This is a genomic window from Amycolatopsis sp. cmx-8-4 (genome assembly GCF_046548675.1).
Classification (GTDB): domain Bacteria; phylum Actinomycetota; class Actinomycetes; order Mycobacteriales; family Pseudonocardiaceae; genus Amycolatopsis.
In genome coordinates this window covers 161,358-219,028 of record NZ_JAEBDZ010000013.1, presented here as the reverse complement: position 1 = coordinate 219,028, position 57,671 = coordinate 161,358, and the positions used below count along the sequence as shown (strand labels likewise).

Below are 57,671 nucleotides of genomic sequence, written 5' to 3'. Positions count from 1 at the left end.
CGATGTCGTCGTAGCCGACGATCGCCATCTCCTCCGGGACGCGCACGCCCGCGCCCACCATCGCCTGCAGCACGCCCAGCGCGAGCAGGTCGTTGGCGCAGAACACCGCCGTCGGCCGGGGACTCATGCCGAGCAGCCGGGAACCCGCGTCGCGCCCCGACGCGACGTCCAGGCCGAGCCCCTCCAGCACCGTCAGCTCCGCCGCCGAACTCCCCAGCACCGAGCGGACGCCCTGCTCGCGGTCGCGGCACTGGGCGAGGATGGCCGGGCCGTTGACGAACGCGATCCGCTCGTGGCCGGTCTCCAGCAGGTGCCGGGCGCCGAGCGCGCCGCCGGCGATGTCGTCCACCGCCACCGAACTCGCTTCGGACGTCGGGGCCTTGCGGTCGACGAAGACGTACGGCGTGCCACTGCGCCGGAACGCGTGCAGCGCCTCACTCGTCGCCCCGACCGGGCTCAGTAGCACCCCGCGGACCCGCTGTTCGGCGAACATCGCCAGGTAGGACGCTTCGAGGTCGGAGCGCTGCCCGCTGTTGCAGGTGATGATGTTGAGGCCTTCGGCGTGCGCGGCCTGCTCGGCCCCGCGGGCGACGTCGACGAAGAACGGGTTCCCGAGGTCCAGCACCAGCAGCCCCATGATCCGGCTGCTGCCGGCACGCAGCTGCCGCGCGGACTCGTCGCGGACGTAGCCGAGCTCTTCGATGACCGAGAGCACCCGGTTGCGGGTGGCGGTCGCGACCACGTGCGGCCGGTTGACCACATTGGACACCGTGCCGATCGAGACGCCGGCCTGCTTGGCGACGTCCTTGATGCCGACCACCGCACCCCCTCTGGAGAAAAGCCGATCCTATCATGCGGATGAAACGTTTCAGCGAATGTCTCACCCTGGTCATTTCCCACCGTTCGTCGCATGATCGCGGTACTAGGATTCGTCTCGCGTTCCTGCCACTGGGAGGAGTCCGGGTGCGGATCTTCACGATCGTCCTGTCGCTGGTGCTGATGACGGCGGTGTCCGGGGGCATCGCCTCGGCCGATCCCGTCCTCGAACACGACACCGACGATCCCGTGCTCGCGGCGCCCGCGGTGACGCGGCCGGACACGCAGCACTGCACCGTCACGCTCGCCGACGCCTTCCGCTCCAACGCCGCCGACGGCACCTCGCAGTTCTACCAAGGCACCCTCACGCCGCCGAAGGCCTGCGCCGGGCCGTGGGCGAAGGTCGTCATGGACCAGACCGTCACCGTCAGCGGGCGGCAGTACGACCGGATCGGCGACCTGAAGATCGGCGACGCCGAGGTCTGGTGGGGGACCACCGAGGAGCCCAGCGGCGAGGGCAACCGCCCGATCACCTACCACTTCGACAAGGACCTCACGCCGTACGCCGCGCTGCTGCGCACCCCGCAGCCCTTCCGCGGCGGCATCGAGAACTTCACCTCCGACGTCTACACCGGCGTCTACGCCCAGACCGTGACGCTCACCTACTACCGCGCCGACCGGAAACACCCGGCGCCCGACGTCGCCGACCACGTCGCCGGGATGGGCCACGCCGACGCGACCCCCGCGGCGCCGACCGTCCACTTCACCGCGAAGGACCTGCCGCGCAACATCACCCGCGCGCAGCTCGAGGTGACGCTCGAAGGCCACGCCTGCGACGAGCAGTGGTTCGACGACGTCCCGGACGAGGTCTCGGCGAAGTACCCGGCGGCGGGGATGTGCGGCCACGGGCCCTACCGCGAGGCGAACTTCGCGATCGACGGGACGGCCGCCGGGTCGGCGTTCACCTTCCCGCACATCTACTCCGGCGGGATCGTGCCGCAGCTGTGGCGCCCGATCGTGGCGATCGACACGTTCAGTCTCCATTCCGAGACGTACGACGTCACGCCGTTCGTGGGCAAGCTGGTCGACGGCGGCGCGCACGACCTGTCGTTCACCGTGCCGGACATCGGCGGCGAGTGGACGGTCGTGCCCACCCTGCTGCTCTACACCGACGACCACGCCGCGCGGACGTCCGGCGCGCTGACCCAGGACGACGTCGCGGCGGCGCCGGTCCGGCAGACGACGGTGAAGGACATCGCCGGCGGCGTCAACGCGACGGTCACGGCGAAGCGCCACGACGTCACCGCGGGCTACGTCGACACGTCGGCGGGGCGCGTCTACACCCGCGTCGAGCGCACCCGCGACTACCGCAACAGCGACGACGTCACCGGCGGCGGCTTCACCCAGCACGTCGTCCAGGCCGACTCGGGCCAGCAGACCTCGACGTCCACTGTGGACGGCCGGGTCCGGTCCGGCGACCGGCACACCTGGTCCTACCCGCTGACCACCGACGCCACCGCGAACATCACCGACGACCAGAACCTGCGGATCTCCGGCGCCGCCGAGATGACCAAGATCCTCGGCGACCTGACCGGCGACGGCCGGTCGTGGCGCCCGGTGCGGGCGTCGCGCGAGTGGCTGTCCGCGTCCGGCGTGCTGGCGCGGACCAACGGCGTCAACACCGAAGCCGACGGGCAGTCCAAGACGCTCTACACGGGAGCCGACGACGCGGGCCGGCCGTATCTGCACTACATCGCCGGCCAACACGGACAGATCACCGAAAACCGGGAGCTACCGCCGCGAAGGTGAACCCCGTCTCGCTGCCGCTCACCCGATCGGGCTAGTGGGGTACTGTCGGAGACATGGGGAGTCTCCGCTCACGGGTCCTGGGCTGGGTCGGCCGACGCTACCTCGCGCGGCAGTCGAAAAAGGGCTTCGACCTCGAGAAGATGTCGTCCTTCCTGCCGGATTCGGCGCTGCTGCCGCTCAAGCGTGACGGCCTCGATCCGGTCGCCGAGCTCGGCGTCACCCGGGCCGAGGCCCCGATCAGCAAGCTCGACCTGCCGTTCGGGATGAACGCCTGGCTGGTCACGGGGTACGACGAGGCGAAGGCCGTCCTCGGCAAGGTGACCGGGTTCTCCAGCGACTTCACCAACCTGGTGGGCAGCGCCGGGGTGACCGAGGACCAGAACCCGGGCGGCCTCGGGTTCGCGGATCCGCCGGTGCACACCCGGCTGCGCAAGCTGCTCACACCCGAGTTCACGATGCGCCGGCTGGGCAGGCTGACCCCGCGCATCGACGAGATCGTCGCCGAGCAGCTCGACGCGATGGCCGCCACCGACGGCCCGGTCGACCTGTGGCAGGCGTTCGCGCTGCCGATCCCGTCGCTCACCATCTGCGAGCTGCTCGGCGTGTCCTACGAGGACCGCGAGGACTTCCAGCGGCTGAGCACCGCGCGGTTCGACCTCTTCGGCGGCGCCAGCGCGTCGCTCGGCGCGATGACGGAGTCGCTGACCTACCTGCTCGACATCGTGAAGAAGCAGCGCGAAGAGCCCGGCGACGGCCTGCTCGGCATGCTGATCAAGGAACACGGCGACGAGATCTCCGACCGCGAGCTGGCCGGGCTCGCCGACGGCGTGCTCACCGGCGGCCTGGAGACCACGGCGAGCATGCTCGCCCTCGGCGCGCTGGTGCTGCTGCGCGACGAGAAAGCGTTCGACGCCGTCCGCGGCGACGACGAGTCCGTGCACCGGTTCGTCGAGGAACTGCTGCGTTACCTGACGGTCGTCCAGATGGCGTTCCCGCGGTTCGCCAAGCAGGACATGGAGATCGGCGGCGTCCACATCGCCGAGGGCGACATCGTGCTGGTGTCGCTGTCGGTCGCGGACCGCGACCCGAAACTGGGCCCGGACATGGAGAAGTTCGACGCCACCCGCGAGCCGACGTCGCACCTGGCGTTCAGCTACGGCATCCACCGCTGCATCGGCGCCGAGCTGGCCCGGATGGAGCTGCGCACGGCGTATCCCGCACTGGTGCGCCGGTTCCCGAACCTGCGCCTGGCCGTGCCGGCCGAGGAGCTGGCGTTCCGCAAGGTGTCCATTGTGTACGGTCTGGACGAGCTCCCGGTCCTGGTCGACTGAGCCCCGACGCGGCACGGCCTCCGGGGCGGCGGTCCGGCGAGGGCGTACCCGCTTCCCGGCGTACCGAGATGGAGCGAGTCCTTTGTGGATCGCGCCGGCCGCCGGGGCCCGGATGGTCACCGACGTCAGGTCCGGTTGCCCTCGGTGGGGCGGGTGCCGGGTACGTCCGGGTCGTACTCGAACGGGATGGCGGCCAAGCCGGCGAAGGTGAAGGCCAGGCTCCGACAGGATCGTCAGTTCACCCCGCGCGGCCGGAACTGCACGCTGATCCGCGGCCCGACCGGCTTGGCCGTCTTCGGGATCGAGTGCTCCCACGTGCGCTGGCAGCTGCCGCCCATCACGAGGAGGTCGCCGTGGCCCAGCGGGCGGGCCAGGGTCTTGCCGCCGCCTCCGCGCGGGCGTAGCGCCAGGGTGCGGGCCGCGCCGACCGAGAGGATCGCGATCATCGTGTCCTCGCGGGCGCCGCGGCCGATGCGGTCGCCGTGCCAGGCCACGCTGTCCCGGCCGTCGCGGTAGTAGCACAGGCCTGCCGTGCGGAACGGCTCCCGCAGCTCCCGCAGGTAGTGCTTGCTCAGCGCATCCCGCGCCGCGGTGAGCGCGGGGTGGGGGAGCGGCACGTTCTCGCGGTAGTAGCTCAGCAGCCGCGGCACGGCGACGACCCGGTCGTACATCTTGCGCTTCTCGGCCTGCCACGGCACGCCTTCGACGAGCGCGGCGAAGAGCTCGTCGGCACCCTCGAGCCAGCCGGGCTGGATGTCCACCCACGCGCCCGCCCCGAGGTCGGTCCGCTCCGGGGCGAGCGGGCGCAGCGAAATCGAGCCCTGGGTGCCGAACAGCGAAGACTGGAGACCCGGGTTCATGACCTCACCTTACACCAAGATCGAACACCTGTTCTAGTGAATGTCAGTGCACGACGTCGTAGACCAGCTTCTGGACGCCGCTGCCGTAGGCCTCGCTGCTGACCAGCTTCAGGTTCTGCTTGTCCTTGTCGGTGCCGCTGAACAGCCGCTTGCCCGCGCCGAGCAGGACCGGGAAGACCAGCAGGTGGTAGCGGTCGATCAGGCCGGCGTCGGACAGCGCCTGGTTCAGGGCGGCGCTGCCGTTGACGATGATCGGCCCGCCCTCGGTCTCCTTGAGCGCGGCGACGTCGGCCAGCGAGCGGAGGATGGTGGTCTCGCCCCAGTTCGTCACCAGGTCGGACTCCTGCAGCGTGGTCGACACGACGTACTTCGGCATCGCGTTGTAGCCGGCGAACTCGACGGTCATCCCCGGCCACACCGGCGCGAACGTCTGGTAGCTGACCCGGCCCAGCAGCAGGGCGGTGGCTTCCTCCTGCTCGCTGCCCTTGATCTCGTAGGCGGCGGGCTCGAACTCGACGTCCTTGAAGGTCCAGCCCGAGTTGCGGTAGCCCGGCTCGCCGCCGGGTCCTTCGACGACGCCGTCGAGCGAGACGAACGAGGTGGAGATCAGGGTGCGCATGCGGTGCTCCTCGGGGTTCCGATCGTGCTTCTGCGAGTGTGTCGAACGGCGGACGCCGGATTCGACAAGCCGCGCCCGAAAACTTCCGACGTACCCGTCCGTGCGGAAGTGGGTCTTGTCCGCGGGCCGCCCCGGCTCGTACAGTCTTCCCCAGCCGGACAAAGGTCTGAACCTGTGACCGGTCACCGCCGCCTCTGGTCACACAGGAGGTTGGACGGTGCGCAGACTTCGCGGTGCGGGAGTGCTCGTGACGGTCGCGGCGGGGCTGGCGGTGCTCGCCCCGGCGGCGGAAGCCCAGGTCGGAGGCGGTACGTGGACCTCGGACTCGCCGGGCTACAAGACGCAGAACGTCGGCTGCGGCTCGACGTCCGGGCTCACCTTCAAGCTCACCTGCTCCAGCAGCAGCGGTGAGCAGCGGGCGGAACGCCGTTACGACACCTACACGGGCGGCACCCACCAGTTCGAGGGCTCCTTCAAGATCACCAGCATGACCGGCACCCGGATCAGTCTCAAGCAGACCTTCCGGGACGGCTCGGACTCCGGGCCGTACTTCTTGCTGGCGGTCGAGAAGGGCGGCCGGATGTACGCCGTGGAAGGCGGGGCGACGCTGGGCAGCGGCGCGACCGTCGGCACGTCGGTGAAGGTCAACACGATCAACCAGGTCGGCAGCTCGCACAAGGTGTACCTGAACGGCTCGCTGAAGCAGGCGATCTCGAGCCCGAGCGGCAGCTACTACGACAAGTTCGGCAGCTACCGGACTTCGAGCGGCGCGGGTCCGATCACGGTGACGTGGAGCGGCGTCAAGTTCTGGCACAAGTAGCGGGTCCGGCGCCCCCGGTGCACGCCGGGGGCGCCGCCCACGCGTCGAGGTCGTCCCAGGCGGTCAGCCGCCGCCTGCTGGTGAACCGGCGGTGCGCGCCGGTCAGCGGGTCGTCGAAGTCGAGCACCTTCGCCAGCAGCTGCAACGGCTTGGTGAAGTCGTCGAGCGGGGTTTCGACCAGGTCGGGGTAGAAGTCGTCGCCGAGGATCGGGATGCCCAGGCCGCTGAGGTGCACCCGCAGCTGGTGCGTCCGGCCGGTCGACGGCGCGAGGCGGTAGCGGCCCAGGCCGTCGCGGTACTCGAGCAGCTCGACGTACGTCTCGGCGTTCGGCTCGCCCGGCACCTCCCGCGCGGCGAGCACCCCGCGTTCCTTGAGGATCCGGCTCCGCACGGTCCGCGGCAGCTCGAGCGCGGGGTCATGCGGCGCGATCGCCTCGTACTCCTTGTGCACCTTGCGATCCCGGAACAGCGTCTGGTACTTGCCGCGCGTTTCCGGGGTGATCACGAACATCACGAGCCCGGCGGTGACGCGGTCCAGCCGGTGCGCGGGGGACAGCTGCGGCAGGTCGAGGTCGCGGCGGAGGCGCACGAGCGTCGTCTCGAGGACGTGCTTCCCGCGCGGGATGGTGGCGAGGAAGTGCGGCTTGTCGACGACCAGCAGGTGCTCGTCGCGGTGCACGACGTCGATGGTGAACGGCACCGGCACCTCGTCCGGCAGGTCGCGGTGGAACCAGATGAACGAGCCGGGCTCGAACGGCGTGTCCACGCCCAGCGGGCCGTCGAGGCCGTGGATGCGTTCTTCGCGCAGCATCTGCTCGATGCGGTCCGGCGTCTCCCGCGGCAGCCGGTCGACGAGGTGGGCCAGCAGCGTCGGCCAGTCGCCCTCGGCGGGCAGTTTCAGCCGGGCGGGGTCGAGCCCGTGGCGGGGCGGGATCGGCGGCCGGAGCTTGCGTCTCATCGTGCCCCGACTGTAGCTAACCCTCCGTCGGGGTCCGGTAGCGCGCGATGTAGCGGGCGGTGGCCTCGGCGTTGGCGGCCGCGGCCGCCTCGGCGCGGGTGCGGCGGCCGGTGTCGTGCGGGAAGCCGTGCCGGCCGAGCCGGTGCTCGATGCTCTCCTCCATGTACGCGCAGGAGTAGAAGTACGCGACCAGCGCGGCCATCAGGACCAGCGAGAGCCGGAGCCCGATCGGGCCGGGCAGCAGCAGCCAGACGAGGCACAGCGGCACGATGCCGATCGACCGCTGGAGCACGAACCGGGCCCGCCAGTGCTTCGACGTCGCGTCGTGCAGGACCCATGCGCCGTAGCGGTCCGGTAGCCGGACGCCGACCGCGTAGCCGAACCAGCGGAGTACACCAGGTCGTTCCATGAAGCTCAGAGTACACTAATCGTTAGTGCACTAATCATTAGTGCGACCAGCGACACGGTAGGATCGGGACATGATCGACCTGGGCGAGGACCCGCTGAAGCTCGACCGGCAGGTGTGTTTCGCGCTGTCGGTGGCTTCGCGCAGCGTGATCGCGATCTACCGCCCGCTGCTGGAGCCGCACGGCCTGACCCACCCGCAGTACCTGGTGCTGCTCGCGCTGTGGGAGCGGTCGCCGCGGTCGGTGAAGGACCTCGGCGCGTCGCTCCGCCACGAGCCGGCGACGCTATCGCCGCTGCTCAAGCGCCTGGAGGCGCTCGGCTACGTCACGCGCGCCCGGAGCCGGTCCGACGAGCGCCGGCTGACGGTCGAGCTGACGGACCAGGGGCGCGCGCTGCGGGCCGAAGCGGAGAAGATCCCGTACCGCGTCGTCGAAAAGCTGGGGATGGACCTCGGTGAGCTGGAGGCGCTGCACGCCGCGCTGGGCCGGGTCATCGCCGCCACGGCCTGAGCTCCGGCGGAATGCCCCCGCCGCCCCGGAGCGTTGTGGTCTTCAGTCGAACTAGGGGGCAGTTGTGCTGAAGATCAGGCTGGGCGTCGCACCGGCGCAGGGGTCCGGGCCCGCGGAGTTCGCCGGGCTGGCGGAGCGGCTGGAGGCGGCGGGCGTCGACTCGCTGTGGCTGTCGGAGCTGGTCTACTCACCGGAAGTCGACCCGATGATCGGCATGGCGCACGCGCTGGCGCGGACGTCGAAGCTGAAGGTCGGCACGGGCGTCGCGATCTTGCCCGGTCGCCACCCGGTCCTGGTCGCCAAGCAGCTGCTCACGCTGGCCGGCCTGGCGCCGAAACGCGTGCTCCCGGTGTTCGGCCTGCGCCCGGCGCGCAAGGCCGAGCACGACCTGTTCCCGGTCCAGGAGGGCCGCCGGGCGGCGGTGTTCGACGAGTCCCTGACGTTGTTGCGACGGCTGCTCGACGAAGACGACGTCTCGTTCGAGGGCGAGTTCTTCCAGGTCTCGGGCGTCACCCTCGGTCCCCGCCCGGCGAAGCCCCTGGACGTCTGGCTGGGCGGAACCGCCCCGGCGGCCCTGGCCCGGGCGGGCCGTCTCGCCGACGGCTGGCTGGGCAGCTTCCACACGCCGGCGGAGTCCCTCGCGGCCCGGCTGGCCATCCAGCGGGCGGCCTCCGAAGCCGGGCGGGAGATCGAAGAGGACCACTTCGGGTTGAGCCTGGCGGTGGCGGACAAGGGCCTCCCCGACGCGCTGACGTCCGTGGCCGCCCGCCGTCGTCCGGGAGTACCGGTGACGGACCTGATCGCGACCAGCTGGCCGGAGGCGCGACGGCTGGTGGAGCAGCACATCGAGTCGGGCCTGAGCAAGTTCGTGATCCGGCCGGGGCACGGGGATTTCGACGGGTTCCTGGAGAAGTTCCAGTCCGAACTGGTGCCGCTGCAGAACTGAGTGCGCCGGCGATCAGCGGTGGCGCAGATCGCCGTGCATCTGACCGATCTGGATCGCGGTTCCGTTCTGCATCCCGGAAATGACGTTCATGGTCGTGCCCGGCAGTGATCTTTCGATCGTGTCCTTGGCGGCCGTCAGCTCTTTTTCGTAGTCGCCGCCGGTTCCGCGCCGCAACAGATCACCGCTGGGATTCGGCACGTACAGGTAGACGGTGCCGCGATACTCCTTGACGTGGACGTCGGCCGGAACAACTCGTGTCGTCGGTAGTCTTGCGTACTGGCTCGCCAATACGTCCTCGAAGACGCGCTGCGACAGGGCCACCGCGAGGAACGTTTCATCGGGGTCCGATCGGTCGAGCAGGTCACGCACCGGGGTGGCGTCGAGCAGCCGATGGGTGGTGATCACGGCACTGCCGATCGCGACCGCGGAAGTCGTCCCGGCAGCCGGCTCGAGGATCGGGCCGACGTTCAGGCTGGCCCGCATCCGCATGCGCACGGCGCGGCCGGCTACCCGGAGTCGCGCGTCCCGCTCGGAGAGGACCTTCTGGAGCTCGTCGAAGAGTCGGGTCACGACGGCAGGGAGGAAGCGCGGGTCGAAACCGATGCCGAAGCCGTCACCCGTTCCGTGCGGGAACAGTGCTTCGTCCCAGACCTCCCGCAGCCCGGCGCGTTCGAACGCCTGGGAGAGCACATCCGGAATCGCGGCGGACACCACCGCCTGGGTGGTGTCCGTATTGCTCCCGAATCCTTTGGTGTCCACCACCAGCAGGGCGCGGTAGGGCGGAAGCTCGGCGAGCACGTCATCGGCGGACACGATCATGGCCTCCTGGTCGTAGCGAGAGCGGCGGCTGTCGGGCATCGCCTCGGCTGTATTTGATTCTGACGGACCAGCCGGGCCGTGGACCCAGGAATTTCGTACGTTCGGGTAATCCTTCCGGTGTTTCCTGCGCTTGCGCGGAGACGACCGGTAGACAGAGAACTTCGAGGTCTGGGCGGGAGTTCTCGGATGACGTCTCAAAGCGGGCCCTCATCGCCATCCGAAGTGCACAACACCGTCGGCGACGGCGCGACCGGTGTCGTGCTGCAAGCCGGGACGATCACGGGTGACGTGTGGATCACCGGTCCGTTGCCACTGACACCGTCGTCGGTGCCTCGCCAGCTGCCACCGATGCCGTCGCACTTCACGAGCCGGACCGGCGAGCTCGCGGCCTTGGACGACATCTCCGAGCAGGACGAGGACACTGACGGACGGCCGGCGATTGTCGTGCTGATCGGGCCTGGTGGGGTGGGCAAGACCGGGCTCGCCGTGACTTGGAGCGGCAGGCATTCCGACCGCTATCCCGACGGTCAGCTGTATGCCGATCTGCGGGGTTTCTCGCCGGAAGCCGCAGTGGTCCCGGACGAGGTGCTCGGAGCCTTTCTGCGTAGTCTGGGGGTGGCGCCCGAACGAGTGCCCGTCGAACTGGTCGAACAGACAGTTTTGTTCCGGACCATGACAGCGGGCAAGCGCCTGCTGGTGGTGGTGGACAACGCGCTGTCCGTGGCGCAGGTCCGTCCCTTGATCCCTGCCTCCGGCGGTTGCATGGTGGTGGTGACCAGCAGGCTGAGGCTGGATGGACTGGGTTCCGACGGCGCGCGGTTCGTCGATGTGGCACCGCTTTCCCAGCCGCATGCCGTGGAGTTGGTGGTGCGAACGGTAGGCAGGTCCAGGGTCGCCGGTGAGCTTGCCGAAGTCGCCGAGCTGGCCACGCTGTGCGGACGGTTGCCGATCGCGTTGCGCGTGGCCGCCGCGCGACTGGCTTCCCGGCCGCGGTGGCAGGTCGCGCGGGTGGTGGCCGAACTGAGTGACGAACGGGCGCGGCTGAGCCGGTTGTCGGCTGACGGTGGCACTCCGGTGGCTACGACGTTCGACTGGTCGTACCAAGCGTTGCCGCAGACTGCCGCATCTCTCTACCGGCTGCTGAGCGAGTTCCCGGGGGCCTCGTTCGGCGTCGACGTGGCTGTCGCAGCGGCCAGGCTGAACGAGCAGACGGCGACCGACGGACTGCAAGTCCTGGTGGACGCAAGTTTGCTGGAAGAGATCGATGACGACTGCTTCCGCTTTCACGACCTTGTACGACTGCACGGTCGCGCGCAGCGGGACGACGATCGATTCGAAGTGGTGCCTCGGGTGGCGACTTGGCTCCTGCATGCGATGACGCGGGCGAACATGGTCGTCATTCCGATTCGCTGGCGGGTCAGCTCGGTCTCCGAGCAGTATCGGGACGCCCCGGCCGCGTTCGGTTCCGGGCGTGAAGCGCTCGAATGGCTCGACGAGCAGTTGCCCAACGCACTCGCCGTACTCGAGGAAGCGGCCGCACGACGGCACGACGACCTGGCGTGGCAGCTCTGCGAGGCGCTGTGGGAGCTGTTTCTGCACCGCAAGCACTTCCCGCGATGGCTGCGTTCGCACGAGATCGGGATCATCGCGGCCCAACGCTGCGGCAACCCGGTCGCGGAGTCGCGGTTGCGATGCCAGCTGGGGCGCGCCTATTTGGATCTGGGGCGGTTCGAGGTCGCGGAGCGGGAATGTACGCGGGCACTGGAGATGGCGCGCGCCGCGGGAAGCCGGCTCAACGAGTCCGTGGCGCTGGACCAGTTGGGGACAGCCGCGCAAGGGCGCGGAGATGTCGATGCGGCAGTGGCGTTCTTCTCTGAAAGCCTGGCCATGGAAAGGGAGTTGGGGATCGAGCGGGGAGTTGCCCAACGGCATCGCAGGATCGGCGAGGCACTGGTGACCGCGGGCCGTGACGACGAAGCGACGCAGCACCTCGAACTCGCACGGGAGATGTTCGGCGGCATGGGCGATGAGAAAGACGAAGCCAAGGTGATGGTGGGCCTCGCCCGGTTGGAAGCACGTGGCGGCGATATCGGTTCGGCGTTTCGGCGCTTGGACCGGGCACGTGCGGTGCTGGCCGCATCAGGGTCGGTGGTCTACGAGGCGGACGTCCTGGTCGGTTTCGCCGATGTGGCCTACTGCGACGACGACGTGCCCGCGGTTCGGGAGTATCTGGTCGAGGCACTGCAGTTGTACGAGCAGGTCGGTGGGCCGCAGGTGGAGCGGGTTCGAGCCCGGCTTGATGGGCTGAGGGCACACGGAGCCGAGAGCAGTGAGGCGCCGGCCACCGAGTAGCCACGTGTGGGTGGCTACCGCGGTGAGTTCGAGGTCGCCGGCTCTGACAGTGGTGACACCGCCAGAGCGGTCACCGATCACGCACGTCCCATCTCCGAAGCCGACGGCACTGATGGAGAGCCCGGGCAGGCGGGCGAATGAACCGGCGATGAGTGCTCGCGCGTCGGCGAATAATGCGGTCCCGGGATGGATGAGGACATCCGCCAGCGCCGGGCGCGTACAGCGCCCGGCGTCGGCGGTGACCAAGCCGGAGGTCAGCGTGTAGTGCCACAGGCGTGGTTCCGTCGTCAAGGAGTCGTCCACCGGTCCGGCCGGGACACGAGGCGTGGCAGTGGTACTGGTGACTGCGGCAATCCTCGTGCGGGTTCGCGCAGGCCCAGCATGCGGTACATGGCTGAGTGCAGGATCGCACCGGCTTCCCCAGGTCGTGAAGTCAGCAATCCGGCGATCCGTGCCCCCAACCCCCGGTCCTGTATGTCCGCCGAGTAGTGCAGTTGTGGAACCAGAGGCCGGGTCGGGTCCCACAATGGGCTGTGATCGGCGAGGACAGCGGTCGGGGAGCCCGGCAGCAGGGGCCGAGGATCGTGGGGAATCCGCAGGACCGGGGTGCCGAAGCCCGCGGCGAAACCGGTGACCGAGGTGAAGTCGCCCATCAGGTAGTCGGCGGCGGCGACCGCACCGCGCCAGTCGGTCCGGGGCGCCAGCACACCGAGCCCAGCCTCGATGCTGTCCCTGAGCCAGCCGCGCACCTGGCCCTCGCCGTGGTGCGACCAGATCTGTGGGTGAAGAGTGGCGATCACCCGGAAGCGATCCTGCGGGAGCGCATCGAGGACCTGCCGGAAGAGGCCCGGGTTGCGGCCGAAGCCGGACTGGCGTGACCACGTCGAGGTGATCACGACGATTTCCCGGTCGTCCGCGACGCCGAGAGCGCGCCGGTAGTGGTTGCGGTAGGCACGGCTGGCGACGAGCCGGTCGAACGCGATGTCTCCGGCGATGAGGGCGTGGGAAACGGCCTGCGGGCAGAACCGCGTGAGGAGGTCCAGCTCGCGCTCGTGGGTCAACACGATCTTCATGTCTTCGCGGACCTGGCCGTCTCGCAGTATCTGGTCGGGATGTAGCCCGGTGGTGGGGCCGTCACCGGGCTGAGCCGTCGGCGCCCGCCAGGACCGGTATTGCCCGAACCCGCCGCCGTGGGGGACCAGGAGCACCGGCCCGCGTATGTCGTCGATGCCGCGGATGCTGCCGGCCAGGACGAGGCCGTGCTCGTGTTCGCGGGCTTGAGACATCGGGAGGACGATTTCTCCGCGATCGCGAAGTTCCCGGGCGACGTCCGGCCAGGTGTCCTTTTCCGGCACCACGTACACCCGCTGAGCCCGGTGGTCGGTCTCGATGAGCGGGATGTGGTCGTCCAGCCTCATCAAGGCGACAATGTGCGGTGCGAGGACGGCGACGGATTTGCTTATCCGGAGTGACCAGGCCTTGTCGCGGTCGCCGATCGGGCTTTGTACCCAGGGTTCGTCGCTCATCGTGGCCTCCCCGATCGCCGTGACTCGTAGCGCAGGGCGCCGGCTCGGCCGGTGAGCACCCGGACCAGGCGGGGGAATGGTCTGTGGTCGGCACGGACTTCGACTTTCACGGTGTTCTCCTCGAACGTGCCGGCCTGCATCGGCGGCTCGCCGGACATGGGTTGGTGGTCGTGCTCGGACACGACCGGAAGCACTACCGGCAAAGCCGGCGGTGCGTCGCGGACAACCCTGTCCATGGGAGAGACACCTGGAGGGCTGGCTTATGGGCTTGTGGCCCACGCGCTCAGCCTGAGTGGCCCTGAGTCACCGATAAGGGTGACGTTGCGTCCCCGGAGAGATGATCTTGGGTCATAAGCCGGACGGCGGCACCGTCCCCGGGATGCGGGGTCGTATGCTGGCGCCTCGGCAGTAGGTCCGCGCTCGCGTCAAGGTGGGTCGGAGGTATTGCCTTTCGAAGCGGTCCCTGGGTACCAGCCGGGGGCCGCTTCTCTATGCGCGTCTCATCAGTCGTCCAGCTCTCGTAGTGTCTTGTCGATGAACTCGGGTGTTTCTTCGGGTGTGAGTGCCGCGTCTTCCAGGCGGTAGAAGATTTGCATGAACTGGGCGGCCTTCTCGGCTCCGATCACGTCGTCGAAGAACTGGTCGCCATCGGGTTGTTCGAGGTTGAGGAACAGGTCGTTGGACTCGTCGGACAGCTGCAAGAGCTCGAAAGAGCTCTGCATCCCTTCGACCCAGCCGGTCTTGAACGGCAGGATCTGCAAGGTCACATTGGGCCGCTCAGAGACCTCGCGGAGGTGACGTAGCTGGGTCCGCCAGCTCTCACCGTCGGTGACTCGCCGGCGCAGCACGGATTCGTCGAGGATGAAGAAGTGTTCGAGTTCGATGTCGTCAAGCCGCCCTTGCCGATCGGCCCGGAGCTTGATCCGTCGCGCCTGGACGTCAAGGTCTCCAGTGTCCTGCGAGACCAAGGAGCGAGTGTATTCGGGAACCTGGAGCAGCCCGGGTACCAGGTGTAGCTGATACTGGCGAAGGATGACCGTAGCTGCTTCTAGGCCCAGGAACTTCACGAACTCCGGGCTGTTGGTTCGCTTGTACCGGTCCCACCAGCCAGGTTCCCGGCCGGCTTTGGCCATCGCGACATAGTTCTCGACACGATCCCGGTCGGTGATGCCGTAGTGCAGCAGGAGAGCCTTCAGGTCGGTGATCGACAACCCGACGCTGCCGTTCTCGATGCGGATGAGTTTCGAGACCGACCAGTCCAGTGCTTCGGCGACGTCCTTCTGCGTGAGTTGTAGGGCCTCTCTCGCCTCCCTTATCTCCGCCAGCACCCGCCGCTGGCTGACTACTGGCGAGTGTGCCCTTGTCATGATCGTTTCACTCCCATCATTCTGGTGGCAAGTAGTCGATGTGCCACATGGCAGAACGATAGCACTACGAGTGCCGTACGTCATTACGCAACCAGCGTCAGTGCTCGCTGGATGGAAGCCAACTTGCCATCCGACTGCAGTCTTGCCACGCCAGGGCACAAGAAACCCTGGTCAGGGCCGTTTGGGCTGACCAGGGTGTGGTGGAACTGGACTGCAGCTAGAGGTGACTGTGAAGGAATGCCCGCCAGGTCTCGCGGGTGAATGTCAGCCGAGGGTCGGGGTTCTTCGAATCCCGTAAGTGAACGTGGCTCGGCGTTCTGGCAACTTCCACACAGTTGCCGTCGCCGCCACCCCCACTGCCGCTGGCCGAACTCTTCATCCAGGTCAAGGTGGGTTCGTTTGTCTCGCTTGAAGACTGCTTGACCTGCTCAGCCACGTGTGTCCCCCGGTTTCTCGACGGGCGCGCGCCGGCCGGCCGGGCGGCATCGAGGCCGGAACGTCGCTTAGGCGTCCATGTAGGTTAACCGTGGAATGTGATGGATCAACACCGCCGAGAGAAGGATAACGCGCGTCCGGTTGCGTAGTCGTACGGCGTTTACCTGTCAAATCAGTGACATTTCATGGACATGCATCGTGGCGAGGTTTGCTTGCCGTGTCACGTGTTCCGAGCAGCAAGGCAGTCGGGCGCACGTGCACGAGCAGTGTGCAGACGTACGTGCGTTAAATTGCGTTCCCTGCTTAGAAGAATCGGACTAGAACTCCAGCTGCTCCGTCTTCCGCGGCATGAGCAGCAGGGCCACCACCGAAAGCGCCGCCACCACCAGCAGGCCGATGAACACGTAGTGCGTGGCGTCCGCCAGCGCGCCGCGGACGAACCGCGTCACCGGCGTGTCCTCGTGGCTCCCCAGCACCAGGCTCGTGGCGTCCACCGACGGCGGAAGCTTGCCCGCCACGTCCGCCGGCGGGTTCGCGAACCGCGAAGCCAGCGTCGCGTTCGCGATCGCGCCGAACACCGCCGCGCCCACCGCGCTGCCCAGCGAGCGGCTGAACAGGTTCGTGCCCGTCACCACACCGCGCCGGTCCCAGCCGACCACCGACTGGACCGCCACCAGCGTGGGGCTCGACGACAACCCCAGGCCGATGCCCAGGACGAACGCCGCGAACGCCGCCGCCCAGATCGACGACGTCGCGCTCAGCATCGCCACCAGGACGCCGCCCGCGATGACGAACACGCTGCCGATCAACGCCGTGTCGCGGAAGCCGATCTTCAGGTAGATCTTGCCCGCCAAGGACGCCGACAGGGGCCAGCCGACCGTCAGCGCCGCGACCGCGAAGCCCGCCACCAGCGCGCCCGCCCCCAGGACGCCCTGGGCGTACGTCGGCAGGTACGACGTCAGGCCCATCAGGACCGCGCCGACGACCACCGCGACCAGGTTGCCGCCCACCAGGACCCGCCGGGTGAACACCCACAGCGGCAGCACCGGCTCGGCGACGCGCTTCTCCACCAGCACGAACGCCACCAGCAGCAGCGCGCCGACCACGAAGATCGCCACGCTCGGCAGCGAGCCCCAGCCCCACGCGACGCCGCCTTCCAGCAGGCCGAGGATCACCAGCGAACAGCCGACCGTGAGCAGCGCCGCGCCCGTGTAGTCGACCTTGTGCGCCTTGCGCTCGACCCGCTCGGTGAAGTTCCGGTGCAGCATCAGCGCGGCGATCGCGCCGAGCGGCAGGTTGATGAAGAAGATCCAGCGCCAGTCCAGGTACTCCGCGAAGACGCCGCCGAGCGTCGGCCCGACGACCGAGGCGACGCCCCACACGCTGGCGACGTAGCCCTGCACACGCGCTCGCTCCTCCACCGTGTAGAGGTCGCCGATGACCGTCATCGACATCGGCTGGATCGCCCCGGCGCCGATGCCCTGCACCGCGCGGGCGGCGATCAGCACCGGCATGCTCCACGCGGCCCCGCACAGCACCGAGCCGACGAGGAACGCCGCTATCCCGAAGAACATCACCGGACGGCGGCCGAGCACGTCGGCGAACTTGCCGTAGAGCGGGACGGTGACCGCCTGGGTCAGCAGGTAGACCGAGAACAGCCACGGGAACTGCGAGAACCCGCCGAGGTCGCGCACCACCGAGGGCACCGCGGTCGCGATGATCGTGCTGTCCAGCGCGACCAGCGCCGTGCTGAGCATGACGGCGATCAGCACCGGGCCGCGTTCGGACCGGAAGCCGACCCCTTTCACGCTGGTGGGGGCCGGGGTCGTCATGGGTGGCGTGCTCCTCGGGGTGGCCATGACCGGAGTCAACTGCTTTGCAGTCCTAAGCATTCCATCGCGGTGGTCCGCACCCCAGCGAATTTCCGTCACAGTCCCCGGCGCGGAAGATGGGAGGATGAGCGACTGGATCCGGCCGATCGAGCAGGGATGGGTGGTCCGCGACGCGGTCCCCGGCCCCGACGTCGACGAGTTCGCCGAGCCCGACCAAGTGATCGCCGCGCTGGCCGCTCCCGGCGCCGCGGACACCTTGCTGGCCGTGCAGCACCCGGCCCGCACGCCGGCGGCGCTGGCCCACGGGCTCGACCAGACCGCGGCCGTCCCGATCGCCCGGGCCATGCTCGAACGGCTCCGCAAGCGCTACTACCGGCCGATGCGGCGGTTCGTCGCGCCGTACCGGATCGAGGGCCCGGACGGCGTCGCGTCCGGCCTGCTCTGCCTGGTCGACCCGGCCGCGGTGACCGACGACGGCACCGCGCGGGTGCGGCACACCGAGGACGTCTACCCGGACGTCGTCGCCGAGCGGGCGGCCGTGCTGGCCGGGCTGGGCTGCGCGACCAGCGCCGCGCTGCTCGTCCCGGCCACGGACGGCGACCTGCTGACCGAGCAGGTCGAACGCGCCTGCGCCGGCCTCGGCCTGCCCGATCTGTCCACTTCGGACGCCGCGGGCCGCCGGCACGAGCTGTGGGCGGTGCCCGCCGGGCCGCTGCAGGACCGGCTGCTGGCCGCGGTCGCGGGCGCCGACCTGCTGGTCGCCGACGGCAACCACCGCGTGGCCGCGGCCGCGGCGGCCGGCCACGGCGCGCTCCTCGCCCTGGTCACGGCGGGCCCGCAGCTGCGGATCGGCGCGATCAACCGGGTGCTGACAGGCACCGGGTTCGGCCCGGAGGAGCTGGTGTCGCGCTGGTGCGCGGCCGGCCTCGACGTCCGCTTCGACGACCACGCCGTCCCGGTGCCGGGCGAGGTCGTGGTCCACGCGGGTTCGGCGGTGCTACGGGTCCCGCTGCCGAAGCAGGCCTGGCCGGGCCCGGTGATCGACCACGAGATCGTCGAACGCGTCCTGTTCGCCGACGCGCTCGGCGTCGACCCGGACGGCCCGCACGTCCACCCGCTCCCGGCCGGACGCCCGGCACCGCACGACGCGGACGCCGTGGTCCTGCTGGCCCCGGTGGCCTACGCCGACGTCCTGGCGGTGCACGCGGCGGGCCGCCGGATGCCCCGCAAGGCCACGTACTTCACACCGAAGCCCCGCAGCGGCCTGGTCCTGGCGGCGCTCTGACGCTGGGGGTCGTGAGTGGTTGGGGCGGTTCTAACCGCCCTGACCACTCACGACCCGTCCCACCAGGCCAGGACGCGCGTCGCCGACAGGGTCAGCCACTTCGACGGCTCGCCCTCCGGGACGTCGGTCTCGAACCACGTCCGGCCCTTGAGCCGGCGGCCCTGCAGCCACGTGCCGTCCGGCTGCCGGGCCGCGCGGATCAGCTCGATCGCCTCCGCCATGCGCGGGTCCGGCCGCGTGCCGTCGAACCGGGACGCCAGGCGGAAGTACTCGGCCGCGTTGAGCACGGTGTACTGCCAGAGGAACGGGTACGAGAAGCTGCCCACCTCCGGCAGCACCGGTTCGCCGGTCGACAGCCGGCGGAAGAGACCGCGCTCCAGGAGGTACTCCTCGCCGCCGCGGCGGGCGGCGTGGGTCGCCGGTGAGCCGCCCGTCGCCGTGTCCCAGGCGAGCAGGCCCTTGAGCGAGTTGAGGGTCGAGTGGACGGACGAGCGCGTCGAACCTTCGACCCACTCGCAGTTCCAGCCGCCGTCCGGTAGCCGGTGCTCGACGAACCAGCCGGCGATCCCGGCGACGTCGGCGCCGAGCCACAGGCCGTTCATGAGCGTCCACGCGTTGATGCAGCAGTCGACCTCGCCACCCCAGTACGGCAGGTTCTCGTACTCCCACCGGGAGTTCTCCGCGAGCAGCTGCGCCGTCCCGCTCAGAGCAGCGGCGTCGACGCCCCACTCCCGCAGGTCGTTGAGGACCCACGTCGTCGCCGTCCAGGGCTGGCCGTCCGTCTTCATGCTCGCGAAGTCGAAGTCCGCCGGGAAGAACGCGCCGCCGGCCCACTGGCCGTCCGAGTCCTGCCTCGCCAGCAGCCGTGCGCCGAAACCGTCGGTCGTCACGCGGGCGCGGGTGGCCTCCCAGACCGGCGGCGGCTCGCCCAGCAGGTCGCGCTCGACCTGCCAGCGCAGGGCCGGGTCGGCGTCGCGCAGCCAGGCGAGCACGTCCATCAGACGCCCGTGACGCCGTCGATGGCCTCCCGGAGGAAGTCCGCGTGGCCGTTGTGCCGGGCGTACTCGTGCATCATGTGGAGCATCACCAGGCGCAGCGAGACGTCTTCGCCCCAGCGCACCTGGTACCCGGTGACGTCGAGGGACTCGGCGGCCTCTTCGATCTTGCGCGACTGCTCGACTTCGGCCTGCCAGGCTTCGAACGCCTCCGCGCGCGTCGAGGAGCTCGCGTCGTAGGCGGCCTGGAAGTCGCCGTCGGCCGAGTACCGCAGCGGGACGTCCTCGGCGTTGATCACCCGCCGGAACCAGGTGCGCTCGACCTCGGCCATGTGCTGGACGAGACCGAGCAGGGACAGCGTCGAGGGCGGGCTCGAGGCGCGGCGAAGGTCCTCGTCGGACAGTCCGTCGCACTTCATGGCGAGGGTGGCGCGGTGGAAGTCGAGGAACGTGCGCAGCATTTCGCGCTCGCCCCCGATCGACGGCGGTTCCGGGCGTTCGGTGGTCACGAGGACGTGTGTATCACGTCCGGCTGTGTCGTTTTTCAAAAGAAGTGTCGTACCCGTGATTTAAGCTCGCGCGGTGGACTTGCCCGTGATGCCGCCCGTGCGGCCGATGCTCGCGAAAGCCGTGCACGACGTGCCGCGCACGCCGGGCCTGCTCTACGAGCCCAAGTGGGACGGTTTCCGTTGCATCGTGTTCCGCGACGGTGACGAGATCGAGCTCGGCTCCCGCAACGACCGCCCGCTCACCCGGTACTTCCCGGAGCTGGTGGAGCTGCTGGCCGCCGCGCTGCCGCCGAGGTGCGTGGTCGACGGCGAGATCGTCCTCGTCACCCCGGCCGGCCTGGACTTCGAGGTGCTGCAGCTGCGGCTGCACCCGGCGGCCTCGCGCGTGCGGAAGCTCGCGGAGGAGACTCCGGCCAGCTTCGTCGCCTTCGACCTGCTCGCCCTCGGGGACACGGACCTCACCGGCGAGCCGTTCCGGGAGCGGCGCCGGCAGCTCGAAAGCGTCCTGCGGACCGACGCCGAAGGGCTGCAGCGCGTCCACCTGACCCCGCTGAGCGAGGACCCCGACCAGGCCGCGGACTGGTTCACCCGGTTCGAGGGCGCGGGCTTCGACGGCGTCATGGCCAAGCCCGCCGACGAGCCGTACGAGCAGGACAAGCGCGTCATGTGGAAGGTCAAGCACGAGCGCACCGCGGACTGCGTCGTGACCGGCTTCCGCTGGCACAAGGACGGCGCCGGCGTCGGCTCGCTGCTGCTCGGCCTGTTCGACGGCGAAGGCGTGCTGCACCACGTCGGCGTGGCCAGCAGCTTCACGAAGGCGCGGCGGGCCGAGCTGGTCGAGGAACTGGCGCCGCTGCGGGAGAACGCGCTGGAGGGCCACCCCTGGCGTTCCTGGGCCGAGTACGAGCCCCAGCCGGGCCGGCAACCGGGCGCGAACAGCCGCTGGGCGCCCGGCAAGGATCTCGCTTGGGAGCCGCTGCGCACCGAGTGGGTGGCCGAGGTCCGCTACGAGCACCTGCAGGGCGGCCGCTTCCGCCACGGCGGGCGGCTGGTCCGCTTCCGGCCCGACCGCATCCCGGAGTCCTGCACGTACGCCCAGCTCGACGAAGCACCGCCCGCCGAGCTGGCCAAGCTGTTCGGGGAGGCGCGATGAGCGGCGCGGTGCTGCTGGACGTCGACGGCGTCGAGGTCAGGATCAGCAGTCCGGACAAGGTCTACTTCCCCGAGCGGGGTGAGTCGAAGCTCGACCTCGTCGAGTACTACCGCGCGGTCGCCGGGCCGCTGCTGGCCCGGCTCGGCGGGCGCCCGCTGCTGCTGGAGCGCTACCCGGACGGCGCGGGCGGCAAGAACTGGTTCCAGAAACGCGTGCCCCAGGGTGCGCCGCCGTGGCTGTCCACCACGGTGGTGTCGACGCCGAACGGCACCACGAGTGACGCGCTGGTCGCGAAGGACCTGGCGCACATCCTCTGGGCGGTGAACCTCGGGTGCCTCGGCTTCCACGTGTGGCCGTACCGCGCCGACACGCCCGAGGTCGCCGACGAGCTGCGCGTCGACCTCGACCCGTCACCGGGCATCGGGTTCGGCGACCTGTGCGAGGCCGCGCTGCTGACCAGGGAGTTCCTGGGTGAGCTCGGCATCGAAGGCCACCTCAAGACGTCCGGCTCGCGGGGGCTGCACTTGTACGTGCTGCTGGAGCCGCGCTGGGACAGCTTCCAGGTGCGGGCCGCGGCGGTCGCGCTGGCGCGGGCGCTCGAACGGCGGCACCCCGCGAAGATCACGGCGCAGTGGTGGAAGGAGGAGCGCGGCTCGCGCGTGTTCGTGGACTTCAACCAGAACGCGCCGCACAAGACCGTCTTCGGCACGTGGTGCGTGCGCCCGCGCGTCGGCGGCCAGGTGTCCACGCCGATCGCGTGGGACGAGCTGGCCGGCGTCGAGCCCGACACGTTCACGCTGAGCACGGTGCCGGCCCGGCTGGCCGAGCTGGGTGACCCGTGGGCGGGCGCGGGGGAGCGGCCGCAGTCGATCGAGCCGCTGCTGGCGCTGTCGGAGGCCGACATGGCCGGCGGGCTGATGGACGCGCCGTGGCCGCCGGTCTACCCGAAGATGCCGAACGAGCCGCCGCGCGTCGCGCCGAGCCGGGCGAAGAAGGCCTGACCTTGACGACCGTCGCGGAGTGCGCGGCCGACGACGGACTGCTGGTCGCGCTGGTCACGGCGATGACGGCGGAGCTGGTGGTGGTCTACAACCTGCCGGTCGACGCCCAGCCGTCACCCCTGCGGCCGGGAACCCGCCACCTCCTGGCGTGGGACGGCGAGCGGGCGATCGGCTGCTGCGCGATCGAGCCGGTGGAGCCGGGCGTGTACGAGCTGAAGCGGATGTTCGTGGCCCCGGACGCACGGGGTTCGGGCGTGTCGGGTGCGTTGGTGACCGCGTCCGAACGCCTGGCCCGGGAGGCGGGTGGGGCCCGCATCCGCCTGGAGACAGGCGTCCGTCAGCCCGCGGCGATGCGCCTGTACGAGCGCGCGGGCTTCCGGCGGGTGCCGAACTTCCCGCCGCACGAGGCCGACCCGGAGTCGGTCTGTTACGAGAAGCCGCTGGTGTAGCCGTGGATCGGGGCACGGTTTGCCGGAAAGCGGCTAGATCTCCAGCTCGAGGCTGAGCTGGCCGCGGTTCTCGGTTCCCGGGGCGAGCCGCAAGCCCGCCGGGGGAGCGGGCAGTGTCGCCACGCACTCCGGGCACGGTGCGACTTCGGATGTCGTCAAGTCGACAGGCTTCCAGCTGCGTGACTCGCGCTCCCCGCAGGCCGACCGCCGGTAGCGGAGGTCGCCCGAGCGGGTCATCAGGTGCGCTTGCGGGACTTCTTCGGGCAGCACGCCGACCAGGTACCAGCGTGGTGCGCTCACCTCGGTGGTCGTCATGGCCGACAGTCTCTGCCGCGGCCGGCGGGAACCCGCGGTTTTGCCGATCTTCGGCGTGGCGCGGGCTCAGGCTTCGTCGGGCAGATACCGGAGGATGTGCAGCAGGCCGCGCTCGTCGACCACCTCCGGGTCGGCCGCGACGCAGCCGCTCAGGTCGGCCGACACCGCTTCGGCGTCGAGGCCGGCGCCGATCAGCACCAGCTCGGTGCGGTGTGGCGCTCCAGGTGGCCAGGCCGAGCGATCGACCTGCACGAACCCGCCGACCGTGTGCAGCCGGAAGCGCGTCCCCGCGCCGAAGTCGGCCTGGCCCTTCATGCGGTAGAGGCCCGCCGGGCGGCGCTCGAGGAACTCGACGAACGCTCGCGGCGCCAGTGGTGTCTCGGCGGTGAAGGTGACCGTCTCGTACTCGGCGTGCAGGTGCCGGGAATGGTCGTGGTCGTCCTCGCGCAGGTCGTCGAAGGACAGCTGGCCGACCCGCTCGCCGCGGGGTTCCGGGTCGAAGAACAGCCGCGGGTCGACCCGGCCGTGGGCGGTGACCAGCACCGGGCGGCCCGGCGCCAGCTCCTCGACGGTCGCCGTGACCTTCGCCAGCGCCTCGGCGTCGACGCGGTCGGCCTTGTTCAGCACCACCAGGTCGGCCAGCCGCAGGTGATCGGCCAGCTCGGGGTGGCGTTCGCGGGCGGCCTCGAACTCGGCGGCGTCCACCACCTCGGCCAGCCCGCCGTAGCGGATGTCCGGGTTCTCGCTGGCGATCATCAGCCGGATCAGGTCGCGCGGCTCGGCGATGCCGCTGGCCTCGACGACGATGACGTCCATCCCCGCCTCGGCCGACGACAGCCGGCCCAGCATCGCGTCCAGCCCGCTGGCGTCGACCGCGCAGCACAGGCAGCCGTTGCCCAGCGAGACCATCGTGTCGACCTGCCCGGCCACGGCCAGCGCGTCGACGTTCACGCTGCCGAAGTCGTTGACCACGACGCCGACCCGGGCGCCCTCGCGGTTGGCGAGCAGGTGGTTGAGCAGCGTCGTCTTGCCCGCGCCGAGGAACCCGGCGACGAGGACCACGGGGATCCGGTTCACGAAACGTCCTCCTCTGCCGATCAGGCGACTCTAAACGACGTGCCCGCACGCGTGCGTACACGGGGGACCGGCGCCGGGAAAGGCCGTTCGGCGATTACCCACGAAAAGCCGAAGATCGGCGCACGGGAAAGAATCACGCGGCCTTCGACGGTAAATGTGATCGATTGACGGGAAATGCGCTGCGACATGTCCGGATAACACGTGGTGACGGCTATTTTTCCGACGTTTTCCCAGGTTGTGGCGATATTTCGGGAGACGCGGAACGTACTGGGCATTCGGGGACCGTGTCCCGCGAAACGTGAGGTATCCTCCCCCGCCTGGTCGGAAGCGCCCGTGCTGCAGGCGTTTCCGGCCGACAGTGTCGTCGGCGACCATCGGAGGAACGGTGAACCTTCCCGTCGGGATGCAGATCACGATTTCGGAGAGTGGGGTAGCACGGTGACCACTACGTCCGAGCGGGTGACGACCGCGCCGGTACTTTACCACCAACGGGTGTCGGGGGAACAGAGCGTCAATTCCGCGAAGGCCGAGGAATTCCTCAACCTCATGTTCGAAGAAGGGGCCGCCGAACAGGGCACGTGGCTCGAAACGCGGCTCGCCGAGGTGCGCGCCGAAATCGCCGAAACCGGCACCTACCGGCACACGCCCGCCGAGCTGGCGTTCGGCGCCCGTGTCGCCTGGCGCAACTCGGCCCGCTGCATCGGCCGGCTCTACTGGAACAGCCTCCGCGTCCGGGACCGGCGCCGGGTCACCGACCCCGCCGACATCGCCGGCGAGTGCGTCGCCCACCTGCGCCAGGCCACCCGGTCCGGCCGGATCCGCCCGACCGTCACCGTCTTCGCCCCGGACACGCCCGAGAGGCCGGGGCCGCGCATCCACAACGAGCAGCTCATCCGCTACGCGGGCTACCGGCTGGAGGACGGCTCGGTGCTCGGCGACCCGCGGTGCGCCGGGTTCACCGAGCAGGTACGGCGGCTCGGCTGGCGGCCACCGGAGCGCAGAGGCTCCTTCGACCTCCTCCCGCTGCTGGTCGAGTCGGACCCCGGCGATCCGCGGCTGTACACGCTGCCCGCGGACGCCGTGCTGGAGGTGCCGCTGAGCCACCCCGACCACCGCTGGTTCGCCGGGCTGGGGCTGCGCTGGCACGCCGTCCCGGCGATCAGCAACATGCCGCTGGAGATCGGGGGCGTCACATACCCGGCCGCGCCGTTCAACGGCTGGTACCTCGGCACCGAGGTCGGCGCCCGCAACCTGGCCGACGAGGACCGCTACGACCTGCTGCCCGCCATCGCGGAGCTGATGGGCCTGGACACCGGCTCCGAGCGCACGCTGTGGCGCGACCGGGCGCTCGTCGAGCTGACGCTGGCCGTGCAGCACTCGTTCGACGCGGCGGGCGTGACGATGGCCGACCACCACACCGAGTCGCGGCGGTTCCTGACGCACCTGGAGAAGGAGGAACGCGCCGGACGCCGGTGCCCGGCCGACTGGAGCTGGATCGTGCCGCCCGTTTCCGGTGGTCAGACCGCCGTGTTCCGGCGTTACTACGACGAACCCGACCCCGCGACGCGCCCGGCGTTCCTGCCGCCCGGCTGAGGAGAAGCGCCCGTTCGGCGGATCGTGACCGGCCCGCGGCGCCGATTCGAGGACGAAGGCCGACAATGGACCCATGACCGCAGTCCTCGTCGCCCACTCCGGACGACACGGCGGCACCCGGCAGATCGCCGAGGTCATCGCCGCGGAGCTCCGCGGAATCGGCCTGTCCGTGGACGTACGCGACGCCGCCGACGTCGCCACCGTCGACGGGTACGCCGCGGTGGTCGTCGGCAGCGCCCTGTACTACCACCGCTGGCGGCCGGACGCCGTCCGGCTGCTGGAGCACCACGCCCGGGCGCTGGCCGAGCGTCCGGTGTGGCTGTTCCACAGCGGCCCGTGCGGCCCGGGCGCGGCCACCCACCAGGTGGGCCTGCCGGCGAACGTGGCGCTGCTCGCGGCGCGCATCGACGCCGAGCGCACGGCCACCTTCGGCGGCCGCCTCGACCCGTCGACCGTGCGCGGCCTGATTCCGCGGCTGATGGCGTCGGGCCAGCGCGCCGGCGACTTCCGTGACTGGGACCGGATCAAGGCCTGGGCCCGGGACGTCGGCCGCCGGGTGCGCATCGGCGTCCCGCACTGATCACGACGTCCGCTCTTGCCCGCACGGGGTCGGCGGTGCTAGACCAACCCTGAAGTCTTCCGGTGGGGAACCGACGGGACGGGGCAAACGTGACGGATCGGCAGGCGGAACCGGCCCAGGCCAAGAAAGCGCTTACATCGGACCAGCGCAACTCGTTCCTCGCGGCGCTGCTCGGCTGGAGCATGGACTCGTTCGACTACTTCCTCGTGGTCTTCGTGCTGGCGGACATCGCCAAGGACAAGTCGTTCGGCGCGACCGCGACGCAGCTGGCGTTCATCACCACGGCCACCCTGGTGATGCGGCCGGTCGGCGCGCTCCTGTTCGGCCTGTGGGCCGACCGCGTCGGGCGCCGGGTGCCGCTGATCGTGGACGTGCTGGTGTACTCGGTGGCCGGTCTGCTGTGCGCGTTCGCCCCGAACTTCACGGTGCTGCTGATCCTGCGGTTCGTCTACGGCGTCGGCATGGGCGGGGAATGGGGCCTGGGCGCGGCTCTGGCGATGGAGAAGATCCCGGTGGCGCGCCGCGGGTTCTTCTCGGGACTGTTGCAGGTGGGCTATTCGATCGGGTACCTGATGGCCGCGCTCGCGTACCTGCTGTTCCACTCGGCACTGAACCTCGAGTGGCGCTGGATCTTCGTGCTGAGCATCTTCCCGGCGCTGATCAGCCTGCTGATCCGCGCCCGGGTGCGGGAGTCCGAGGTCTGGGAGGCGACGCGGGAGAAGCTGCGCGTGACACGGACCTCGGTCAAGGACGTGCTGCTCAACCCGAAGGTGATCCGCCGGTTCGGGTACCTGATCCTGCTGATGACGGCGTTCAACTGGATGAGCCACGGCACCCAGGACGTCTACCCGAGTTTCCTGAAGGCGCACGACAACGGCGGCGCCGGCCTGACCGCGACGACGAGCACGTGGATCGCCGTGCTGTACAACGTCGGCGCGATCATCGGCGGCCTGACGTTCGGCACGCTGTCCGAGAGGCTGGGCCGCCGCCGCACGATCGTCACGGCGGCGGTGCTCGGTTTGCCGGTGATCCCGATCTTCGCGTTCGACCACGGCGCGGGGATGCTGGCGCTGGGGTCGTTCCTGATGCAGGTGATGGTCCAGGGGGCGTGGGGCGTGATCCCGGCGCACCTGACGGAGATGTCCCCGGACGCGATCCGCGGCTTCTACCCGGGCGTGACCTACCAACTGGGCAACCTCCTGGCGGCGCTCAACCTCCCGATCCAGCAGGCGATCGCGGAGTCCCACGGGTACTCGTCGGCTCTCTTGTGGACGGTGGTACCGGGCCTGGTGGCGGTCGCGGTCCTGACGGCGATCGGCAAGGAGGCCAAGGGCATCAAGTTCGGCGACTCGGCGGTGGCGACGGCCCCGGCGTCCGCGAAATGACCTCGCCGGCGATCGCCCGGGCGCAGGCCTCGGGTCCGGTGCAGGTGGTGTCGACCTCGAAGTCGTAGCGGACGCCCCGGTGGACGAGATCCGCCTGGCGGACGGCCATTCCGGCGATCCGGTCACCCCGGGCGGCCTCGCGTCGCGCGGCGACGTCGCCGTCGCAGCGGACGGCGACCCAGAGCACGGGCAGCCCGTCGAGGGCGTCTCGCCAGCGTCGCTGGGAGGCGGCCCCGCCGAGGAAAACCTCGTCGACGATGACCCCGGCACCCGCCCGGGCCATCGCGGCGATGCCCTGGATCCAGGCCGCTTCGAGGGTGCGGAAGCCCTCACCGACGATGACTTCGCCGCCGACGGCGAAGTCGATGCCCGTGCCGCCGCCGGGCATCGCGTCGACGAGGGTGTCGGTGCCGAAGGTGAGCCACGGGTCGGGCAGGATCGCCTGCAGGCACCGGGCGACGGTGGACTTGCCGGAGCTGGACCCTCCGTTGAGGACGATCACCCTGGGCGGCACGTCGGGTCCTTTCCGGTCCGGTGTGGTTAGGCTGCGCATGGTAGCGGTTGCCGCGCCCGGGTTCCGGCGGCCGAGGACCGCGGGGCGGGCGCTGAGCCACCGGACGGCCCCGGCCGTGCACTACCGTGGGGGCACGCGGGAGTGAGGGGAAGGCCGTGCGGCGGTTCTGGTGGGTGGCGGTGGCCGGTGTCATCGTGGTCGCGGGTGCGGCGGTTTTGCTGTGGTGGCCCGGGGATGACGACCAGGGACTGCCGCCGGCGCGGGCGCGCGTCTACGCCGACTACTCGGCGTGCCTGCTGACCGGTCCGGCCGGGCTCGCGGCGCCCGGGGTCGCGCCGGTGTGGGCGGGCCTGCAGGACGCGTCGGGCGACACCGGCGCCAAGGTCTCCTACCTCGCCGCGGCGGGCCCGGCCACCGAGGCGAACTACCTGCCGTACCTGAACTCCCTGGCGCAGCGGCGGTGCGACGTCGTCCTGACGGTGGGCGAGCCGGGCACCGCCGTGGCGCTCGCCCAGGCGGGTACCCACCCCGCTATCCGCTTCGTGGCCGTCGGTGCGGCGGGCGGCGCGGCGGCCAACGTCTCCCCGGTGGGGGTGACCGAGCACCTCCGCGCGGACGTCGCCGAGGCGGTCCGCGGGGCCGCGCACGCCGCCGGCCACTGAGAGATTTGGCGCGGTTAGGGCAATTTACGTAGCACAAGTCCGGTTTGTCCTGTGCTCTTGATCTCCGTGATTGGTCGCTTTGCGGGCTGGTGAGAACCCCTTCCGCCGTGGTGAACTTTCTCGCCGTTCGTCGGGGATGGTCATCGAGGGGGAGACTCGTGGGTCGTCGTGCTGTCAGGTTCTGTGCTGCCTGGATGCTGCTGGCGCTGGCGTTTTCGCTCGGTTCCGGGCAGGCGGACGCCGCTCAGCTCGCGCCGGGCCACCTGCCGGTACCGGAGTTCACGTCGTGGCTCGGTTCGCTGTTCTCCGGTTCACCGCACTGGGGCGCGACACCCCGGCAGGCCGGCGGCTCGGCCGACGGCAAACGCCACGACGCGACCACCGCGGAGACCAGCGCGGACGGCGGCGCCGGGCGCGCCCCGGACCGCGCGCCCGGTGAGCTGGCCCCGGAAGCCGCGCACGACCGTAAGGTGACCCCCGGGCCGAGCGGCCCGGCGACGCGCGGCTTCGACGCCGTGACGAGCCGCCGCGACGCGACGAAGTCCACGGCGACGATGAACTTCTTCACCAACGCCGACGGCTCGATCACCCGCGACTACACCCGGGAGCCGGTCAACTTCGCCGACGGCCCGTGGGGCTGGCGGCCGATCGACACCACGGTCCACAGTGGACAGGACGGTCGCTGGCACGAGGCCGCCAACTCCCGGGCCGTCGACTTCGCGGGCAACGCGGCCGACCCGGCGCTGGCCGCCCTCGCCGTCGACGGCGGGCACTCGCTCACCTACGGCCTGCAGGGCGCCGCTCCGGTCGCCCCCCGCGTCGACGGCCGGTCCGCGACCTACCCCGGCGTGCTCCGCGACACCGATCTCGCCCTCGAACCGACGGCGACCGGCGTCAAGGAATCCGTCGTGCTGCGCTCGGCGGCGGCCCCGAGCACCTGGGTGTTCCCGTTGACCCTCAAGGGTTTGACGCCGCGTGCCGAAGCCGACGGGTCGGTGAGCCTGGTCGACGGCGCCGGGGCGGTCCGCGAACGGATCCCGCGCGGCTACGCCTTCGACTCCCGGGTCGACCCGGTTTCCGGCGACCCGGCCACGACCTACGCGGTCGGCTACGCGCTGACGACGTCCGCCGGGGCACCGGCGCTGAAGGTCACCCTGGACCCGAAGTGGCTGGCCGACCCGGCCCGGGTGTTCCCGGTGACCGTCGACCCGACCTTCACCGACACGCCGTCCTCGACCTACGCCGAGGCCGGCGCGCCCGGCGACCACTCGATGGAGAAGGTCGTCAAGATCGGGTCGTTCAACTCGGGCCCCGACTCGGCGAACACCTTTCTCAAGTTCCCCGCCGACCTCGACGGCTCCCAGGTCACGGTGAGCTCCGCGACGCTGAAGCTGTTCGACACCTGGGCCTCGACGTGCGTCGCCGAACGCTTCGACGTCGCCCCGGTGACGCAGACGTGGACGCCGTCGGGCGTGTCCGCCTACCCGGGGCCGTCCTACGGCGCGAGCATCGGCAACGCCACGCCGTCGGTGCCCACCGCGTGCGCCAACCGCGCGGCCGACCGGACGGTGGGCGACTGGGTCAGCGTGCCGTTGTCGGCGGCGACGTTTACCGGCTGGGCCAACGGGTCGGTGGCGGACAACGGCCTCGCCGTCTACGCCGCCACGAACGATTCGCTGCACTGGAAGCAGTTCGACTCGTGGCAGATGAACGCCGGCTTCCAGCCGGTGCTGTCGCTGACCACGAGCGGGAACGTGCCGCCGGTCGTCGACTCCGCCTACCCGGGCGCGGGCGGCGTGACGACCAGCCTCGTCCCGTTCCTGTTCGCCACGGCCCACGACATCGACGCCGGCCCGGGCGCGCTGAAGTACCGCTACCAGGTCGCCGACCAGGCGGGCGCGACCATCGCCGATTCCGGCCTGGTCGCCGAGGGCACCTGGCGGGTCCCGGCCGGGAAGCTGAAGTACAACCAGACCTACTACTGGGCCGTGCAGGCCTACGACGGCTCGTCCTACTCGGCCGACCCGCCGTGGAACCCGCTCACCGTCGGCGTGGACCAGCCGCTGGTGACGTCGTCGCTGTCGCAGAACACCGGCGTGCACGGCGTCGAGCCGAGCATCGGCAACTACACGACGTCGGCCACCGACGCGGAGGTGCGCAGCGTAGGGCCCGCCCTGTCGGTGGTGCGCGACTACAACTCCCGTGATCCCCGCACGACCGGGGCCTTCGGCGCGGGCTGGTCGAGCGTGGTCGACGCGCGCGCCGCCGAGCAGTACGACTTCGACGGCACCGGCACGGTCGTCAGCGTGCTGGTGACCTACCCGGACGGCTCCGAAGTGGGCTACGGGAAGAACGCCGACGGCACGTTCTCCCCGCCGTCGGGGCGGTTCGCCACCTTCAAGACGATCACCGGCGGATACAGCCTCACCGACAAGAACGACACCGTCTACACCTTCACCCAGGCACTCGGTTCGGGCGTCTACCAGCTTTCCTCGATCACGGACGCCAACGGCCGCGCGACGACCGTGACCACCTCCGCCGGCCGCGCCACCGCTTTGACATCGGCGGTCTCCGGCCGCGCCCTGCACCTGGCCTGGAGCACCCCGGCCGGGGCCACCAGCCCGCACGTCGCCACGGTCTCGACCGACGAGCTCACCCCGGGCGCGCCGCTGACCTGGACCTACGGCTACACCGGCGACCAGCTCACCAGTGTCTGCCCGCCGGGCACGACGACCGCCTGCACGCGGTACGGCTACCAGGCCGCGTCGCCCTACCGGACCAGCGCGCTCGACCTCGGGCCGCACTCGCTCTGGCCGCTGGCCGAAGCGTCCGGGACGACCGCCGCGAGCGCGGTGCTGACCAACGAAGGCGCCGACAGCGCGACCTACCACGACGTCACGCTCGGCCGGCCCGGCGCGCTGGCGGGCTCGGCGGCGACGTCGGCCGGGTTCAACGGCACGTCGTCGTACGTGCAGCTCCCGCGGGCCGGCGCCGCGGCGCCGAACACGATGTCGGTGTCGATGTGGTTCAAGACCGCGGCCACCAACGGAGTCCTGTTCTCCTACAGCACCATGCCGCTGACCGAGGCGACGAGCCCGGCGTCGCAGTACACGCCCGCGCTCTACGTCGGCAACGACGGGAAGCTGATCGGCGAGTACTGGACCGGCGCCACGGACAAGACCGTCACGACCCCGGCCCCGGTCAACGACAACACCTGGCACCACGTGGTGTTCACGCACTCCTCGACCAGCCAGGGCATGTACCTCGACGGCCAGTTCGTCGGGTCCACGATCGGCGCGATCGTGCCGATGGGCCCGCAGAACCGCTACATCGGCGCGGGGTTCCTCGGCAACCAGTGGCCCGACCAGGCCAACGCCGGCAAGCCCGGCACCGCGACCTTCTTCAACGGCCAGATCGCCGACGTCGCCGTGTGGGACAAGCCCGTGCCCGGCCAGCGCGAGCTGGCGCTCTACCAGAGCGGCAAGCAGCAGTCGAGCCTGCTCACGTCGATCACCCGGCCCTCCGGCGCGGTGCACACGACGGTGTCCTACGACCCGGTTTCCGACGCCGTGACGCAGATCGGCGACGAGAACGGCGGCACCTGGAAGTACGCGCCGCTGACCGCGGCCGGCTCCAGCCAGGTCTACCGCGGCGCCGTCCTCGGCTCGCACCCCGAGCTGTACCAGCGGTTCGGAGACGCGCCGGGCACGGCCGTCCCGGCGGGCGAGGTGAACTACCGGCCGTCGGCCTACACGAACGCGACGCTCGGCGGGCCCGGCCCGTTCACCGACTCGACCGCGGCGAAGTTCCCGGGCACCGTCGCCGGGGTCACGCTGCCCGATCACCTGGTGAGCGCGTCGAACACCGCGTCGGTCGAGCTGTGGTTCTCGACGACGTCCACCACGGCCGGCACGCTGTTCTCGACCGGCAACTCGCCGCTCGGCGCCGCGAACCCGTCGGGCGGTGCCATGCCGGTGCTCTACGTCGGCACCGACGGCAAGCTGCACGGGCACTTCTGGGACAACTCGGTCGCCGGCATGGCGTCGGCCGGGAAGGTCAACGACGGCAAGTGGCACCACGTCGTGCTCAGCGGCGCGAACACCGGCCAGGTGCTCTACCTCGACGGCCAGCAGATCGGCACGTTGTCCGCGCAGATCTTCAACGTCGACCCCTACGCCTTCGCCGGCGCGGGTGTCTTCAACACCAGCAGCTGGCCGGCCGCGCCGGCCGGGACCACCTGGAACTACTTCACCGGCTCGATCGGCGAAGTCGCCTTCTACCGCTCGTCGCTCGGCGCCGGTGAGGTCGCCCAGCACTTCCTCGCCGCGGGCAATTCGCAGGGGCTTGCCCCGCTGACGACCGCGACGATCACCGACCCCACCGGCAAGACGTCGACGCAGCAGTACGACCCGGCCGCCGGGAACCACAAGATCGCCGAGACGGACACGGCCGGGCACCGCACCACCTACGGCTACGACACGGCCGGCTTCCTGCACACCAGCACCGACCCCAACGGCAACGTGGTCACCGTCGGCCACGACGTGCGCGGCAACACCGTCTCCCAGACCACCTGCCAGGACCAGGCCGCCGAGAAGTGCTCGACGTCGTACTCGACGTACTTCCCGGACGACACCACGGCGCAGCTGACGACGGCCGACGCGCGCAACGACCTGATGCTCACCTCGCGGGACCCGCGCTCCTCGGGCGCGACCGACCCCGCGTACCTGACGTCGTTCGGCTACGACACCGCCGGCAACCGCACCTCCGTGACGACCCCGCCGGTGCCGGGCTTCGCGGGCGGCCGGACCACCGCGATCACCTACAGCGACGGCACGGCGGCCTTCCCCGCGACGGACTCCGGGACCGTGCCCGCCGGGCTGCCGGTGAAGACGACCTCGCCGGGCGGCGCCGTCAACCAGGTGTCCTACCTGCACAACGGCGACGTCGCGAGCACGACCAACGCCGACGGCCTGGTCACCCGCTTCACCTACGACCCGCTCGGCCGCCTCCTGTCGAAGACGGCGGTCTCCGACAGCTACCCGGCGGGCCTGGTCACCACCTACGCCTACGACGGCAGCGACCAGGTCGTCTCGCAGACCGACCCGGCGGTCACCGACCGGGTGACCGGCGCCGTCCACAACGCCGTCACCACCAGCGTCTACAACGCCGACGGCAGCCTCACCTCGCAGACCGTCGCCGACGGCACCGGCGGCGACGCCGCCCGGACGTCGGGCTCGACCTACAACGACAAGGACCAGGTCGCCTCCAGCACGGACGCGAACGGCAACGTCACCACCTACACCTACGACGTCTACGGCAACAAGAAGAGCGAGACCGACGCCAACGGCACCGAGACCGACTGGACCTACGACGGCGAAGGCCGGCTGCTCACCCAGGGCGTCTGGTACACCGGCAATCCCGCCGACCCGCGGCCCGCGACGTTCCTCGTCCAGAAGTCGAACGCCTACGACCCGGCCGGGCGCCTCGCGTCCGAAACGGACTCGATGGGCGACACCACGTACTACACCTACACCGACAACGGGCTGACCGCGACCGTCACCCGCAAGGACCCTGCCGGGCAGCAGGCGTTCGTCACCGAGTCGAACACCTACGACGCGGCCGGCAACCAGATCGGCACGGTCACCGGCAACGGCGCGAACACCTCGGCGTCCACAGTGGACGCCGCCGGGCGGGTCTCGCGGACCGTCGACGACCCGGCGGGCGCGGCCCGCACGACGTCGGTGTCCTACACCCCGGACGACCAGGTCGCGACCACCACGCAGGCCGACCCGTCGGGACGCAGCCGCACGGTCAGCACGACGTATGACCCGATGGGCGTGCTCACCTCCCGCTCGGTCGCCGCGGACGGCGCCGGGCACCCGGTGGGCTGGTGGAAGCTGAACCAGCCGTCGGGCACCACGGTCACCGACTCCTCCGGCACCGGGAACACCGCGGCCGCCTCGGCCGTCACCTGGTCCGACGGCGCCGCGAACCTCAACGGCACCAGCTCGCAGATCGCCACCAATGGCCCGGTGCTCGACACCACGGCGGCCTACACGGTGTCGGCCTGGGTCAAACCGGCGACGCTCGGCTCGGCGTTCCAGACCTTCGTCGTGCAGAAGGGGACCGTGATGAGCGGTCTCTACCTCGAGTACGACGGCAGCAGCCACAAGTGGTCCTTCTCCCGGTTCGGCACCGACGCCACCAACGCCACCGGCTACCGCGCGGAGTCCGCGGCCGACGCGCAGGCCGGGACGTGGACGCACCTGGCGGGTGTGTACAACCCGGGCACCGGCGCGATGGCGCTGTACGTCAACGGCGCGCAGGCCGGCACCACCACCGACCCGACGCCGATGGCGAGCACCGGCCCGCTGGTGCTCGGGCACGGCTGGTACCTCGGCGCCAACGGCAACTACGCCACCGGACAGGTGGCCGGCGTCCAGGCCTACACCCGCGCGCTGTCCGCGGCGGAGGTCACGACGATCTTCGGCGGTGGCCGCAACGGCGGCACGACGGCGTCTTCGGCGGCCGAGACGACGAGCTGGACCGTCGATCAACGCGGTCTGCCGACGTCGATGACCGACGCGAACGGCAACGTCACGACCTACGCCGGCGACGAGGCCGGGAACCCGGCGGTGACCACCGCGCCGACCGTAACCACGGAGACCAACGGCGGCCCGGCCACCGCCGTGCACCCGGTCACCACGACCGGGTACAACACCTTCGGCGAGCCGGTCGAGGCCGTCGACCCCGACGGCAACCAGCTGACCACCGTCTACGACGCGGCCGGGCAGCCGGTGTCGGTCACGAACCCGGCGTACACCCCGCCCGGCGGCGGCGCCCCGATCACCGCGACCACCGTGCGCACCTACGACAAGATCGGGCAGGTCCTCACCGAGAAGGATCCGCTGAGCCACGTCACCACCATGAGCTACGACCAGCTCGGCGACGTCGCCCAGGTGACCCGGCCCTCCGGCGCCAAGACGACGTCGACCTACGACACCAACGGCGACCGGCTTTCGGTGACCGACGCGAACGGCGTCCGCACCGAGGCGACCTACGACTTCCTGTCGCGGCCGCTGACCTCGACGGTGTTCGAGCGGTACCCGAGCACGCTCACCGCGACCACGACGAACTCCTACGCCGCGTCGGCCGGCAACCCCGGCGGCGCGCGGCTGGCCTCGACCACGACGCCCGCCGGCGCCGTCACCTCCTACGGGTACGACGGCCTCGGGCAGACCACGGCGGTCACCGACGCGGCCGGGAACACCACCCGGTACGGGTACAGCTACCTCGGGGAGAAGACGTCGGTCACCGCCGCCGACAACACCGCGACGCTGACCGACTACGACCAGTCGAGCCGGCCGGTGCGCGTCACCGGCAAGGACGCGACCGGCGCCGTGCTGCGGCAGACGTCGGCGGCCTACGACGCGGGCGGCCGCCTCACGTCCTCTGTGGACGGCCGGGGGACCGCGCGGACCTTCACCTACGACAGCGGGAACCGCCTCACCGGGGAGATCCAGCCGGTGTCGGCGACGGCGTCCGTCACGACGTCGTTCGGTTACGACGCGGCGGGCAACCGGACGCGGTCCACCGACGGCCGGGGCAACGCGACGATCACCCGCTACAACGCGTGGAACCAGCCCGAAGCGGTCGTCGAGCCGGCCACCACGGCCTACACCTCGGCCGCGGACCGGACCTTCACCTCGGTCTACGACGCGGCGGCCCGGCCGGTCACGCAGACCCAGCCGGGCGGGGTGACCGTCACGGCGGGCTACGACGACGACGGGAACCTGGTCAGCCAGAGCGGCGGCGGCGCCGAAGCCGCGACGGCCACCCGGACGTTCGGCTACGACCCCGGCGGCCGGCTGACTTCGGTGGCCACGACCGAAGCCGGCGTCGCCGGGCACTCGGACCACCAGGCGGCGAGCAGCGAAACCTTCGGCTACAACGACCGCGGCGCGCTGCTCACGGCGAGCGGTTCGGCGGGGTCGTCGTCGTTCGCCTACAACACCGACGGCCTGATGACCTCGCGCAGCGACGCGGCGGGCACGACGTCGTACGGCTACGACGGCGCCGACCGGCTCTCGACCGTCACCGACGCGGCGACCGGTGGCACGCAGACGCTGAGCTACAACACCCTCAACCAGGTCAGCGGGGTGAAGTACGGCACGGGCAACGCACGGACGTTCACCTACGACGGCCTGCACCGGCTGACCGGCGACGCGCTGAAGACGGCCGGGGGAGCGGCGATCGCGTCGGTCGGCTACGGCTACGACGCGAACGACGACCTCACGTCGAAGACGACCACCGGGTTCGCCGGATCGGCGGCCAACACCTACACCTACGACCTGGCCGGACGGCTCGGGTCGTGGAACAACGGCGTCAGCACGGTGGCCTACGGCTACGACGCGGCGGGCAACCGGACCCAGGTGGGCTCGTCGACCTACACCTACGACGCGCGCGACGAGCTGACGTCGGACGGCGCGAACACCTACAGCTACAGCGCGCGCGGGACGCTGCGGGAGCGGGCGTCCTCGACCGGCACCCTGGTGTCCGCGTCGGACGCCTTCGGGCAGATGGCCGTGCAGGGCACGCAGGCCTTCGGCTACGACGGCCTGGGCCGGAACCTGACCGACACGACGATCGCGTCCGGCGCGGCGACGACGTTCGCCTTCTCCGGCCAGGGCAACACGATCGCCTCGGACGGCACGTCGACCTACAGCCGCGATCCGGGTGGCGGCCTCGTCGGCGTCGCCACCGGCGGTGCGGGGGCGTACGCCTTCGTGGACCAGCACACCGACGTCGTCGGGACGTTCACCGCCACCGGGAGCGCACTGAGCGGGTCGATCACCTACGACCCGTTCGGCAACGTGCTGGCGTCGGCGAACGCCAAGGGGCAGCTGGGGTACCAGTCGGGCTGGACGGACCGGTCGACGGGCAACGTGAACATGGCGGCGCGCTGGTACAACCCGGCGGTCGGGCAGTTCATGAACCGCGACTCGATGGCGAACAGCCCGGTGCCGAACCCGATGGAGGCGAACAAGTTCGCCTACGTCGACGACAACCCGATGACCGGCACGGACCCGTCGGGACACGGCTGGTTCAGCGACGCGTGGTCGTTCGTGAGCAACCACGTCGTGGCGCCGGCGGCGTCGTTCGTCTACCACCAGGTGATCCAGCCGGCGGCGCACTTCGTCAACACGTACGTCGTGCAGCCGATCGTGCACGTCGCGGTGGCGAGCTACCACGTCGTGCGGGACGCCTACCACGCGGCGGGGCGGGTGGTCCGCAACGCCTACCACGCGGTGGTCCGGTACGCGAAGAAGGTGTACCACGCGGCGGTGCACGTGGTGAAAACCGCGTACCACGCGGTCACGAAGGCGGTGAAGACAGCGGCCCACGCGGTGGCCCACGCGGCGACGGCGGTGGTGCACGCGGCGGTGTCGGCGGCGAAGACGGTGGGTCACGCGGTGTCGACAGCGGCGACGGCCGTGGGCCACGCGGCAGCCTCGGCGGCCTCGCACGTGGCGACGTTCGTGAAGGACCACGCGTCGACGATCGCGGGCATCGCGGCGGGCGTGCTGGTCGGCGCGGCCTGCACGGCAGCGACGCTGGGCATCGGTGCGGTCGGCTGCGCGGCGATCGGTGGCGCGGTCGGTGGCGCGGTGTCCTACGGGATGGACTGCCCGAAGGCGCACAACTGCTCGGTCGGCGGCGCGGTGGAGGCGGTCGGCCTGGGCGCGCTGGGCGGAGCGCTGGGCGCGGGTCTGGCGGGCCCGCTGGGCGGCAAGCTGGTGGCGGAGGCCCTGGATGGCGTGCTGCCGCAGGCGGCGACGCAGGGCTTGATCGGCGCGGGTGCCGGAGCGGTCAGCGGCGGCGTGACGGCATTGGCGGGCTACGGCATGAACTGCGGCCGCGACTGCTCGGTGGGCGGCGCGTTGTCGGCGGCGGGGACGGGTGCGCTGGCCGGCGGTGTCGGTGGTGCGGCGTTCGGGGCGCTGGGCGGTTTGCGGGCTCGTGGTCGCAGTTCGGCGGAGGAGCCGTCGACGTGCGCGGTGCACAGTTTCCTCGCTTCCACCAAGGTGCTGCTGGCGGACGGTTCTGCGAAGCCGATCTCGTCGCTGAAGGTCGGTGATCGGGTCCGGAACTCTCAGCCGGGCACGGCGGGTGTGGAGTCACACGCGGTCGAACGGGTGATCAAGACGGCGACGGACCACGACTTCGTGGCGTTGAAGGTGAATCCGAGCCGGGTTCGTCGCGCGGTAGGTCGTGCGGTGGCGGGTCTCGCTGTGGCTGGGGCCATTGTCGCGGGAGGTCCGGCCACGGCATCGGCGACCGTGACGACGACGTATCACCACCCGTTCTACGACGTCACCCGTGGCGAGTTCGTCGAAGCGGTGGACCTGCAGGTCGGCGACCATCTGCAGACCGCAGACGGCGGCGAGGCGACGGTCGCGGAGGTGACGCCGTACTACTCGACGGAGGTCACCTACGACCTGACGATCGACGAGCTGCACACGTACTACGTGTACGTCGGCGACACGCCGGTCCTGGTCCACAACTGCGGCGGCGGTGACTCGTCGAATCTGTTCGAACACACCCGCGCCGACTCCGGGGCCAGCGCGACTTCGAACCAAGCGGCTGCGGTGTCACGGGACACCTATACCGGAGAGACCGCTTATGGGGAGAGCGGTGCGGTCCCGGGCAATGTGGCTCCTCCGCTCGTGCCGAGGCTGCGAGCCGCAGAGGCACTCGTGGGCACCCCGGGAGCGCCAGAAGAGTGGGCGCCGGGAACGTGTGCGGAATTCCACGCGTGCAACAATGCTCTCAACAATGTTCCCGGTTCAAGGTTGGATGATCTGGAGTATGCCACCATCGACAGGCCGAGTGGTGAGCACAAGCCGTCCTGTGGTTGGTGTCGGCTGATCTTGGGCGGTCCGGGCGGAGCAAGAGAGGTAACCCCTGGTTCATGAACATTGAAGTGAGTGACAAGCAGCTTGCCGTGATTTTTTCGGATTCGAACTGGTCGCCGGCAAAAGTTGTCGACGTTGAAGGTGTCAAGGTCGCTTGGTTGCGGGCGGGGCACGTTCCGTCCGAAGCGGCGATCGAGTTCGTGGCGGAGTTCGACAGAACAACCTTTCGCTATCCAAGGCATGAGTCGATCGGCGGCGACCAGGATTGCTCCTTGGATGCAGTCGAGGCAGTTCGGTCGACGTTTCCGATTGTCATTCGGTCATATGAGAAACGCGTCGGCGAGAATCTGTGCCCGGTCGGCACCGCGGCGTCTCGGCACCTGAACCTGATGCTCTCATCGTCTGGAAAGATGTTCGGTGGGTATGACTCGTTCCTGGCCTGCTACGGCGGATCGGGTCGAGAAGCAATATGGAACATCTACAATCGAGTCAAAGGTGTTCCGGTGCCGGAATGAGTTCGGTTGCTCTGCGGAGCAATCGACGAGAGCGGCCCCGTCTGGATCGATTGCTCGACGGGGAACGTGAGCATGCGGCGCACTGGTGCAACCCGGCGGTAGGGCAGTTCGTGAGCCGGTGCCGAACCCGACAAATCCGAAGACGGGCACGGACCCGGCGGGGCACGGCTGGTTCGGCAACGCGTGGTCATTCGTCAGTTGCAGGCACGCATGCGTCGTTCGTTGCGCTGGGTGGCTTGGCGGTGGAACGGCCCCTTGTGCCATTAGGGGTCAGTTCAGAATGAGTTTGCGGAGGCAGATCACGGAGCAGGCGAGGCCGAGGATGGCTTGGTGGACGTCGGCTCGTCGTTCGGTTCGGATGCGTAGTCGTCGGAAGCTTTTCAGTCAGGCGTAGGTGCGTTCGATCGGCCAGCGGACTGTGCCCAAGCCTGAGCCGTGTTCTACGCCGCGGCGGGCGATGACGGGTGTTATGCCGGGAGCGCGGACCAGGCGGCGGTATTTGTCGTGGTCGTAGCCGCGGTCGGCGTAGAGCCGGCGTGGCCGCTGCAATGGCTTGCCGACCAAGCCTCGGACCGGCGGGATGGCGTCGATCAACGGGATCAGCTGAGTAACGTCGTTGCGCTGCCCGCCGGTGAGCGTGACTGCCAGCGGGGTGCCGTGGGCGTCGGTGATCAGGTGATGTTTGGAGCCGGGTTTGCGGCGGTCGACCGGGCTGGGGCCGATGGTCCCCCCTTTTGAGGGCGCGCAGGTGAGTGGAGTCGACCAGCGAGGTGGGCAGCCGGTTCCAGCCGATACCGGTACGGATCACGTACAGGATGCCTTCGAATGCTGCGCGGTCGTCGGCACGCTTGCGGCCGGGATGGCGGAAACGTCGTGGGTGCACCGGAAGGGAGCGGCTCGAGCCGCTCCCACAGCTGGTCGGTCAGAACCTCCTCACGCATACCAAGATTCTCGAAAGCCCCGCAGCTCACGCAAAGACGACACGCCGACTCATTCGGAACTGACCTCTAAGTGCGTTCGGTGGAAAATTCTTGCCGGAACCATGATCACCGCGTTGGAAAGTGACCCGGACGCCTGATATGCCGGTCTTGACGGGTTTCCCCAAATTTGGTGCAGGGCAAGGGAACGCGGTGACCCCGCCTCCAGTAGCGTGTGCGATGCGTCCGGGGTCGTGGCGTGTTTCCGTTCTGGAGGAATTCCGTGGGTGCTCGTCAAGAAAGACGTCTGCTCGAGAACGCCGCTCCGTTCATGCGGGCCGGCGAGCAGGTGGAACTGGTCGCCATGGCCAAAGTGGGCTCGGTGGCGAAGTCGGTCGGGAAGTCCGTTGCCTTCGGGGTGGCCGTCGGGGTGCTCAGTGGTGGCACCATGATGGCGCTGCCGGTTCAGGCTGAGGCGTATGTCGTGCTGACGGACCGGCAGATCCTGCTCTTCCGGTCCTACAGCGGGTCGCCGGGAAAGCACATCTTCGGCGCGCCGCGGCACCTCGTGGCGATCACCGAGCCGAAGTCGGGTTTTCTGCTGAAGTTCCAGCTGTACGTCCAGGGCTGGAACCAGGATCTCGCCTTGACCGTGCCGCCGCTGCCGCCGAGCTTGCGCAAGCGTGGTGTCGCCTTGACCGGGCTGCTGCCGCGGATCGTGCCCGTCTCGGCCTGACCACCGGCGCCGCCGGCGCCGGTCAGGTCATGACCGGCGCCGGCCCAGGCGTGTTCGCGTCCGCTCAGCCGCAGTGCTCGAACTCGCTCGTGTACGACACGCCGCCCGCTGTGCCGCCCCACTTGACGCACTTGTTCGCCGCCGCTGCCTTTACCGGGCCCGCGAAGTAGGAGAACGCTCCCGAGTCCGTCTCCCGTGCCGAACCCTGGACCTCCAGGAACGCCGAGGTCGCCGTGGCCGTTCCGGCGGACGCGTTCTTCATCGTGCTGACGCAGTTCTGGCCGTTGGATGCGTTGTACGACAGGTACACCGTGCCCGCCGTGCCGAGCGGCTGCGAGTCGATGACGCCGTAACCGCCACCGCAGGCCGGGGCGCCCAGCGCGTCGTCGGTCACCGTGGCGAAGCGGATCGTGTCGTTCGCGTGCAGCTCCGGGCCCGCCTCGAACAGTACGCCGACCGACGACTGCGACAGCTGCACCATGTCGGAGTACGCCGCGTCCTGACCCCAGACGAGCAGGCTCGAGTCGGTGCCCGTCCAGTTGCCGCCCTCGTCGAAGGACGAGTGCACGCGCAGCTGCTTGCGGCGGTCGCACGTGGACGGTGCGGCGAACACGATCCGGTCGTACTTGCCGCCGGTGTCCGTGGCGCTCATCCGGGCCGTCGAGCCCTCGACGGTCGGGGCGACGAGGTCGGTCGCGAAGGTGAACTTCGTGCTGAACGTCGTGCCGCCGTCCGAGCTGATCGCGTAGGCCCGGTTGTGCGTGCCGTCCAGCAGGCACTTGTCGCCGTCGTTGGCCTGGTTGCGCGCGGCGGCGTAGACCCGGCCGTCGGCCAGCTCGGTGACGCTGATCTCCTGCGGGTTCATCGTGCTCGCGGCCGGCTTGTCGGTGGCGCCGAGGTGCCAGGTGGAACCGTTGTCGTCGCTGTAGATCAGCGCGCCGATGTTCGAATAGCTCATGCCGGCGACGAGGCGGCCCTGGTGTGCGCCGCGGGTCAGCACGATCCCGTGTGACGGCCCGGTCGCGAGCCAGCTCGGCGCCGTCGAGAAGCCCAGCTCCGTGGTCAGCACCTTCGGCGCGCCCCACGTCCTCCCGTTGTCCTCGCTGATCGAGACGCGCGGGATCCGGCCGCAGGCGGGGTTGGTGTAGCACTGCATCGTCGAGAGCAGCACGACGCGGTTGCTGCCCGGGATCACGATCGGCGCCGGGTTTCCCTTCGTGTCGCCGTTGGCCTTGATGACGGTCTGCAGCGCGCTCCACGTCTTGCCGCCGTCGGCCGAGCGCTTCATCACGAGGTCGATGGCGCCGAGGTCGTTGCAGACGCCGGCGCCGTCGTTGCGGCCCTCGGCGAACGCGAGCAGCGCGCCGTCGTTGGCCTTCACGATGGTGGGAATGCGGTAGCAGTCGTGGCCTTCGGTGTTCTTGGCGAAGACCAGGGTGCTGGCCACGTCGGCCTGCGCGGTGCCGATGGCGGCCGGGATGGCGACAACGGCGGCGCACCCCAGCAGCCCGGCCAGCAGGCCACGGGCGATACGGGTGAACTTCACGGTGGGGACTCCCTACGGATTCGTTCTACGTCCTACGTCTCGGCGGTAGCGTCGACCCGGCCCGTACAAGACCCGTACAACCCGGCGTATAACGACCTATACGTGACGGGAGGGGAAACGTCAGGTGAACGCGGCCAGCGTCCCGAAACCGGTCGCGAACACGAGCAGCGTCGACAGGAGACCCAGCAGCAGCGCCCGGCCGCCGCCGCGCAGGAGCGGGCCGAGCCGGACGGCGCAGCCGAGGCCGAACAGCGCGCCCGCGAGCAGGAGCGTCGACGCGGTCTTCGCGACGTCGAGCGCGAACGCCGGGACCAGGCCGGTGCTGCGAACGGCGACCATCGCGAGGAAGCCGAGGACGAACAGCGGCACGAGCGGCGCGTGGCCGCCGCGGCGGGTGCGTTCGGTGGCGCCGACGATCGCGACCATCGGGGCGAGCAGCACGACCCGGCTCAGCTTCACCACGATCGCGATCGTCACGGCGCCGGCGCCCGCCGGCGCGGCCGCGGCGACGACCTGGGCGACCTCGTGCACCGAGATCCCGGCCCAGCTGCCGGTGCGGACCGCGTCCAGGCCGATCCAGTGGGCGAGCAGCGGGAGCACGCCGAGGGCGATGCTGCCGTAGCAGGTCACGAGCGCGACCGCCGTCGCGACGTCGGAGTCCTCGCGGTCGACGACGCCCTCCATGGCGGCGATCGCCGACGCGCCGCAGATCGAGAACCCCGTCGCGACCAGCAGGGCGAGCCCGCGCGGCACCCGCACCAGCTTGCCGAGGCCGAGGGTGCCGAGGAAGGTGACCGCGACCGTCACCACCACGGCGGCGAGGGTGCCGGGGCCGAGGCTGAGCACCGTCGGCAGCGCGAGCTGCAGGCCGAGCAGGACGACGCCCGCGCGCAGCAGGCGCTTCGTGACGCGCGCGACGGCCTGGCGGTGCTCGTCGGCCAGCAGTGGCGTGCTCCCGATGGTGATGCCCAGCACGACGGCCACGGTGAGCGCGCCGGCCACCGGCCACGCCGAGCTCAGCGCGTACGCCGCCGCGACGCCCAGCCCGGTGATCACGAGGCCGGGCAGGAGCGGTTTCGCCGTCGTGAGTGCCATGTACCCAGCGTCGCCCGGTCGCGGTCGTCGCGGTAGCCGTCCGTGACGGCGTAGGTCATAGACTGGGGCTATGACCGGACCGGATCTGGACTCGCTGCGCCTGCTGGTGCTCGTCGACGACCTCGGCAGCATCGGCCAGGCGGCCACGGCGCTGGGCATCGCGCAACCCTCGGCCAGCAAACGGTTGTCCACTTTGGAGCGTCAGCTGGGACTGTCCCTCGTGGACCGGACGCGGCGTGGTTCGGCGCTGACCCCGGACGGCCGGGTCATCGCGGGCTGGGCCCACCGCGTGCTGGCCGAAGTGGACGGGCTGCGGACCGGCGCGGCGGCGCTGCGCACCCAGCGCGGCGCGAAACTGCGCGTCGCGGCGAGCATGACGCTGGCCGAGCACTTCGTGCCCGCGTGGATCGGCGAGGTCAAACGGACCGAGCCGGACACCGACGTCGGGCTCGAGGTGGTCAACTCCGAGCACGTCGCGGACCTGGTGACGCACGGGCGAGTGGACCTCGGGTTCGTCGAGTCGCCGGGACCGTGGCCGGGCTTGAGCACGCGCCGGGTCGCGACGGACCGGCTCGTGGTCGTCGTCCCGCCCGGGCACCGCTGGGCGCGACGACGTCGTCCGCTCACCGCCGCGGAGCTCGCCGCGACGCCGCTGGTGGTGCGCGAACCCGGGTCCGGCACCCGCGAGACCGTCGAGGCGGCGCTGCGCCGCGCGGGCGCCGGGCCGGTGAAACCGTTGCTGGAACTGGGATCGGCGTCGGCGGTGCGCAACGCCGTGATCTCCGGCGCGGGTCCCGCGGTGATCAGCGACCTCGACGTCGTCCGCGAGGTGGCCGGGCGACGGCTGGTGCCGGTGGCGGTCGACGGCGTCGACCTCGGGCGGGTGCTGCGAGCGGTGTGGCCGGCGGGCCGGCGGCTGGCCGGACCGGCCGCGAACCTGCTGGCGCTGGCCGTCAAGTCCCGGGCGTGAGGTGGGCTTCGAGGGTTTCGCAGGTGTCGGCGAGCAGCCGGGTGCGGTCGCCTGCGCGGGTCGCGAGCACGACGTGGCACGGCTCGACCCCCGCCATCGGCACGGTGGTGACGTCGGGCCGGAGCCGGCTGCGCCGGACGACCGCCGGGGCGATCGCCACCAGCTGCCCGGCGGCGATGAGCTCGTACTTCTCCTCGTAGCTCTCGAGGAGCGGCCCGTCCGGCGCGGGACGGCCGTCGGGCCGCGGGTCGACGCGCCAGAACGCGTTCCAGGCCGGGTCGGCCAGCCGGGGGAGCGGTTCGTCGGCGATGTCGTCGAGGGTGACCGACGCGCGGCCGGCGAGGCGGTGGTCGGCGGCGACCACCAGCACGCGTTCCTCGTCGTAGAGCGGCGTGACGTGCAGCCCTTCGGCCGGCAGCGGCAGCCGGGTGACCGCGACGTCGATGCGGTGCTCCAGCAGCGCGGCGGCCGTTTCGTTCCAGCCGAGGTGCCGCGTCACGAACTCGGCGTCCGGGTGGTGGCGGCGCAGGTCCCGCACGGCCGGGGTGACGAACAGGTTGGTCAGGTAGCCGATGGTGAGCCGGCCGGGCGTGGCCGCGGCGCGGGTACTCGCCGCCGCCTGCGCGGCCGACCGCAGCAGCGCCTCGGCGCGGGGCAGGAAGACCTCGCCGGCCTCGGTGAGCCGGCTGCCTTGCGGCGTGCGGTCCAGCAGGCGCGCGCCGAGCTGCCCTTCGAGGCGGCGGATCTGCCGGCTCAGTGACGGCTGCGTCGTGTGCAGCGCGGCCGCGGCCCGGCCGAAGTGCCGGTGTTCGGCGACGGCCGTGAAGTACCGCACCAGCCGCAGGTCGAGGTCGGTCATGCCCTCAGTGTAGGCCGCTGAGCTGTGGTGATGCCTGAAGCGTATCGCCCGATGAAGGACAGGCGTTGGACGTTCCCGCTCGCCCGGCCGAACCATGGAAGCACAGTCGGTCCAGCACGAGGAGCTTGAAATGCGTGTGTTCGTCACCGGTGCGACGGGGTTCGTCGGGAGCGCGGTCGTCCGCGACCTGCTCGACGCGGGGCACGAGGTCGTGGGTCTCGCCCGCTCGACGGAGAAGGCCGCGGCCCTCGCGGCCGCCGGTGCTTCGGTTCGCCACGGCGTCCTGGAGGACCTCGACGGTCTCCGCGAGGCGGCCGCCGCGTCGGACGCCGTCATCCACACCGCCTACGTCCACGACAACTTCGCCGACCTCACAGCCGCCGCCGCGACGGACGCGGCCGCCATCGCCGCCCTCGGCGCGGCCCTCGAAGGGTCCGGGAAGCCGCTGGTCGTCACCGCGGCGACCGGCCCGGTGGCACCCGGCCGGCTCGCCACGGAGGACGACGTCGCCGACCCGGCGTTCCCGCGTGCCGGGTCCGAGGCCGCGACGCTCGGGTTCGCCACGCGCGGGGTGCGCGCGTCGGTGCTGCGGCTGCCCCAGTCGGTGCACGCCGAAGGGGACCGCCACGGGTTCGTGCCGGCGCTGATCCGGCTGGCGCGGGAGAAGGGCGTCTCGGCGTACCCGGGCGACGGTTCCGGGAGGTGGGCCGCGGTGCACCGGCTCGACGCGGCGCGGGCGTACCGGCTGGCCGTCGAGACGGCGCTGTCGGGCGTCCGGCTGCACGCCGTCGGCGACGAGGGGGTGCCGCTGCGAGTCGTCGCCGAGCGCATCGGGCGCGGGCTGGACCTGCCGGTGGCGTCGGCGGCCGCGTCGCACTTCGGCTGGCTCGCGAAGTTCGCCGGGGAGGACTCGCCGGCGTCGAGCGTGCTGACGCGGAAGCGGCTCGGCTGGGTTCCGGAGCACCAGGGCCTGGTCGCGGACCTGGAAGCCGGGCACTACTTCGAGTGAGCTGACCTCGTGGGTTGCCGCCGATCCAACGGCGATATATCGTGTGAATGTCGGCGATACGGTGAGCTTGAGGAGGCAACCATGGTGATGAACGCGGGAGCGGGACGGATGTTCGGCGGCTTCGGAGGTGACCCCTTCGGCGGTCACGGACCGGCCGGGCACTGCGGCCACCCGGACCACGGCCACGGGATGCCGGGGCACGGGCACCCGGGGCACCCCGGCCTACCGGGGCTGCCGGACCACGGTCGCGGGGTGCCGGGGCACCCGGATCACGAGGAGTGGGACGGCCACGGCGTGCCGGGGCACGAGGAGTGGGACGGCGGCCCCGACCTGGCGCGCGGCGGGCCGCCGGGAGGTTTTCCGCCGCACCCACCCCACCCGCCGCAGCCGCCGGGAGTGCCCGGTGGTCCCGGCGGCTTCCCCGGATTTCCGGGGTTCCCGGGCGGCCCGGGGTCGTTCGGCGGTCCGGGGGGCTGGGGTGGTGGCGCCTTCCAGCGGGTGCGGGACTTCCGCGGCGGTGGGCGGCCGGCGGCCCGGCCGGTGCGTCCGGCCGTGCTCGCGCTGCTGGCCGAGGAGCCGAGGCACGGCTACCAGCTGATGCAGGAGATCCGCCGCCGCACGCACGACCGGTGGCGGCCCAGCCCCGGCTCGGTGTACCCGATCCTGCAGCAGCTGGAGGACGAGGGCCTGGTCCGCACGTCCGACTCGGGCGGCCGTCGCGTCGCCGAGCTGACCGACGCGGGCCGGGAGCACGTCGCCGGTCGTGAGGAGGAGTTCGCCGAGCTGTGGGCCGACGGCGCCCCGGAGGACGAGCCGGGCGCCGACCGCTTCGCCGCCCTGTGGAACGCGCTGGGAGAGCTCTCCGGCGCGGCCGCCCAGGTCGGTTACAGCGGTAACGAAGCCCAGGTGGCAGAGGTGAAGAAGATCCTCGCCGACGCACGCCGCCGGGTCTACGCGGTGCTCGCCGACGCGGGCCTGGAGGACGAGGAAGACTGAGCGGTCGCGTCCGAAAGCCGTGAGGGGCACCTTCAGGGACATACGAGCCCTGAAGGTGCCCCTCACGGCAGCCGGGGCCCTCGAATGTCCTGAAGGGCACCCTCATGGCTCTGGGGTCCCTGAGGGTGCCCCTCACGGCGACCGTCCACACCGGACAATGTGCCGGGCGGGTAAGGTCGGACCGTATGGAGGAACAGGACTTCGCTGCGCACCTGACCGCGACCATGACCGGCGGCGCGCTCACCATGATCATCGGGCTCGGGCACCGGACCGGGCTGTTCGAAGCCGCCGCTCGCGGGCCCGCGACCAGCGCCGGGCTCGCCGAACGGGCCGGGGTGCAGGAGCGGTACGTCCGCGAGTGGCTGGGTGCGATGGTCACCGGCAGGATCTTCACCTTCGACGCGGGCGAGTACGCCTTCCCGCCCGAGCACGCGAAGTTCCTGCTCGGCGACACGGCGTCGAACCTCATGCCGTCGCTGCTGACGCTCACCGCGTTCACCGGCATCCTGCCCGACCTCGAGCGCAGCTTCGCCGAGGGCGGGGGCGTGCCGCGCTCGGCGTACGGGCCTTACCTCGAGACGCTCGGTGCGAAGACCGGCGACAGCTGGAAGCACATCTACCGCGAGCACCTGGTCGACGGCTTCTTCGGCGCGGTCCCGGGGCTGACGGACAAGCTGCGCGACGGCGCACGGGTGCTCGACCTGGGTTGTGGCACCGGGAACGCGATCGCCGTCGCCGCCCGGGCGTTCCCCGCGTCGCGGTTCACCGGCCTCGACATCAACCCCGGCGTCGTCGCGCAGGCGAACGAGACCAACGCCGGCCTGCCCAACGCCGAGTTCGCTGTGGGGGACGCGGCCGAGCTGACGGCCGATCCGCCGTACGACGTGATCACCGCCTTCGACGCGATCCACGACCAGGACCGGCCGGACGTCGTGCTGCGGCGGATCCGGGGCGCGCTCGCGCCGGACGGGCTGTTCTTCATGGTGGACACGTTCTTCTCCAGCGATGTGGCGAAGAACGTCGGCAACCCGCTCGCCGCGCTCTGCTACTCGATCAGCCTGATGTACTGCACCACGACGTCGCTCGCGGAGGGCGGGGCCGCGCTGGGTGCCATGTGGGGCACCGAAACGGCCCGGGACATGCTCGCGGACGCGGGGTTCCGGCACGTCGACGTGCTCGGGTCCCCGCGTCCGCAGAACTGCATCTACGTCTGCCGCGCGTGACTCACTGCTGGTACGGCGCCGCCGCGGCCTTCGCGGCGGTGATCAGCGCGCCCTTGTTCTTCGGCCAGAACGTGCTGTCGACGCAGGTGTAGCGCGGCAGGAACCCGCCGCAGGTGCCGCTGGAGCCGCCGACCTCGAACGTCACGCTGGCGACGCCGAGCTCGCCGTAGGTGAAGTCGTCGGTGGTGCCGCTGGTGTCGTAGCCGACGGTTTCCTCGTTGGTGCCGACGAGGTAGCCGTTCGACGCGGCGTACTTCGCGCCCAGCTTGCGGTACTGCGCGTCGTTCGGCGAGGTGGCCTGCGTGAAGCCCCACGGGATGATGATGTCGTTGCCGTAGCTGTGCAACGTGATCATCGTGCCCTTGGCCGACGTCGGCGCCGGGTCGTTGTTGCCGGTGCCGCGCTGGTCCGGGAAGATCGAGCGGGCCAGGGTTTCCAGGGCCTTCACCTCGGGCTCGGAGCCGGCGCTCGCGCCCTGGTAGGTCTCGGCGCACGGGGAGTTGGAGTCACCGCCCCACTTGAACGTCGAGTTGCGGTTGAGGTCGATGCCGATGTTCGTGCCGGAGCAGCCGCCGCGGGTGTTGTTCGCGTTCTTGCGCTGCAGCTTCGGCGAGTTGCCGCCGGAGGCGACGATGTCGACGCCGTCCGGGTTCGAGATCGGCACCACCCAGACCTCGGTGGTGTCCAAAATGGACTTCGCGGTGGCGTCGGTGGCGTAGCTGTCGGCGAGGTAGTCGATCCAGCGCCAGGCCAGCTCGCCGGTCGACAGCTCGCGCGCGTGGATCTGGGCCATCAGGAAGAACTTCGGCTTCTTCGACGTCGTCGACAGCGTGCAGTCGCCGGTCTGCTTCTTGGTCAGGCAGATCGCCTGGATGTCGTGCCCGCCCTGGCCCTGCTGCTTCTTCCACGACTGGCCGATAGTGTACTTCGTGGCCAGGTCGGGGTGCGCGGCCGCGACGCTCGTGAGGTGGGCCTCGTGCGCGGTGACCGTGCGGTATCCGCCGTAGAAGGTGTCCGCGGCCAGGGAATTCGCCTGCGCGGGCAGTTCCTTGTAGACGGTGTCGTAGAAGCTCGGCCGGTACCCGAGCCCCTGCAGCTGCGCGGCGACGGCCTTGCCGCCGACGACGTACACCGAACCGGCGTCACCCTCTTCGACGTCGAATCCGGCGTTCGTCAGAGCGGCGGCCTGCGCGGCTGTCGCCGGGACGCGCCAGAAGACGGGCGTGTCGGCGGGCTGCGCGGTGGCGCTGCTCCCGAGCAGGGAAGCGAGCAGCGTGCCGGCCGCCACCAGGGCGAGCCGGGACAGGGACCTTGACGCCATCGGGGGATCTCCTCACGGCCGCACGGATGGGCGCCGGGCTCGGCAGCCCACGGTCACCGAACCGGCACGCACAGTGTGTCGGTGCGGGACAAACCCGCCATACCCCCGAAAGTCGCGAAACCGGCCAACGGCGAAGGGCGGCACTTTCGCGTGAAAGTGCCGCCCTTCGCCGAGCCGTCGCTACTTCTTCAGGCCGTGCTCGATCGACTCGATGATGCGCGGCCGCAGTTCCGCCGCGCTGATGATCGCGTCCACCGAGCCGACCTCGACCGCTCGCTGGATGTTGTGCACGCGGTCGAACTCCGCGGCCACCTCGCCGACCTTCTCCGCGCGGACCGAGGACTGGACCTCGGCCAGCTGGGCGTTCAACGCCGCGCGCTCGGCGCCGCTCGTCTCCGAGACGCGGGCCTGCAGCTCGGTCACCCGCGGGTCGGTCGCCGTGCGGTTGTTGACCTCGCCGGAGAACACCACCGCCGCCGCCGGGGCGCCGCCCAGCACCGAGGCGAACGAGCCCTCCAGCGCGAGCACCGTCATGTTCGGGTTGAGCGCCTTGGAGAACACCACGAACGCGCCGCCGTGGTAGCGGGAGATCACGCAGAACACGATCGGGCCGGCGAAGTTGACGATCGCCCGGCCGATCTCCGCGCCGTACTCCAGCTGCAGCTTGCGCAGCGACTCCGGCGAGCCGTCGAACCCGGAGAGGTTGGCCAGCACGACCAGCGGCCGGTTGCCCGACGCCGCGTTGATCGCCCGCGCGGTCTTCTTCGACGACCGCGGGAACAGCGTGCCCGCGGTGTAGGCGTCCGGGCCGTCGGTGGGCGGGAAGCCGCGGCGGGGCACCGAACGCGACTCGATGCCGACCAGGCAGACCGGCCAGCCGCCGATGTGCACGTCCTGCACCGCCGAGGTGTCCGCGTCGGCCATGCCCGCCCAGCGTTCCAGCACCGGGTGGTCCTGGTCCGACAGCGCGCGCATCACCGTGCGGATGTCGAACGCCTTCTTGCGGTCCGGGTTGTGCTGGGCCGAGAAGATCTCGCCGACGGTCGTGAAGTCGCTGCCCACGATCGCGTGCGGGAACGGCGAGACGTCGCGGGTGACCGGGTCGTTCGTGCTCGCCCGCCGCGGCCCGGTTTCGCCCGGCACGACGTAGGTGTGGTCGTAGTGCGACATCAGCACGTCGCGGGCGGCCGGCAGGTTCGGCGCCCAGTACTGCGCCTGGCCGTTCGGGCCCATCACGCGGTCGTAGCCGCCGATGCCGAAGTTGTCTTCGGCAGACACGCCACCGGAGAAGTCCAGCGCCTGCTTGCCGGTCAGCACCATCGCCGAGTCCGGCGTCATGATGAGGACGCCCTTGGTGTGCATGAGCATCGTCGCTTCGGCGTTCCAGTACGGCTGCGCGCCGACGTTGATGCCGACGACCACGACGTTGATCTCGCCGCCGTCCTGGGTGAACGTCACGATCCGCTTGAGCGCCGCGGCGACCCAGTCCATGTTCTCGGTGCCCGAGGTCATCGAGATCCGGGCGCCCGCGGACACCGCGAACCACTCCAGCGGCACCTGCATCCGCTCGGCCAGGTCCAGCGCCGCGATGACGCGCGAGCACTCCGGCTCCGACAGCGCGCCGAGCGCCTTCGTCGGGTCGCCGAGCAGCACGACGCGGGTGACGCCTTCGGGGTGGCGCTGGGTCGGCGTCGTGACGACGCCCGCGATGATCGCCGCGGAGTTCTTGCCCTTCGGGCGATCGACCGGAACCAGGGCGCCGGAGCCGTCGAAGTCATGCTCGACGAAGGTGCCGTCCGGGCCGGCGAGCAGGCCGGTCAGCTCGTACGGGTAGACGTTGCCGCGCCGCGCCGCGCGCAGCACCTTCTGGCGGTAGTCGTCGAGCGGCTGCACCGGCTCGTCGGTCGGCGCGCCGACGTGCAGGCGCGCGCCGTTGCCCGGGTCGAGGGTGATCCGGACGGCGATCTCGGTCAGCTCACCCGCGTCGTTGCGCTGGCGGGCCAGGAACTGGACCTCCTCCAGCCCGGCGCCCGCCGTGGTCGGCAGGATGCGCTGGACCAGCGTGTTCAGCTCTTCGGCGGTGATCTCGGTCGACGGCCAGACGTACATCATGATCCGGTTGGTGTCGAACCGCTTGTTCTGCGGCCGCTGCACCTGGATGTTGCGGATCGCGTCGAGGCACGCGGTGATTGCGTCCTCCACCGCGGGCAGCGACACCAGCCGGCCGTCGGCTTCGCGCAGCGGCGTCAGGTCGCGGACCTGGCCCATCGCGATGAGCCGCTCGTCGGCCGGGTTGCTCTGGGCGACGGCCTTGAAGAGGTAGATCTCCTCGTCCGACGACGGCAGCCGGGTGAGGTCGAACTCGCGCAGCCGCTGCAGCTGCAGGCGCTGCGCGATCATCGGGTGCAGGCCGCGGATCAGCCGGTCCTCGGCGAAACCCGCGCCGTCGGGGCGGAACGTGAAGTGGTGGTGCATCACCGCGCCGCTGGTGCCGGCCACCGTGGTGGTGATCCGGCGGACGCCGGCGGGCAGCGACAGCCCGGCGAGCACCTCACCGAGCCGCACGGCCATCGCGTCGGCGTCGGGCTGGTCCTCCCACGTCACGTAGAGGTCGGCGACCAGGCCGTGGTCCGGGACGTCGACGGCGAAGGTGCCGATCGCGCCGATCGCGTCGGGCAGGGCGGCGATGTCGACGGCGGTGGTGACCACGCGCGTGACGCCGTTGCGCCCGGTGTGCTCGGCCGTGACGAACCGGCAGCCCGCGACGTCGTGCGCGGTGACGTCCGACAGGCCGCGGTTGCCGTAGTAGCGGCGGGTCAGGACCTCCAGCAGCGGCGCGTGGTCGCGGCCGGGGCGGCCGATCCGCTGGCCGATGAGCCGGACGAGGGGTTCGGCGCAGGCCACCATCGTCTGGATCCGCTCGGCGCGGTCCGGGGCGTCCGGGTGGTGGTCGAGGTGACGCAGCTGGTCGCGCACCGAGGCGTAGGTGCGGGCGCGGCCGCGGCGCAGCAGCGGCTGGGCGAACCAGCGGAACACCACGCCACGGGCCAGGTCGGACACCACGGGGAAGCGCACCTGCGTCGCCTCGATGAGGTGCTCCAGGGTGAGCCCGGCGCGCTCGCTGTCGGCTTCCAGCGGCGGTGCGCCGGCCAGCCACTGCCGCAGCAGCTCGGCGACGACTCCTGAGTCGCCCGGCATCCGTTGCTGCGCCAGGAAGATCCGGAAGACCGCGCCTTCCAGCTCCGGCGTGCGGTCGAGGTCGGTGACGCCGTAGTGGCCGAGCACCTTCGTCAGCTTGGCCTGGAAGCCGGGCGACACGGCCGCCCGCTCGATGTCGAGGCTCTGCAGGTAGCTGTGGAAGAACTCGCGCGGGCTGTGCACCGGGCTGTCCGGCTCGGTGTCCAGCTCGCCGCCCGGCTTGTTGCGGCTCAGCTCGGACAGGTCGGCGAACACGGTCAGCAGTTCCAGCTCGCCCTCGACCGGGCGGCCGCTCAGCTCGGCGCGGGCGGCCAGGTACCCCGCGAGGACGCGCTTGCGCTCGGCCGGGTCGACGTCGAAGCCCAGCAGCAGGCTGCGCAGGTCCTGCAGGCCCCGCTCGACGCGGGCCTCGGCGGAGACCCCCGACGGCTCGGCGGGCAGCTCGATCTCGACCGTCTCGGCCTCGGTGGTGTCCTCTTCCTCGGCGCCTTCGGCCAGCGGCTCCAGCCGCATCAGGGGCGCGCCGGTCTCGACCTGGCTGCCCACCGACACCGGGCACTCGCGGACGCGGGCGCGGAACGGCGCGCGCAGCACCGTCTCCATCTTCATGCTCTCCAGCACCAGGATCGGCGCGTTCGCCTCGACCTCGTCGCCGACCGACAGCGGCGTCGCGACGACCAGCGCGGGCGCGGGGGAGCGGACGACACCGCCCTCGTCGCGGCTGATCCGGTGGGTGACGCCGTCGACCTCGACGAGGTGGGTCGGGCCGTGCGTGGCGGCGGTGATCCGGAAGCGCTGCCCGTTGACGACGATCTGGCCGCTGTGCGCGTCGAACCGCTTGACCTCGACGTCGGCGTGGTGGACGTCCGAGCCGCCGGCCGAGATCCCGACGCGGAAGCGCTGCTGCCCGATACGGGCGACGCCGACGCGGTAGCCGACGCCGCGCAGCTTGAGGTCCAGCGGGCGGCCGGACTCGTGCTGCACCTGCGGGCGGCCGCCGTGTGCGGTGTTCAGCAGCTGCTGGACGGTGAGCTCTTCCTCGTCCTGGTAGGCCTCGATGGCGGCCGTGGCCAGTGCGATCGCGGAGTGCCGGTGGGTGACCAGGCGGCCTTCGGCGCGGACGCGGTCGATCCAGCCGGTGTCGGCGCTGGCGTCGATCACCTCGGGCTGGTCGAGCAGGTCGAGCACGAAGCTCTTGTTGGTCGCGCCGCCCTCGATGATCACAGTGGTCTCGGCCATCGCGCGGCGCAGTCGCCCGAGGGCTTCGTCGCGGTTGCGGCCGTAGGCGATGATCTTGGCGATCATCGAGTCGAAGTCCGCCGGGATGGTGTCGCCTTCGCTGACGCCGGTGTCGACGCGGATGCCGGGGCCGGCGGGCAGCGCCAGCCGGGCGATGCGGCCGGGGGAGGGGGCGAAGTCGCGGTCGGGGTCTTCGGCGTTGAGCCGCGCCTCGACGGCGTGGCCGCTCTCGGCCGGCTGGTCGCCTTCGAGCTTGCCGCCGTCGGCGACGTGCAGCTGCAGCTTGACCAGGTCGGTGCCGGTGGTGATCTCGGTGATCGGGTGCTCGACCTGCAGCCGGGTGTTGACCTCGAGGAAGGCGAACAGCCGGTCGCCCGGGTGGTAGAGGAACTCGACGGTGCAGGCGCCGCGGTAGCCGACGGCGACGGCGAGCCGCTCGGCCGAGGCCTTCAGCTCGGCGGTCTGCTCGGGGCCCAGCACGGGGGAGGCGGACTCTTCGATGATCTTCTGGTTGCGGCGCTGCACCGAGCAGTCGCGCACGCCGAGCGCCCACGCCGTCCCGCCGTCGGAGATCACCTGGACCTCGACGTGGCGGGCGCCGGTGACCAGGCGCTCCAGGAACACGACGCCGGAGCCGAACGCGCGCAGCGCTTCCTGGCTGGTGCGCTCGTAGGCGTCGGCGAGGTCCTCGCCGGAGGCCACCATGCGGATGCCGCGCCCGCCGCCGCCCGCGGTGGCCTTGAGCATCAGCGGGTAGCCGATCTCGTCGCCGGCGCGCAGGGCGTCTTCGAGGGTGGCGACCGCGCCGCGGCTCCACGGCGCGACCGGGACACCGACCTCTTCGGCGATCAGCTTCGCGCCGATCTTGTCCCCGAGCTTGCGCATCGCGTCCGCGCTCGGGCCGACGAACGTGACGCCGACCTTCTCGCACAGCTCCGCGAACGCGGGGTCTTCAGCGACGAAGCCCCAGCCGACCCACGCGGCGTCGGCCTTCGTGTCGACGAGCGCCTTCTCCAGCACCCCGAGGTCGAGGTAGGGCCGGGCCGAAGCCGGGCCGAGGTTGTAGGCAATGTCGGCTTCGCGGACGAAGGTCGCGGTGCGGTCCGCGTCGGTGTAGAGGGCGACCGTCTCGATCCGCTCCCCGGTTTCCGCGGAGAGATCCCGGACGGCGTGGATCAGCCGCATCGCGGCCTCTCCGCGGTTGACGATGGCGACACGACTGAACACCGGCTGAGCCTCCCAAGTACCCACGCACAGAAGGCGACGTCCGGGTCCCGGAGCGTCGCCTGCACTTGCTTACACCCTGGTCGATCACCGACGGGTGGGCCAATGTCCGGCATGGCGCATGCCGGAGGCGATGCTTTGTGGGAACCCTACAAAAGGCGACCCGCGCCACACTGCGCGGTACCGGATTCTCGCGAGGTCTGCCACAAAGCACACGGGAACCCTACGCCGGGGGAGACTAGGAAAACATCTTGTTGCGACCCCTATGTTCAGGAGGCCAGCAGCACGTCCGACTCCAGTACCTGCCCCAGTTCCCGCCGTTCGGCCGCCGACAACGGCACGGCGGCCACGCTGCACCGCCCGTCCGGCCCGGGCGCGGTGGTGATCGCGAGAACGGGCTTCCCGTCGATCTCCCGCAGGGTGACGCGGCCTCCGCACGACAGGTCCACGGTGACCCCGGGCCGGTCGTGCTGCCGGCCCAGCCAGCGGCTGACGAAGTCGAAGGTCATCGCGTCCTCCCTCGGTGCGGGCGTTCTCTCCGAGCACAGGTGTCGGGGTTTAATGCCCCGGATACACCCGGTTCACACCCCGGACGGCCGGAATTCCTCGCGCGCGGGCGGGCGCACCGCCGGCCGGACGCCGGATTCCGCCGCGTATGAGACGCGGCGACCCTGCTACCGCGGTCAGGCTGTCCGGATGGAGTTCGCACAGCTGGCCTCGGTGGCGCGGGACCTCTTCTCCGCGAAGCTGGTCTACGGCGAACCGGTCGAACGGGACGGCGTCGTCTTGATCACCGCGACCACGGTGTTCGGGGGCGGGGGCGGGGGTGACGGCGCCGCGGAGACGCTGCCCCTGCGCGAAGGCGCCGGGTTCGGGGTGCTCGCGCGGCCCGCCGGGGCGTTCGTCCTGCGGGACGGCTCCGCGAAGTGGGTGCCGGCCGTCGACGTGACGCGGCTCGGCCTCGTCGCGGCCGTCGCCGTCG

The 57,671-nt window shown here is 70.8% G+C and carries 44 protein-coding genes and 1 pseudogene (2 of these 45 cut by a window edge); 22 read left to right on the top strand and 23 right to left on the bottom strand.

Annotated elements, in window-relative coordinates:
• Positions 1-820: the 5' portion of a LacI family DNA-binding transcriptional regulator gene (locus tag ACLJQZ_RS27445; protein WP_410622744.1), read on the bottom strand. The gene continues 176 nt to the left of window position 1, outside the view; the window shows 820 of its 996 coding nt (coding positions 1-820); it begins with the start codon at positions 818-820; its stop codon lies off the left edge, out of view.
• Between the two features lie 143 nt (positions 821-963).
• On the opposite strand from ACLJQZ_RS27445, the gene ACLJQZ_RS27440 reads away from it, so the two are divergent.
• Together ACLJQZ_RS27440 and ACLJQZ_RS27435 are read left to right on the top strand one after the other, a co-directional pair.
• Positions 964-2,625, top strand: coding sequence for a peptide-N4-asparagine amidase (locus tag ACLJQZ_RS27440; RefSeq protein WP_410622743.1), 1,662 nt, complete (start codon positions 964-966; stop codon positions 2,623-2,625).
• 53 nt (positions 2,626-2,678) lie between these two features.
• Positions 2,679-3,956: a cytochrome P450 gene (locus ACLJQZ_RS27435; RefSeq protein WP_410622742.1), complete on the top strand. Its 1,278-nt coding sequence runs from the start codon at positions 2,679-2,681 to the stop codon at positions 3,954-3,956.
• Positions 3,957-4,189: 233 nt separating this feature from the next.
• Here ACLJQZ_RS27435 and ACLJQZ_RS27430 read toward each other — a convergent pair whose 3' ends face one another.
• Together ACLJQZ_RS27430 and ACLJQZ_RS27425 are read right to left on the bottom strand one after the other, a co-directional pair.
• Positions 4,190-4,816, bottom strand: a complete 627-nt coding sequence (locus ACLJQZ_RS27430; RefSeq protein ID WP_410622741.1) for an alpha-ketoglutarate-dependent dioxygenase AlkB — start codon at positions 4,814-4,816, stop codon at positions 4,190-4,192.
• A gap of 43 nt (positions 4,817-4,859) precedes the next feature.
• Positions 4,860-5,435, bottom strand: a complete 576-nt coding sequence (locus tag ACLJQZ_RS27425; RefSeq protein WP_410622740.1) for a dihydrofolate reductase family protein — start codon at positions 5,433-5,435, stop codon at positions 4,860-4,862.
• Positions 5,436-5,652: 217 nt separating this feature from the next.
• Here ACLJQZ_RS27425 and ACLJQZ_RS27420 point away from each other — a divergent pair, with 217 nt between their 5' ends.
• Entirely contained in the window at positions 5,653-6,255 is a 603-nt protein-coding gene (locus tag ACLJQZ_RS27420) for a hypothetical protein (RefSeq protein WP_410622739.1), read from the top strand.
• Here the strand turns inward: ACLJQZ_RS27420 and ACLJQZ_RS27415 are convergent.
• The gene (locus ACLJQZ_RS27415; RefSeq protein ID WP_410622738.1) at positions 6,236-7,213 is read right to left on the bottom strand and encodes an RluA family pseudouridine synthase; all 978 of its coding nucleotides are present in this window, start codon (positions 7,211-7,213) and stop codon (positions 6,236-6,238) included. The two genes, ACLJQZ_RS27420 and ACLJQZ_RS27415, sit on opposite strands and share 20 nt — an antisense overlap.
• Before the next feature lie 16 nt (positions 7,214-7,229).
• Positions 7,230-7,622: a DUF5313 domain-containing protein gene (locus ACLJQZ_RS27410; protein WP_410622737.1), complete on the bottom strand. Its 393-nt coding sequence runs from the start codon at positions 7,620-7,622 to the stop codon at positions 7,230-7,232.
• 70 nt (positions 7,623-7,692) lie between these two features.
• On the opposite strand from ACLJQZ_RS27410, the gene ACLJQZ_RS27405 reads away from it, so the two are divergent.
• The gene (locus ACLJQZ_RS27405) at positions 7,693-8,130 is read left to right on the top strand and encodes a MarR family transcriptional regulator (protein WP_326948768.1); all 438 of its coding nucleotides are present in this window, start codon (positions 7,693-7,695) and stop codon (positions 8,128-8,130) included.
• Positions 8,131-8,194: 64 nt separating this feature from the next.
• Entirely contained in the window at positions 8,195-9,076 is an 882-nt protein-coding gene (locus tag ACLJQZ_RS27400; RefSeq protein WP_410622736.1) for a TIGR03854 family LLM class F420-dependent oxidoreductase, read from the top strand.
• A 12-nt stretch (positions 9,077-9,088) separates the two neighbouring features.
• On the opposite strand, the gene ACLJQZ_RS27395 is transcribed toward ACLJQZ_RS27400, so the two are convergent.
• On the bottom strand, positions 9,089-9,934 hold the full coding sequence (locus ACLJQZ_RS27395) for a hypothetical protein (RefSeq protein WP_410622735.1): 846 nt from the start codon (positions 9,932-9,934) through the stop codon (positions 9,089-9,091).
• 183 nt (positions 9,935-10,117) lie between these two features.
• Here ACLJQZ_RS27395 and ACLJQZ_RS27390 point away from each other — a divergent pair, with 183 nt between their 5' ends.
• The gene (locus ACLJQZ_RS27390) at positions 10,118-12,247 is read left to right on the top strand and encodes an ATP-binding protein (protein ID WP_410622734.1); all 2,130 of its coding nucleotides are present in this window, start codon (positions 10,118-10,120) and stop codon (positions 12,245-12,247) included.
• Between the two features lie 287 nt (positions 12,248-12,534).
• Here ACLJQZ_RS27390 and ACLJQZ_RS27385 read toward each other — a convergent pair whose 3' ends face one another.
• The 4 genes from ACLJQZ_RS27385 to ACLJQZ_RS27370 all read right to left on the bottom strand — a co-directional run bounded on the left by ACLJQZ_RS27385 (position 12,535) and on the right by ACLJQZ_RS27370 (position 17,407).
• Positions 12,535-13,773, bottom strand: coding sequence for a hypothetical protein (locus ACLJQZ_RS27385; RefSeq protein WP_410622733.1), 1,239 nt, complete (start codon positions 13,771-13,773; stop codon positions 12,535-12,537).
• 503 nt (positions 13,774-14,276) lie between these two features.
• The gene (locus tag ACLJQZ_RS27380) at positions 14,277-15,101 is read right to left on the bottom strand and encodes a helix-turn-helix domain-containing protein (RefSeq protein ID WP_410622732.1); all 825 of its coding nucleotides are present in this window, start codon (positions 15,099-15,101) and stop codon (positions 14,277-14,279) included.
• Positions 15,102-15,357: 256 nt separating this feature from the next.
• Positions 15,358-15,519 carry a DUF397 domain-containing protein gene (locus ACLJQZ_RS27375; RefSeq protein WP_410622772.1) on the bottom strand — a complete coding sequence of 54 codons (162 nt, stop codon included), beginning with the start codon at positions 15,517-15,519 and terminating at the stop codon, positions 15,358-15,360.
• Positions 15,520-15,892: 373 nt separating this feature from the next.
• On the bottom strand, positions 15,893-17,407 hold the full coding sequence (locus tag ACLJQZ_RS27370; RefSeq protein ID WP_410622731.1) for an MDR family MFS transporter: 1,515 nt from the start codon (positions 17,405-17,407) through the stop codon (positions 15,893-15,895).
• A 124-nt stretch (positions 17,408-17,531) separates the two neighbouring features.
• On the opposite strand from ACLJQZ_RS27370, the gene ACLJQZ_RS27365 reads away from it, so the two are divergent.
• Entirely contained in the window at positions 17,532-18,692 is a 1,161-nt protein-coding gene (locus tag ACLJQZ_RS27365) for a DUF1015 family protein (protein WP_410622730.1), read from the top strand.
• Between the two features lie 47 nt (positions 18,693-18,739).
• Here ACLJQZ_RS27365 and ACLJQZ_RS27360 read toward each other — a convergent pair whose 3' ends face one another.
• Both ACLJQZ_RS27360 and ACLJQZ_RS27355 read right to left on the bottom strand, forming a co-directional pair.
• A complete protein-coding gene (locus ACLJQZ_RS27360; RefSeq protein ID WP_410622729.1) occupies positions 18,740-19,690 on the bottom strand; it encodes a squalene cyclase in 951 nt (316 codons plus the stop codon).
• Positions 19,690-20,196, bottom strand: coding sequence for a DinB family protein (locus ACLJQZ_RS27355; RefSeq protein ID WP_326948773.1), 507 nt, complete (start codon positions 20,194-20,196; stop codon positions 19,690-19,692). Before ACLJQZ_RS27355 ends, ACLJQZ_RS27360 begins: the two co-directional genes overlap by 1 nt.
• Before the next feature lie 73 nt (positions 20,197-20,269).
• Here ACLJQZ_RS27355 and ACLJQZ_RS27350 point away from each other — a divergent pair, with 73 nt between their 5' ends.
• The 3 genes from ACLJQZ_RS27350 to ACLJQZ_RS27340 are packed head-to-tail and all read left to right on the top strand — an operon-like array spanning position 20,270 to position 22,799.
• Positions 20,270-21,349 (top strand): ATP-dependent DNA ligase, encoded by a 1,080-nt coding sequence (locus ACLJQZ_RS27350; RefSeq protein ID WP_410622728.1) that lies wholly within the window; start codon positions 20,270-20,272, stop codon positions 21,347-21,349.
• The gene (gene ligD, locus ACLJQZ_RS27345; protein ID WP_410622727.1) at positions 21,346-22,350 is read left to right on the top strand and encodes a non-homologous end-joining DNA ligase; all 1,005 of its coding nucleotides are present in this window, start codon (positions 21,346-21,348) and stop codon (positions 22,348-22,350) included. Before ACLJQZ_RS27350 ends, ligD begins: the two co-directional genes overlap by 4 nt.
• Positions 22,351-22,352: 2 nt before the next feature.
• Positions 22,353-22,799 carry a GNAT family N-acetyltransferase gene (locus ACLJQZ_RS27340; protein ID WP_410622726.1) on the top strand — a complete coding sequence of 149 codons (447 nt, stop codon included), beginning with the start codon at positions 22,353-22,355 and terminating at the stop codon, positions 22,797-22,799.
• A gap of 33 nt (positions 22,800-22,832) precedes the next feature.
• Here ACLJQZ_RS27340 and ACLJQZ_RS27335 read toward each other — a convergent pair whose 3' ends face one another.
• The 3 genes from ACLJQZ_RS27335 to ACLJQZ_RS27325 form a co-directional block, all read right to left on the bottom strand.
• Positions 22,833-23,114, bottom strand: a complete 282-nt coding sequence (locus ACLJQZ_RS27335) for a hypothetical protein (protein ID WP_410622725.1) — start codon at positions 23,112-23,114, stop codon at positions 22,833-22,835.
• Between the two features lie 66 nt (positions 23,115-23,180).
• Complete coding sequence (locus ACLJQZ_RS27330) at positions 23,181-24,191, bottom strand: CobW family GTP-binding protein (protein WP_410622724.1); 1,011 nt, start codon at positions 24,189-24,191, stop codon at positions 23,181-23,183.
• 20 nt (positions 24,192-24,211) lie between these two features.
• Positions 24,212-24,466, bottom strand: a complete 255-nt coding sequence (locus ACLJQZ_RS27325; RefSeq protein WP_410622723.1) for a hypothetical protein — start codon at positions 24,464-24,466, stop codon at positions 24,212-24,214.
• A gap of 163 nt (positions 24,467-24,629) precedes the next feature.
• On the opposite strand from ACLJQZ_RS27325, the gene ACLJQZ_RS27320 reads away from it, so the two are divergent.
• The 3 genes from ACLJQZ_RS27320 (at position 24,630) to ACLJQZ_RS27310 (ending at position 27,749) form a co-directional block, all read left to right on the top strand.
• The gene (locus tag ACLJQZ_RS27320; RefSeq protein ID WP_410622722.1) at positions 24,630-25,784 is read left to right on the top strand and encodes a nitric oxide synthase oxygenase; all 1,155 of its coding nucleotides are present in this window, start codon (positions 24,630-24,632) and stop codon (positions 25,782-25,784) included.
• 73 nt (positions 25,785-25,857) lie between these two features.
• Positions 25,858-26,364, top strand: a complete 507-nt coding sequence (locus ACLJQZ_RS27315) for a flavodoxin domain-containing protein (RefSeq protein ID WP_410622721.1) — start codon at positions 25,858-25,860, stop codon at positions 26,362-26,364.
• 89 nt (positions 26,365-26,453) lie between these two features.
• Entirely contained in the window at positions 26,454-27,749 is a 1,296-nt protein-coding gene (locus ACLJQZ_RS27310; protein WP_410622720.1) for an MFS transporter, read from the top strand.
• On the opposite strand, the gene cpt is transcribed toward ACLJQZ_RS27310, so the two are convergent.
• The gene (gene cpt, locus ACLJQZ_RS27305) at positions 27,700-28,263 is read right to left on the bottom strand and encodes a chloramphenicol phosphotransferase CPT (protein ID WP_410622719.1); all 564 of its coding nucleotides are present in this window, start codon (positions 28,261-28,263) and stop codon (positions 27,700-27,702) included. The two genes, ACLJQZ_RS27310 and cpt, sit on opposite strands and share 50 nt — an antisense overlap.
• Positions 28,264-28,418: 155 nt before the next feature.
• Between cpt and ACLJQZ_RS27300 the strand changes: the two genes are divergently transcribed.
• The 3 genes from ACLJQZ_RS27300 to ACLJQZ_RS27290 all read left to right on the top strand — a co-directional run bounded on the left by ACLJQZ_RS27300 (position 28,419) and on the right by ACLJQZ_RS27290 (position 40,356).
• Positions 28,419-28,925 carry a hypothetical protein gene (locus ACLJQZ_RS27300; RefSeq protein ID WP_410622718.1) on the top strand — a complete coding sequence of 169 codons (507 nt, stop codon included), beginning with the start codon at positions 28,419-28,421 and terminating at the stop codon, positions 28,923-28,925.
• Positions 28,926-29,119: 194 nt separating this feature from the next.
• The gene (locus ACLJQZ_RS27295) at positions 29,120-39,901 is read left to right on the top strand and encodes a LamG-like jellyroll fold domain-containing protein (RefSeq protein ID WP_410622717.1); all 10,782 of its coding nucleotides are present in this window, start codon (positions 29,120-29,122) and stop codon (positions 39,899-39,901) included.
• A complete protein-coding gene (locus ACLJQZ_RS27290) occupies positions 39,898-40,356 on the top strand; it encodes an SUKH-3 domain-containing protein (RefSeq protein ID WP_410622716.1) in 459 nt (152 codons plus the stop codon). Before ACLJQZ_RS27295 ends, ACLJQZ_RS27290 begins: the two co-directional genes overlap by 4 nt.
• Before the next feature lie 270 nt (positions 40,357-40,626).
• Here the strand turns inward: ACLJQZ_RS27290 and ACLJQZ_RS27285 are convergent.
• Positions 40,627-41,297, bottom strand: a pseudogene (locus ACLJQZ_RS27285) (IS5 family transposase).
• A gap of 259 nt (positions 41,298-41,556) precedes the next feature.
• On the opposite strand from ACLJQZ_RS27285, the gene ACLJQZ_RS27280 reads away from it, so the two are divergent.
• On the top strand, positions 41,557-42,009 hold the full coding sequence (locus ACLJQZ_RS27280; protein ID WP_410622715.1) for a hypothetical protein: 453 nt from the start codon (positions 41,557-41,559) through the stop codon (positions 42,007-42,009).
• A gap of 64 nt (positions 42,010-42,073) precedes the next feature.
• Here ACLJQZ_RS27280 and ACLJQZ_RS27275 read toward each other — a convergent pair whose 3' ends face one another.
• On the bottom strand, positions 42,074-43,555 hold the full coding sequence (locus ACLJQZ_RS27275) for a sialidase family protein (protein WP_410622714.1): 1,482 nt from the start codon (positions 43,553-43,555) through the stop codon (positions 42,074-42,076).
• Positions 43,556-43,675: 120 nt separating this feature from the next.
• Positions 43,676-44,650, bottom strand: coding sequence for a YeiH family protein (locus tag ACLJQZ_RS27270; RefSeq protein WP_410622713.1), 975 nt, complete (start codon positions 44,648-44,650; stop codon positions 43,676-43,678).
• A 70-nt stretch (positions 44,651-44,720) separates the two neighbouring features.
• Between ACLJQZ_RS27270 and ACLJQZ_RS27265 the strand changes: the two genes are divergently transcribed.
• On the top strand, positions 44,721-45,620 hold the full coding sequence (locus ACLJQZ_RS27265) for a LysR family transcriptional regulator (RefSeq protein WP_410622712.1): 900 nt from the start codon (positions 44,721-44,723) through the stop codon (positions 45,618-45,620).
• Here the strand turns inward: ACLJQZ_RS27265 and ACLJQZ_RS27260 are convergent.
• Positions 45,604-46,479: a LysR family transcriptional regulator gene (locus tag ACLJQZ_RS27260; RefSeq protein WP_410622711.1), complete on the bottom strand. Its 876-nt coding sequence runs from the start codon at positions 46,477-46,479 to the stop codon at positions 45,604-45,606. The genes ACLJQZ_RS27265 and ACLJQZ_RS27260 overlap by 17 nt on opposite strands.
• A gap of 130 nt (positions 46,480-46,609) precedes the next feature.
• Between ACLJQZ_RS27260 and ACLJQZ_RS27255 the strand changes: the two genes are divergently transcribed.
• The 3 genes from ACLJQZ_RS27255 to ACLJQZ_RS27245 all read left to right on the top strand — a co-directional run bounded on the left by ACLJQZ_RS27255 (position 46,610) and on the right by ACLJQZ_RS27245 (position 49,707).
• Positions 46,610-47,488 carry an SDR family oxidoreductase gene (locus tag ACLJQZ_RS27255; RefSeq protein WP_410622710.1) on the top strand — a complete coding sequence of 293 codons (879 nt, stop codon included), beginning with the start codon at positions 46,610-46,612 and terminating at the stop codon, positions 47,486-47,488.
• Between the two features lie 81 nt (positions 47,489-47,569).
• Positions 47,570-48,484 carry a helix-turn-helix transcriptional regulator gene (locus ACLJQZ_RS27250; protein WP_410622709.1) on the top strand — a complete coding sequence of 305 codons (915 nt, stop codon included), beginning with the start codon at positions 47,570-47,572 and terminating at the stop codon, positions 48,482-48,484.
• A gap of 185 nt (positions 48,485-48,669) precedes the next feature.
• The gene (locus tag ACLJQZ_RS27245; RefSeq protein ID WP_410622708.1) at positions 48,670-49,707 is read left to right on the top strand and encodes a class I SAM-dependent methyltransferase; all 1,038 of its coding nucleotides are present in this window, start codon (positions 48,670-48,672) and stop codon (positions 49,705-49,707) included.
• Position 49,708: 1 nt separating this feature from the next.
• Here the strand turns inward: ACLJQZ_RS27245 and ACLJQZ_RS27240 are convergent, their stop codons facing one another.
• The 3 genes from ACLJQZ_RS27240 to ACLJQZ_RS27230 form a co-directional block, all read right to left on the bottom strand.
• Positions 49,709-51,028, bottom strand: a complete 1,320-nt coding sequence (locus ACLJQZ_RS27240; protein ID WP_410622707.1) for a M14 family zinc carboxypeptidase — start codon at positions 51,026-51,028, stop codon at positions 49,709-49,711.
• Between the two features lie 180 nt (positions 51,029-51,208).
• Complete coding sequence (locus ACLJQZ_RS27235) at positions 51,209-56,692, bottom strand: biotin carboxylase N-terminal domain-containing protein (RefSeq protein ID WP_410622706.1); 5,484 nt, start codon at positions 56,690-56,692, stop codon at positions 51,209-51,211.
• Between the two features lie 266 nt (positions 56,693-56,958).
• The gene (locus ACLJQZ_RS27230) at positions 56,959-57,198 is read right to left on the bottom strand and encodes a hypothetical protein (RefSeq protein ID WP_410622705.1); all 240 of its coding nucleotides are present in this window, start codon (positions 57,196-57,198) and stop codon (positions 56,959-56,961) included.
• Positions 57,199-57,385: 187 nt separating this feature from the next.
• On the opposite strand from ACLJQZ_RS27230, the gene ACLJQZ_RS27225 reads away from it, so the two are divergent.
• Positions 57,386-57,671: the 5' portion of a hypothetical protein gene (locus ACLJQZ_RS27225; protein WP_410622704.1), read on the top strand. Its footprint extends 41 nt past the window's final position; only the first 286 of its 327 coding nucleotides appear in the window; its start codon is at positions 57,386-57,388; the stop codon falls past the right edge of the window.

What these genes read in the sequence shown, in the direction of transcription:
- ACLJQZ_RS27415 (WP_410622738.1), bottom strand. Translation starts at nt 7,213, where the DNA reads ATGAGACGCAAGCTCCGGCCGCCGATCCCGCCCCGCCACGGGCTCGAC.
- ACLJQZ_RS27240 (WP_410622707.1), bottom strand. Translation starts at nt 51,028, where the DNA reads ATGGCGTCAAGGTCCCTGTCCCGGCTCGCCCTGGTGGCGGCCGGCACG.
- ACLJQZ_RS27260 (WP_410622711.1), bottom strand. Translation starts at nt 46,479, where the DNA reads ATGACCGACCTCGACCTGCGGCTGGTGCGGTACTTCACGGCCGTCGCC.
- ACLJQZ_RS27430 (WP_410622741.1), bottom strand. Translation starts at nt 4,816, where the DNA reads ATGAACCCGGGTCTCCAGTCTTCGCTGTTCGGCACCCAGGGCTCGATT.
- ACLJQZ_RS27315 (WP_410622721.1), top strand. Translation starts at nt 25,858, where the DNA reads ATGACCGCAGTCCTCGTCGCCCACTCCGGACGACACGGCGGCACCCGG.
- ACLJQZ_RS27245 (WP_410622708.1), top strand. Translation starts at nt 48,670, where the DNA reads ATGGAGGAACAGGACTTCGCTGCGCACCTGACCGCGACCATGACCGGC.
- ligD (WP_410622727.1), top strand. Translation starts at nt 21,346, where the DNA reads ATGAGCGGCGCGGTGCTGCTGGACGTCGACGGCGTCGAGGTCAGGATC.
- ACLJQZ_RS27360 (WP_410622729.1), bottom strand. Translation starts at nt 19,690, where the DNA reads ATGGACGTGCTCGCCTGGCTGCGCGACGCCGACCCGGCCCTGCGCTGG.
- ACLJQZ_RS27370 (WP_410622731.1), bottom strand. Translation starts at nt 17,407, where the DNA reads ATGACGACCCCGGCCCCCACCAGCGTGAAAGGGGTCGGCTTCCGGTCC.
- ACLJQZ_RS27290 (WP_410622716.1), top strand. Translation starts at nt 39,898, where the DNA reads ATGAACATTGAAGTGAGTGACAAGCAGCTTGCCGTGATTTTTTCGGAT.
- ACLJQZ_RS27435 (WP_410622742.1), top strand. Translation starts at nt 2,679, where the DNA reads ATGGGGAGTCTCCGCTCACGGGTCCTGGGCTGGGTCGGCCGACGCTAC.
- ACLJQZ_RS27375 (WP_410622772.1), bottom strand. Translation starts at nt 15,519, where the DNA reads ATGAAGAGTTCGGCCAGCGGCAGTGGGGGTGGCGGCGACGGCAACTGT.
- ACLJQZ_RS27265 (WP_410622712.1), top strand. Translation starts at nt 44,721, where the DNA reads ATGACCGGACCGGATCTGGACTCGCTGCGCCTGCTGGTGCTCGTCGAC.
- ACLJQZ_RS27405 (WP_326948768.1), top strand. Translation starts at nt 7,693, where the DNA reads ATGATCGACCTGGGCGAGGACCCGCTGAAGCTCGACCGGCAGGTGTGT.
- ACLJQZ_RS27395 (WP_410622735.1), bottom strand. Translation starts at nt 9,934, where the DNA reads ATGCCCGACAGCCGCCGCTCTCGCTACGACCAGGAGGCCATGATCGTG.
- ACLJQZ_RS27325 (WP_410622723.1), bottom strand. Translation starts at nt 24,466, where the DNA reads ATGCCCAGTACGTTCCGCGTCTCCCGAAATATCGCCACAACCTGGGAA.
- ACLJQZ_RS27295 (WP_410622717.1), top strand. Translation starts at nt 29,120, where the DNA reads ATGCTGCTGGCGCTGGCGTTTTCGCTCGGTTCCGGGCAGGCGGACGCC.
- ACLJQZ_RS27410 (WP_410622737.1), bottom strand. Translation starts at nt 7,622, where the DNA reads ATGGAACGACCTGGTGTACTCCGCTGGTTCGGCTACGCGGTCGGCGTC.
- ACLJQZ_RS27425 (WP_410622740.1), bottom strand. Translation starts at nt 5,435, where the DNA reads ATGCGCACCCTGATCTCCACCTCGTTCGTCTCGCTCGACGGCGTCGTC.
- ACLJQZ_RS27385 (WP_410622733.1), bottom strand. Translation starts at nt 13,773, where the DNA reads ATGAGCGACGAACCCTGGGTACAAAGCCCGATCGGCGACCGCGACAAG.
- ACLJQZ_RS27250 (WP_410622709.1), top strand. Translation starts at nt 47,570, where the DNA reads ATGGTGATGAACGCGGGAGCGGGACGGATGTTCGGCGGCTTCGGAGGT.
- ACLJQZ_RS27270 (WP_410622713.1), bottom strand. Translation starts at nt 44,650, where the DNA reads ATGGCACTCACGACGGCGAAACCGCTCCTGCCCGGCCTCGTGATCACC.
- ACLJQZ_RS27230 (WP_410622705.1), bottom strand. Translation starts at nt 57,198, where the DNA reads ATGACCTTCGACTTCGTCAGCCGCTGGCTGGGCCGGCAGCACGACCGG.
- ACLJQZ_RS27335 (WP_410622725.1), bottom strand. Translation starts at nt 23,114, where the DNA reads ATGACGACCACCGAGGTGAGCGCACCACGCTGGTACCTGGTCGGCGTG.
- ACLJQZ_RS27255 (WP_410622710.1), top strand. Translation starts at nt 46,610, where the DNA reads ATGCGTGTGTTCGTCACCGGTGCGACGGGGTTCGTCGGGAGCGCGGTC.
- ACLJQZ_RS27365 (WP_410622730.1), top strand. Translation starts at nt 17,532, where the DNA reads ATGAGCGACTGGATCCGGCCGATCGAGCAGGGATGGGTGGTCCGCGAC.